The following is a 54370-nucleotide window of genomic DNA, read 5'->3' on the forward strand; positions in this document are numbered from 1 at the left end:
CCACCGATGTCACCGAGTTCAACATCAAGGGCGAGCGAGTGTACTTATCACCGATCTTAGATCTGTATAACCAAGAGATCATCTCCTATGAGCTTGCTGATCGGCCGCAGATCAGCTCTGTAATGCAGATGCTAAAGAGCGCCTTCAAACGACTCAAGAATGAAGGCAGGCCAGTATTGCACTCCGACCAAGGCTGGCAATACCAAATGGGGCTGTATCAACAGGCCCTGCAAGAACAAGGCGTTACTCAAAGCATGTCTAGAAAAGGGAATTGCTTAGATAACGCCGTGATGGAGAACTGGTTTGGGATTATGAAAACTGAGTTCTTCTACCAACAAAAGTTTGACGATGTTCAATCATTTAAAACCCAGCTAAAGGAATATATCCATTACTACAACCATGATCGAATCAAACAAAAACTAAAGGGATTGAGCCCGGTAAATTACCGAACTCAATCCCTCGTGCTAACCTAACTAAACTGTCCAACTACTGGGGGTCAGTTCAATGAGGCGGGATTATTTTTTACTGCTCACTCAGTTCATTCGCCGTCTAGACAATTTTGGTCCAGGCAGCCTTACCTGCATATTTCTTGACCGCTGCTTCATCAAACTCAAAGCCTAAGCCAGGAGTTTGATGCAAAATCAAATCTCCATCTTTAAAGGTGAGTTGCTTATTAATCAATCTACGGAAGTTCAAGACCTGATCATCCAAGAAAAATTCTACAAAGCGGGCATTTGGCGTTGCCGCTACCAAAGGCGCATGCAAATCATGCATCCAATGGGGGCAAACAATCACACCTTTTAAATCTGCGTATGCAGAAATACGGCGCCACTCGGAAATGCCGCCACAGACAGCTGCATCGGATTGCAAAATAGCCGCTCCGCCTGAATCAATGAGCTCTCTAAAACGCCAGCGTCCGGCCTCCATTTCGCCAGTAGCCACATTGATCTTGGTTTGGCGCGCTAAAGCTGCATGCAGATCAATAGCATCTGGAGAAAAAGGCTCCTCAATCCAATATGGGTTGTAAGCCTCAAAACGACGAATATATTCCAACGCTGTTGGAAGATCGCGCCAGGCATTGTTTGCATCCAAAGTTAGCAAAACATCATCACCTACGGCCTTACGAGCGGCCTTAACGCGTGCCTCCTCCTCGCTTGGGGATAGACGCCCTACTTTCATTTTGACAGCCTTAAAGCCCTGTTTAACGTAGGACTCCATCTCCTTGCCCAACTTGGCAGGGGTTTTTCCTTCTAGGTAGTAGCCGCCACTGGCGTAGGCTGGAACGCGGTCATCCACAACTGATCCCAGGTAATGATGAAGGGGTAATTTGGCGGCACGGGCATTTAGGTCCCACAGTGCTGTATCCAGAATCGAGATGCCACGCATAACTGCTCCAGCGCGGCCCTGCAGAATAGATTCGTTATACATCTCCATCCACAAACCTTCACTACGGTGGCTGTTTTGGCCAATCAGCTTAGGAGCTAGCAATTGCTCCACAGCAAGCTTGGCAATATCGCCACCCGCGCTACCAACGTAACAAAAGCCAATCCCCTCATTGCCATCTTTACCGCGGACTTTTACTAAACAATAGTGCCGCTCAGAAACCGTCCGCGTAGAAAAAGAGGTGACCTTATCTAAAGGCACCGCAACCGATGCAACTGACACCGACTCAATAATGGGCATGTGAACTCCTAAATTCAAAAAATTATTGTATCGACAACTTTTGTTACTTTCCTTGACCCACTTCAATAGAAAATTGCTGCACTACAACATAAAGATCCAAAAGTTAGCCAACAATATTGGATAATTAGGCGGTGAAGAAAAATGCAAGCTATATGCCTTACTGGTTCAATAACGCCATCCAGATCATTGGGCTCTCTCTTATCGCTCTAATTTCATTACCAGCGTTTGATGCCGTCTCCAGCGCGCAAGCGCAATCCGCAAGTCAAACCAATAAAGCTAGCAAGACTCCCCAGGTAAAACAAAAGGCTGTTACACAAGGCAGCAAACAATCTGGTATCAAGTTTAAAGATAGCTCGCTCAATCAGTCCTCGAAAAGCATGAGCTTAAATCCTGAGTTATTTAAACGGATCGAGGGCGAACACACTTATGACGGTGGGGCAAACCTAGACTACCGCGTACAAAGGGGTTGCCTGCGTCGCAGCTTTAATGAAGACAATCTGCCCTCCAACATAGGGATTGAAGATCGTAAGCTCAATGATTTTTTCAGAGCACAAACTAAGGGATTTTTTGATCGAATGCGCGGTAATTGCATTCCTTATGCCTTAGCCCTTGGGAGTCGCAATCGCTTTGAATCACTCAGCATCATGAATGGCCCCCTGCAAGATGCCAAGACGGAAATTTGGACCTTTACCCCATCAGCAGCAGGCAGCTTCTTGATTCAGCAAGACTACCTAAAGGATGAATCTAAGCGCTTTACTGAAATTGAATTTCGACTCAGCGATGTGTTGTATGACCCCAAAAAGGTTGGTGATAAATTACCAGTGGAGTTAATTTGGGAATTGAACTCCGTTATTAAACAAATTTATCCCGAAGAAAATAACGCTCTAGAAAGTACGAATAGCCTCGTACGCCTCATTGTCGACTTTGGTGACAAAGAGCACTGGGCGCAAATTTGGGCAGTAGAAATTATTGACCCATCTTCCAAAGAGGTATTTTCAAGTGCATTTTGGGTAGAACGTAGTGACATTCCCGGAGGCTTCTATACCGCTACCGGGGAATCAATCGAACGCACGTTCTGGACCAACCCCTTGAGCTATCGACGTATCTCCCGGGGCGTTGGGAGCGTGCGTACATCAAATAAAAAAGTGGCGTCCGCAAAAAATGGTGCAGTACCAGCGGCAGCCCCCAAGCAGCGCTATCGTGCGCATATGGGTATTGATTACGCAGCCCCCATCGGAACGCCGATCTTTAGCGTAGCCACTGGCAAGGTGGCGCATCTTGGCTACAGCGGTGCCTTTGGAAATCTGATCATCCTAGAGCACCCCGGTAATTACCGCACCTACTACGCCCATTTAAGTAACTACAACGTAGAGCTAGAAGTAGGTAATGAGGTTCGCCGTGGACTGGAGATTGGTTATGTTGGCTCCACTGGTCGCTCTACAGGCCCCCACTTGCATTTTGAGTTGAGAAAAGATGGAGTTTACGTGGACCCATATAGCTTAAAAACGCAATTGGATCTGTGGAATATGCGCGATGGCGACAGTGGATTGCTGACTAGAGAGATTTTATTGCTGGGTACGCCCATCAATAACTAAGGGCTAGTAAATATTTTAATCAAAAATTCAAATGCAGAATAAAAAAGGGGTCCGTTGGACCCCTTCATTTTTTGATGCCCTGAGTATTACCCAAGAACCAATACTGGCAACTTCGAATGCACAATCACCTCGTGTGTTTCGCTACCCAATAAGACACTCTTGAGACCAGTGCGCTTATGTGATGCCATCACAATCACATCTGCCTTGGCCTTCTTGGCGCCATCCAAAATACCTTCGGATAAGTTGCCATTGGCAATATGAAGAGTATTAGCTTTGATGCCCGCACCCAATGCAACGGCAGCTTTTTTAAAGACATCAGCAGCATAGGCCTCGCAGACCTTCTTATGATCTTTTTGAGAGATGCCATAGCCCATAGTGCTATCTGAATAAACCATCGGCGGCATTGGATCGGAAACATAGACTAGTGTCACGGCAGCTTTATCTGCCTTAGCAAGCTCTACTACCTTTTTTAAAGACTTTTTACTCACATCTGAACCATCAACCGGCACTAATAAATGCTTAAACATATTGACTCCTGTTAAATTAATCCCCAACGCCCTTCATTCCATCATAATCGATATTATTCACCTGTAAAAGCATAAAAAGGAAACTTAATTGCTCAAGTACTTGGCGGTGTATTTTTCATTTCTCCTGTCATTAATCGTGATTGATTTAATTTGGCTACTCGGCATTGCTAAAAACCTCTATCGAAACGACATGGGCTCACTCATGGCAAGCGAACCCAAATTACTGGCTGGGCTCGGCTTTTATCTACTCTATGCCCTTGGCACCTCAATATTCGTGATTATTCCAGCGGTCTCCAAACAGTCCTGGATTTATGCAGTGCAATATGGCGCCCTCTTTGGATTCTTTTGTTATATGACTTACGACTTAACTAACTTAGCAGTCATTCGCAACTTTCCAGTACGACTGGCATTGGTTGACATTGCCTGGGGAGCCGCTGTTACCGCCGTCTCCGCCACAATTGCCTACTGGGTTGGAACTCGAGTAGCCTAAACAGCACTCTCCCAATGAAATTTTTTCAACCAAAACTGCTCAACTCATTTAAGGGCTATAACGGCGCCCTGTTTAGTAAAGATGTCATGGCTGGCATTACGGTTGGGGTCGTAGCACTGCCACTGGCAATGGCCTTTGCGATTGCCAGTGGGCTCAAGCCAGAAGCGGGCATCTTCACCGCCATCATTGCTGGGGGGCTCATATCCGTCTTAGGCGGAAGTCGCGTACAAATTGGTGGGCCAGCTGGCGCATTCATTGTCATTGTGTATGGCATTGTTGATCATTACGGTATTGCGAATTTATTACTAGCGACCGCCATGTCTGGGATATTTTTATTCTTGATGGGTCTCTTTCGGCTGGGAACTTTAATTCGATTTATTCCGGTAGCCGTCATTATTGGGTTTACCAACGGTATTGCTGTACTGATAGGCCTCTCCCAAATAAAAGAATTTTTTGGTCTGCAAATTACCAAGATGCCTGCTGAATTTTTTCAAGCAGTCCAAACTTTATATGCCGCTGCCGATTCCGTTAACCCTACTGCTTTGATGCTATCCATTGCGAGCCTAGCCCTCTTAATCACTTGGAGAGTCTTTCAAAAATATCTGGGGTACTTTAGTCACATCCCAGGAACAGTGGTTGCAATGGCTGCGGCCACTGTTCTCACAAGCGTATTCAATCTTCCCGTGGATACGATTGGCAGTCGCTTTGGCGGCATTCCATCGGGCTTACCTAGTTTTGAATGGATTCCGATTAGCTGGAGTACTGCGCAATTTGTAATTGCCCCCGCTATTACTCTGGCCTTACTCGGGGCTATTGAGTCGCTTTTATGTGCTCGTGTTGCCGATGGATTAATCCATGATCGCCATGATTCCAATCAAGAGCTCATGGCCCAGGGTTTTGCCAATCTGGTCACGCCATTCTTTGGCGGCATGCCAGCTACTGGCACAATTGCAAGAACAGTCACCAGCATACAAAGTGGTGCTGGGACACCCATTGCAGGCGTGGTTCACTCCCTAACATTGCTTGTGATTATTTTGTTTGGGGCGCCACTAGCTAAAAATATTCCCTTAGCTAGCCTTGCCGCCATCCTCATGTTTGTTGCTTGGAATATGGGTGAATGGAAAAAGTTTTTAGACCTCAAACAATTCCGCCTGCCTTATCGCATGACTATGTTGAGTGTATTTTTTCTCACGATCATTCTTGATCTAACTGTTGCCATACAGGTAGGCTTGCTTTTGGCATTTATTACTTTCATCTACCGCATCTCGAGCCTGTCGCGCTATGAGCCAGCAAGTACATTTGATTTTCCAGACCTACTGCAGCATCAAGGAAAAATTGCCGCTTTCAGGATGTATGGTGCAATCTTTTTTGGCGCCGTCAAAATGCTGGAGAGCATTGAAAATGAGTTGCCATCCAATGTCTTGTTACTCGATCTGAAGAACGTCATCTATATTGATGTCTCTGGTATGGATGCCATCCTTGAACTTGAGGAGACCTGCAAAGCAAAAGGTGTCAAACTGATCATTTGTGGGCTGGCGCATCAACCATATGAGATGGCGGTACGCGGCGGGCTATTCGAGAGGTCGTCAAATGATTTTATTTACTCAGACCTGCGACATGGCATTGCCGCTGCTATTAGACAAGTTACATTAACTAATACAGAAGCCGCCCTTTAGCAAAGCTTCAGGCAAATACCAAGCACGATAGAGTCCAAATATCCCGGCTGAGAATAAGAGGCCGGCAGCAATATAGCGCACCCATACATATTGCCCAAGCTGAGTCAGGGCTGCTGAAAATTTAGAGATCAATAAGAGGTTGGGTAAAGTACCTAAACCGAACGCCAGCATGAGTGCTGCCCCAGTCCAAACATCCCCTGATAAAAAAGCGAGTGGTAGAACGCTGTACACCAAACCACAGGGAACCAAGCCCCACAACATGCCACTAAACCAGCGAGATGAGTGACCAGCAAAGCGCCCTAAATATTTAGCCCAATAAGTAGCCATGCGTGCGCCAAGCCACTTACCCACCAACAAAGGACTTTTGGAGCCCTGACGTAGTAAACGAAGCCCCATGAGGATCAAAATCAAGGAGGTAAAGGCAAACAATGGGCGCTGAATGGGGATCATGTTCTGCTGCCAAACAACCACCCCAACCCACGCGGCTATCGCACCAAGCAAAACATAAGTCGTTAAACGACCCAAGTGCATGATTAATTGAAGAGAAAACAGCTGGGATTTACTCTGTAATGGAGTGTAGGCTAGCTTATGACTCTCACCCTGCCGCTCAATCGCCGCAGCGATGCCGCCACACATTAAGGCGCAATGCCACCCACTCACCAGAGCACCTAAAAACACGGCCAACAAAAGACTAGTAGTTAACATCTACTACTCCACCATGAGGGAGGAAAATATGAGAATTTGGCATAATCCTAGTAGAATAAACCGGTCTGATAACTAGATCCAATATGAATTACAACAGCTCGGATACCCCAAGTAGTAAATGCTCAGTGTGTGTGCTGGGTCAGTTTTGCTTGCCGGTTGGTATCAGCTCTACCGATATTGCCAAGATCGACACCCTCGTTAAAGAACGCGTCCATTTACAGAAAGGTGAAAGCCTCTACCGCCATGGCGAACCCTTAAGTGCGGTGTACAGCGTCCGCTTTGGAACTCTCAAAACTGAATACTGCCTAGAAGACGGTCGTCAACAAGTCATTGGCTTCCATTTGCCTGGTGAGATTTTAGGGCTTGATGGCATTGGCGATGGCCACTATCAATCTGAAGCGATTGCGCTCGAAGAGAGTGAAGTCTGCATTATTCGTTACGAAGCATTTGAGGATTTGGCACGTCAGATCCCAGTGCTTCAAAAACAATTCCTCCGCATTATGAGCCGCGAACTCACTCAGGACCAACGTCACCTACTCTCCCTTGGAAGTTTGCGCGCAGAAGAGCGTTTAGCGACCTTCTTGCTCAATCTATCTCAACGTCTCGCTGCTCGAGGCTATCTCAATAATGAATTTGACTTACGTATGAGTCGCGTAGAAATTGGTAGCTACTTGGGCATTCAAATTGAGACGGTCAGCCGTATGCTATCCCGTTTTGCAGAATCTGGACTGATTCAAATTAAGCAGCGCCATATTAAGCTGATTGATATGAATGGTCTATATGAATTGGCCGGTACCCCCAATCCAGAGCGCACCACCCAAATCAAACCAAACTGCATCTAAGCAATCAACTGAGGGCTGGCTCTAGATCAGGCCACCGTCAGGACTCTTATCTCCATCAGCTTCAATTCCCGGAAGGATATACGCGGTTAAAGCGCTGGAGAATGAGCAAAAGATCCAAATAACGAAGAATCCAATGGTGTAGATACCTTCATCTGAAATGTTGGGGTGATGCCCAAAAAATAAGAGTTCAGTTGGATGAACGATGCTAAAAAGCAGGCCTTCTGCCAGAATTGAAACCAAAAAAGATGGCCACATTATCCAGATGAATAGGCGGTACTTCATTTGCGATCCTGCTCCACTTTAAGCTGCTCTACTTTTAATCCACGTTTCACCACGCCATCGCGCACGGGTTTATCGGCGTACAGATTGATGGCGAGATAAATCGTGATCATGCAGCCGATTGCAGCAACGGCAGGCCCGCTAATCAGCAGCCATGGCCACATTTGTTTATACCAAGGTTTGTTTGTTTGTAGTTCTGACATATTCATCCTCTTTATCTCTTGCTATATAGCTTAGCGGGGAATAATAAAACTGGATTTTTCTTCGCGAGTTCTGGTGATCATTTTATCTCCAGACATCTCCTGAGCAATCACATCAAAATGAATTGGATAATTACCCGACTCATTTACACCAACTGCGGTACTTACTTTAATGGGGATGAGTAAATTACTTGCTGGGCCAACCTTAATTTCGGTCACCAGTTGACCCTGAGAATTAAGAATTTTTAAATCTGCTAAACCAGTTGCCTTAACCTGCACATTCATATTGTTTTCAGAGGCATTCATGATCTGAATGCGGTAGATATTTTCAATACGCACCCCATCTACCTCGCGAGCCAAAGCACCACGATCTCGCATCACATCTACGCGCAAAGGATTACGCGTTGCTAGGGATATCAAGAATGCAGCGGTCAGAACTGTAATAAAAGCGCTGTATATCAAGACCCGGGGACGCAAGATATGACGTATTGCACTTTGATTAGTCTCTTTATCCTCAATAGCCCGTTCGGTCGTATAACGAATCAATCCTTTTGGATAATCAACCTTCTCCATCACCTGATCGCAAGCATCAATACAAGCACCGCAACCAATACACATATATTGAAGGCCATCGCGAATGTCAATGCCCGTTGGGCAGACCTGAACGCAGATACTGCAATCAACACAATCACCCAAGCCAAGAGTTTCAAGATCGGCTGACTTGCTGCGACTGCCCCTGGGCTCGCCGCGAACTTTGTCATAGGTAACCAAGAAAGTATCTTTATCGACCATCACACTTTGGAAGCGTGCGTACGGACACATGTATTTGCATACCTGTTCACGCATGAATCCCGCGTTACCCCAAGTTGCAAAGCTATAAAAACACAACCAAAAGGTTTGCCACGGGCCTAGTGATAAATGCAAGATGGCAGCGCTGAGAGTTTCAATAGGAGTGAAGTAGCCAATGAAAGTAAAGCCAGTCCAAAATGCAATTAAGAGCCATAAAAAATGCTTAGTGATTTTTAGGCGCCATTTATGGATGCTCCAAGGCCACTCTTCGCCATCTAAGCGAATCCTCGCAAATCGGTCACCCTCAACCTTGCGCTCAATCCACATAAAGATTTCGGTATAGACCGTCTGTGGACAGGCGTAGCCACAAAACAAACGACCGGCAACCGCAGTAAATAGGAAAAGTGCTAACGCAGAAAGAATCAGCAGGAGCGTAAGGTAGATGACATCCTGCGGCCATAACACCAAGCCAAAGATGTAAAACTTACGCTGAATTAAATCAAAGAGAACTGCTTGACGATCATTCCAACTAATCCAAGGGAGGCCGTAAAAAAGCAGCTGTGTGGCGATTACCAGAATGAAACGCCAACGGGCAAAAAGCCCAGTTACAGAACGAGGGTAAATCTTTCGCCGGACCTCATAAAGAGATTCCTCAATGACATCTATAGGGATAGGTTTCCCAACCGGCGAATTATCTGACACTATTTGACGCTATCTACTTAGCTGCAGTTTTATTGTTCGATAAGCCCCACACATAAGCAGTCAAGAGGTGAATCTTCTCAGGACTAAGTACTTTGTCTTGAGCAGGCATCATCGCCATACGACCTTTAGTGATAGTTTCAACAATCACTGCTTCTGAGCTACCGTATAACCAAGTTTTATCAGTCAAATTCGGTGCACCCAAAGCAATATTGCCTTTACCGTCGGCACCGTGACAAGCTACACAATTACCTTTAAATACCTCTGCACCACGCGCTGCCTTCAAGTCATCTGCAGGTAAACCAGAGAGACTACGAACATAATTTGTGACATCAACAATCTGCTTGCTATCTAACTGCGGGAATGGAGGCATTACTCCGTTGCGTCCATTGATTAGCGTTGTCTTGATATTCTCAGGTGAGCCACCATAGAGCCAGTCGCCATCAGTCAAATTCGGGAAGCCTTTAGAGCCGCCAGCATCTGAACCATGGCACTGAGCACAGGAGTTTAAGAACAAGCGTTGACCCATTTCACGCGCCTTTGGATCGGCGGCAACTTGCTGTACATCCATCTTGACGTATTTAGCGTACACAGGCTTCAGCTCGTCATTGGCGTTTGTCATAGAACTCATTAACGCACCATCAGTGCTGTAACCCAAGACGCCTGGGTAAGAGCCCAATCCTGGATAAAGAACTAAATAGACCAAGCTAAAGATGCAAGAGAGTAAGAACATCCACATCCACCAACGTGGCAATGGATTATTCAACTCGCGCAAATCACCATCCCAAACATGACCAGTATCCGTCACTTGACCATCTGGACCAAGAATGACCTTTGTCTTACGAACAGAAGATAAAAGCCAGATGCACCAAAAAATACCGACTAATGAAACGAGTGCGATGTAAATACTCCAACCGCTGCTGAAAAAGTCACTCATGATTTGTCCTTACTAAATTCATCTGGAAGATCAAATGGAAGTTCAGCTGATTCCTGATTAGCCTTCTTCCTGCTAGGAGACCAAGCCCACCATACAATTCCAACAAAAAAGAAAAGTCCAATGACTGTTGAAAATGCAGAGAGGTAAGGTGTAATAAGTTCCATTTGATTTGTATCGTTTTAATTAATTACTTCGCCACAACTTCATCAACGGTGATATACCGACGTGAAATACCTAAGCCCTGGAGATAAGCGACTAATGCATCCATTTCAGTCTTACCTTCCAATTCTTTGGGAGCGTTGGTAATATCCTCATCGGAATAAGGCACGCCCAAACGACGCATAGCAACCATATGGGACTGAATGGAGGATGCATCAGCGGCATTTTTCTGCAACCAAGGGTATCCAGGCATATTGGACTCAGGCACAACATCGCGTGGATTGTTGAGGTGAATCTGGTGCCAAGCATCAGAGTAGCGACCACCTACACGAGCTAAATCTGGACCGGTACGCTTGCTACCCCACAAGAATGGATGGTCATATACAGACTCACCAGCAAGAGAATAGGGACCGTAACGTTCGACTTCTGAACGTAATGTACGGATCTGCTGAGAATGACAACCAACACAGCCTTCACGCTGGTATACATCTCGGCCAGCCAAACGTAACGCCGTGTATGGCACTACTCCAGGACTTGGCTCAGTTGTGGTGTGCTGAAAGAACAGCGGAACAATTTGAACTAATCCAGCAATTGAAACCACTACGATCGTGGCAATAATTAACCAGCCAACGTTCTTCTCAAGTGTTCCATGGGAAAAGAATTTATTTTCATTGGACATTTTCTTCTCCTCTTAGTGATTGTTATTGGCCAATGGAATTGGCGCATTAATAAAGGTTTTGCCTTGCACAGTCTTGAAAACGTTATACGCCATCAAGAACATGCCGCTTAAGTAACAGAGACCACCCAACAAACGAATCACATAGAAGGGATAAGTTGCTTTAACTGACTCAACAAAGCTATAAGTCAATGTACCGTCTGGCTCGAAAGCTCTCCACATCAGACCTTGCATTACCCCAGCAATCCACATTGCAGCGATATAAATCACTACACCAATCGTTGCGATCCAGAAATGCATTTCGATTAAACGGGTGCTATACATATCTTTCTGACCAACCAAACGGGGGATCAGATAGTACAAAGAACCGATCGTGATCATGGCAACCCAACCGAGTGCGCCTGAGTGCACGTGGCCAATAGTCCAGTCTGTGTAATGCGACAAGCTATTTACAGTCTTAATCGACATCATTGAACCTTCAAACGTAGACATACCGTAGAAAGACAATGCAACAACCAAGAATTTCAAGATTGGATCACGACGCAATTTATGCCATGCGCCAGATAAAGTCATGATGCCGTTGATCATGCCACCCCAAGATGGGGCCAATAAAATCAAAGAAAACACCATGCCTAATGATTGAGTCCAATCAGGCAATGAAGTATGTTGCAGATGATGAGGACCTGCCCACATATAAGTAAAGTTCAAAGCCCAAAAGTGAACAATGGACAAGCGATATGAATAAATTGGGCGCTCTGCTTGCTTAGGAATGAAGTAGTACATCATGCCCAAGAAGCTGGTGGTCAAGAAGAAGCCCACCGCATTGTGCCCGTACCACCACTGCACCATCGCATCTTGCACGCCCGAATAAGCAGAATAAGACTTCCACAAGCTTGCTGGCATTTCCAAGTTATTAAAGATATGGAGAATGGCGATAGTGAGAATGTAAGCACCAAAAAACCAATTCGAAACATAAATATGCTTCGTTTTGCGTTTCATGATGGTGCCAAAGAACACCACTGCATATGCAACCCAAACCAAAGTAATCAAGATATCAATTGGCCACTCTAACTCTGCATACTCTTTAGAAGTGCTGATACCTAGTGGTAATGTCACAGCAGCCAAAACGATGACAGCCTGCCAACCCCAGAAAGTGAATGCAGCTAACTTGTCACAAAAGAGTCTTGCCTGACAGGTGCGTTGCACGATGTAGTAAGACGTTGCAAATAACGCCGAACCACCAAAGGCAAAAATCACCGCATTAGTATGCAGTGGACGCAAGCGACCATAACTTAACCAAGGAATGTTGAAAGTAATTTCAGGCCAAATGAGCTGCGCAGCGAGGATAACCCCCACCAACATGCCCACAATTCCCCAAAGCACCGTAACGATGGCAAATTGGCTGACTACCTTGTAATTGAAGGTATCTTGATTGTTCCCCACGGTAAGTCCCATGGTTTCTCCTTTTTGTGTGACCAAACAGCGACATAATCCAAATAGACTGAAGCCATTATCAAAGTAAGGCCTATGTGGTGTTTTGATCTATATCAAAAAGGGTGCGTTCATTTACGCTTTTTATTGACTCTTTTTTTCACAAATGTCTTTATATTTATGAAATATAAGGCTATTTATGAGAGTGTTCACTAACATTTTTAGATTTTGGCGTATCGTCATCCATCAAAATCGCCTCACCTGGCCCCTCCAAATCATCAAACTGACCCGCCTTCACAGACCAGTAGAAAATCCAAGCCAAAAGGCCGATTAGTAGCAGGGAAATTGGGATTAAGAGAAAAAGGCTTTCCATGTCTTTAGTCTAGGCCTTTCTGAGGCGCCAAGCGTTTAATGTGACAGCAAGGGATGACAGGGACATGCCGATACCTGCAACCCAGGGATTGACCCAGCCCATCATGGCAGCCGGAATGGCTAGCAAGTTATAGACCAGTGCCCAAATAAGGTTTTCTTTGATAATCAACTGAGTTTTATCCGCCAACAACAGGGATTTAGCTAGGGGAGCTAATGAGCTTGCAGTCAAAATTGCATCTGCACCAGCCGTTGCGAGAGGAGCCCCTGCTCCCACCGCAATTGAGATATCCGCTCTTGCCAATAAAGGGGCGTCGTTAATGCCGTCACCAATAGCCCAAACAAAATGACCTTCTTTTTGCAGGCGCTCAATATAGTGGTATTTGTCTTCCGGCGAACAAGCGCCTTGAAAACTATGAATACCCACTTCATGCGCCCACCAAGCGACCGTTGCAGGATCGTCGCCGGAAACCAAATGCACCGCGATCTTGCGAGATTTTGCAGCGGCTAGCAATGTCTCCAGCCCTGCCCTAGGCGTATCCAAGAAAATAAAACTCGCAATGAGGCCCTTGTCATCCCCCAAATGTACTTGCCCATATTGACCCTCTTGCTTGATCTGTTGAGCACCTACCCAACCGGCACTTCCCAATCGATAAACCCCAGAGCTAAGACCTCTACCCAATTGATTGGTAATGGGATCCGATAAGGTAGCGAGCGAGAGATTGTCAGCTTCAGCAGCGCGTAATAAAGACAGCGCCAAAGGATGTTTCTGTCCAGCCTCCATTGAAGCGGCAAGACTAAGCGCATCTGCCCGAGAAAATTCTGGGCGGGCAATCACCACTTCTTTTAATTCTGGCTGACCCATCGTGAGAGTACCTGTTTTATCAAGTACTAAGTCGGTTGCCTTGACCAACCCTTCGAGCACATGACCTCGCACAATGAGTAAGCCCAGCTTTGTTACTGCACCTTGAGCCGCCGCCATCGCTGTTGGAACCGCCAGAGACAAAGCGCAGGGGCAACTAGCAACTAGCACTGAAACAAGCACTGTCCACGCTTTACTGGAATCAACATACATCCAAATAGCTGATGACAGAAAAGCACTTAACAATAAAAAACCTACAAAATATCCAGCCCACTTTTCTGCGAGACTGACCATCAGAGGCTTGGCTTGCAACGCTTGATCCAATAAAGAGGCAATACCAGCGATACGCGTAGATTGTCCAACCGCATCGATTCTCATGAGTAATGGATTAAGAATGTTGTGTGTGCCGGCATAAACCCGATCACCAATTTTTTTATCAATGGGCTTTGATTCACCAGTCAATAACGATTCATCGAGAGCGCTCTCATATTCGATCAAGACACCGTCAGCTGGCACTACATCTCCAGGCGATATACGCAGGACCTCGCCTGGATTGCAATTGACTACCGGAACAATTTCCACTTGCTGTGACGATGGATAATTTGGCACGCGCTCGCAGGTTGCAGGTAATTGCTTTGCTAAAGCCTCCGCACCACCCTGAGCATCCTGTCGAGCAAGCAATTCTACATATCGCGCCGCCAAAATAAATGCAACAAACATGGTGATAGAGTCGAAGTAACCTTGCCCTGAACCTGTAGCTAAATTTACCGTACCCGCAAAGAATGCCAGCGCCAGTGCCAAAGCGATTGGCACATCCATTCCCAACATATGCGTCTGACGGAATGAGGCAACACTACGCCATGCCGCCTGAAATATCGGCCCAGCTGAATACACCATCACAGGCACTGTTAAGACCCAACTCGTCCAACCCAAGAGCAAGTCATACTCGGCAGTAATATCGCTATCACCTACATACGATGGCCACGCATACATCATGACTTGCATCATGCCCAGCATAGCAACGCCAAGTCTTGTCAGCAATTGACGTCGTTCTTTTTTTGATTTTTCAATGGACAGAGAAGGCTCGAAAGGCCAGGCCTCGTATCCAATACGCTCCACTTCAAAGAGTAGACGTGCCAGGCTAGTTTGCTCAGGCGAAAAATCTACCTTTACCTTCTGACTCACATAATTAATTTGCACATCTTTAACGCCAGGTATGCGACGTAAGTGCTGTTCACACAACCAGACGCAAGCTGCACAGCGAATCTTCTCAAGTCGTAAAGTGGTTTCTAGATTTCCATCTTCGACGCTGGGACGTGTGTAGCGCCCAAGTAGAGAGGGATCATCATAGGGCGCAAGACTTTCCGGAATTTCATTCGAAGCAAGATAGGAAGCAGGCTTATCACTTGACTGTGCACGACGTGCATAGAACACCTCAAGACCTTCACCATGAATCGTTTGTGCAATTGCCATGCAGCCAGCACAACAAAATTTTCGAGGAATGCCGCCTAACTCAAGCTCATAAGAATCCCCGGGAAGAATAAAACTCCCGCAGTGATAGCAACTATTATTGGGCGAGTTGGAGTTCATCGTTAGTTATTGATTGCGTACTGGAGACTTACTCATCCAACCGCTGCGGCGCTCATAGATTACAAAAAAGACGCCCCAGATAACCACTGCAGCATATGCCCACACCCACGAAATTTGAGAGGCGCGTGAACCCGTGAGATCGAGGACAAAACCAAAAATGGCGGGGCCTAGTAAACCACCTCCAAAGCCCATTAAAGAATGCAGGCCCATTGCTGCGCCTTTAATATTTTCTTGGGCACTCACTACTAAACCAGCAGTCAAGGTAGCTGAATCAGCCATGATAAACATCGTATGCCCTACTGCTAAAGCGATAATGAACCACCAAGATTGCCCTGTCGCCAAAGCCAGCGAAACTCCAAATACTGCGCTCGAGAGCATAACAAAGCAAATCCATCTTTGACGGCCCATCTTTATAGCGATTTCATTTCCGAGAATGGATGAGGGAACGCCAAAGAAATTAATTACACCTGCAAGCGTAGTAGCAGTTAATAAAAATGGCTCGCCTGAAACCAGTGCACAAAAACCAAAAAAAGCGACGATCCAACTACGAGATGCAAACAGTTCAATAGAGTGAGCGGTATAACCAAAAATAAATCCAGATGCAGTTTTATCTTGCAAAACCAAGCGCCATTTATCGACTGGAAAAATATCGCGCAATCGAATCTGAATAGGGCCGTGCCATTTTTCATGAGCGAGTGCAGGAATAAACAGCAGCACAATTAAGAAGGCGGTAAATGGGCCCAAAGCGATGAGTCCAAAAACATATCGCCAGCCTAGCGCATTTAATATCCACCCCGAGCATAAATACGAAAAGCCCGTGCCAATTCCAAAAAACGCAGTATAAAAAGCAATATGCCTTGTAAGCTCACCCGTCTTAATTCGATCGGAAAGAATCTTGAGGCCTGGCATATAGGTGCCCGCCAACCCCGCACCATTAAGCGCCATAAATATCAGGGCAGTCCAGAAGTTATAGGCAAAGAGCCCCATCCCGAGTAAACCGCAAGTAGCTGAGAGTCCACCAACAAGATAGACCTTTTTTGCATCAAGACGATCTGTTAATGCGGTTGCCAAAGGAACCATCAGCATGTAGCCGAAGAAAAATGCGCTGGCGATTAAGCCCGACTGCAAATTACTGAGCTGCCATTCATCTTGTAAGGTGGTTAACACCACGGCATAGCAAGCAAAACCCAGAAGTGCACAGGTTTGCGCCATGAGCATGAAGGGGGTGTAACCAGTAGGTTTAAAACGCATAGAGGTTTACTGCTGACTACGATCTGGCGAATCCTGGAAACCATTCGAACGGAAGGTAAGTACCAAAGTATCTCTATAGCCGTGAGGCCCCAATGGCTGAATGGGGGTGGATTCATGAATCATTTTTTCGTCATTCATGAGCAATAAAGACCATGGCTGAGTCAGTGTAAATCTCAAGCCCGCCGAGCCTCCAGCTTCAAAGATGCGAGTCTCGCCACCCTTAATACCAACCCGATTTAATAAGAATACAGCTACAAAATCAACGCCGTCACGATGTGCTCCCTCTGGCGTTGGTCGCCCAATGCCATCGGTTGTATCAATCCGAAATTGATGCGCCTCAACAAACCATGTAGTTACAGGCTTGACCCCATTGAGCGTACGTGCCAGTCCTAGCAAAATAGACTGCCAGGCAGGCTTACTAGTTAACTGAGCCTGTGAAGGCTCAAACCATCTCTCAATACCGCCATGCAAGGCGTTGTAATCCAACGATTGCCAATGCGCTCTATGAGGAACCATCGTCAATGCACCATTCTTAATCTCGTAGCTCGCATGACGTCGGAAGCGATATCGCCCGCCATCCTTTAAGTAGGGGTCTCTTGGCAAACCTTCCCAGAACTGATTGAGCTCCAATAACTGATCGAGAGGCACTCCAGCAATTTGAGCAACATCTTCCGCCGATACCACGGCAAACCCATTGCCCTGCAGAGTTTTAACTAACTGCTTTACTGGAGTGAGCGTAGGCAAAAGGCTTGAAATAGTCATGGGCTTATTTTAGGGTATTGCTAGAAAATTCATTCATTAAGACATTAAATTTAAACGGGAGCGCACTTCTCCCACATGACCCTTTAAGTCATACAGCTCTTTCGCATCGAGCATGGAGACCTTAATGTTGCCAACCCGTCGCTCAATATCTTCCAGATCTTTGTAATTCTTGTCTCTTAACTCAGGGTTTAGAGCATTTCTTTCAATCACCTTGAGCTCCTCATATACCTGCGATAGCTTGAGCCGCAACAATAAATTCTTGAAAGCTGGGATATAGGTAAACAGTGGGATCAAGATCACTAACAATGGAATAACAATCTTCGCAAAACGCCCAATCCACACTGCCGTCCAGAAAGGCAGGTGGCGATGAAGAAATGATGGGCCATCCTTCAAGTAAATCTCCGCATCAACATGAGCAGGAAAATCTAAGCCAGAACCAGAGGGAAATTCTCCTGGCTTTTGCAAATAAGAATACGACTTGAGCACGTCATAGGTTTCACTAAGCAATAACGTCACTAATGCCGGACTGACATCATCCTTGCCCACTAAGGTAGCGGTAGCTGCCAATACCTGTATCTCTTGCCTAGGAAGATCATAGGCAATACTCACCACGCCTCGAGATACCGTAACTTTAGATAGGAATGGAAAAAGATGCACATATGCATCCGCCTGCTCAAAATTCATTAGGCGCATATCGGCAGTTTCATAGAAACTTTTTATTAATGGTGCCTCAGCAGCGCTCACCAAAAATACGGCATCTAACTCACCTTTTTTGAACTTCTCTAAGGCCTGCAGTGGCTTGAGTTTTTCAGCATAGAAATCCTTTTCCCCCAAGCCACTCGCCTCTAGCAACTGGGAGGCCAAGATTAATGTGCCACTGCCCTCACTACCAATCGAAACGCGCTTCCCTTTTAGTTGACTCAGCAAGCTCAATCGCCCACCCTCGCCTTTAAAAGCAGACTCTCGATACCAGACCCAAACCGGTTCATAAAAAACGCCGGCAATCGATACGAGATTAGGATATTTTGATGTGTCGGCTATCCCACCCTGCACCATCGCAAAATCAACTCCAGAATTAGGGTCATTGATTAAGGCCAAGTTATCCCCCGTACCACCCGTAGTCCTCAACTTGAGGGATACGCCCTCCTGGGCAAGCTCGTTTTGTAGCTTTTCCCCAAACTGCTGATAAAGACCGTTTGGAAAGCCGGTTGCCAACTCAATCGACCTTGGCGGAGGTGGGACTAGCACCCAAAGCGTAGTAAAAAGAATGCTTACCAAGACCAAAAAGGCAAGGCCAAGCGCTAAGGGGTTGTAGATATTTTTGCGGATGAAGTGCATAAAGATTCTTCTCGTTTTTGCCATTATGCCCCGAGCCAAAGAATCAGTAACAGAATGAATTCATTCGAATATTTCGAGATAAGATAGTGGCCTCAGAGAACCATTAGGACACACATGAATTCAAGCCTCACTAAGGTAGCCCTAGTCACAGGAGCGGGAACGGGTATTGGCAAAGCCGCGGCTAAGGCACTATTGGATGGCGGCTTTAACATTGTGCTTACGGGCAGGCATCTGGACAAACTCCATCTCGCTGTCCAGGCCATTGGTGGAAGCGATCAAAACTGTCTTGCAGTTGCTTGTGATGTGGGCAAGCCAGAAGAAGTGAAGCACTTATTTTTACAAATCAAACAACATTTTGGGCGCATTGATGTGCTCTTTAATAATGCCGGCATGGGGGCTCCAGCAATTCCCATGGAAGAATTAAGTTATGAGCAGTGGATGAATGTCGTCAATGCCAACCTCTGCGGAGCTTTTCTGTGTTCGCAAGAAGCTATCCGCATGATGAAAGCGCAGTCCCCTCAAGGTGGACGCATCATCAATAATGGCTCAATCTCTGCGCATGCTCCACGCCCAATGTCTGCTCCCTATACAGCCACGAAACATGCTATTACCGGACTAACCAAATCTATTGCCTTAGATGGCCGCCCATTCAATATCGCCTGCGGTCAAATCGATATTGGTAATGCGGGCACTGAGATGACCATCCCAATGGCCGCTGGTATTTTGCAGCCAGATGGCTCAAAAAAGGTTGAGCCACTAATGGATGTAGCTCATGTTGGGCAAGCCGTGTTGCACATGGCTCAACTACCCTTAGAGAGCAATATTCTCTCTATGACGATCATGGCAACTAACATGCCTTTTGTTGGTCGAGGGTAATTAAGGCCTCACTTGATCGATCATTAAGCGAGCATTTGTCGTGCCCACTTTGATTGTTTGAGGTTTGGATATCAAGTCGCCAGCCTCAGGCATAGCCATTCCTGTTTTAGAGATGCGAACTTCAAGCAAAACTTCCGGTAATTGAGAAATCAATGCATTGGGACTCATCGCCAAGGCATCATTTAAAACAAAACTCATTGGAAATGCAGTTACCGCAGTTTTGAGAACGGCTACTGGCATACGCTCACCTGGCTTGCGAGCAATCACCATCAAGACATCGCCAGACTTAATCTTAGGCTTCAGATCGAGTGCAATATCCACTTGACCACTCACACCCTTATTGCTAATTACTGGTGCGCTAGCTGGAGAAAGCCCTCCCTTGCTGCGCGCTTCCGTAATTGAAGCGGCAATCGCACGAGCCTCATCAGAATCTGAAGGCAATTGCTTGGCCAGCCTTTCCCAAGACTGCACTGCTGCTTTGTAGTTTTGCGCATTAAAAGCTGCAGTGCCAGAAAGCCATAAAGCCAGCAAATTATTTGGGTCCAGTGTCAATGCTTTATTGATGAGTTGGAGTGGCTTACCAGCAAAATTACCATTCGCGTTTGCCGCCAATACATCAGCATAGTCCGCCAACAATTGAGGGTCGGCATCTACAAAAGATCCTGCGCGAGCATAAGCTTTTTCAGCCTCAGCATTGCGACCTAAGATCCGATAGGAGCGCGCCAACATAGCCCAACCCTTGAGATTGTCTGGCTCTTTTTCCATCTTGGCAGCAAACTCAGAAACCATCTTTTCAACGGATTCCTGTGTCATTGGCTTTTCAGCATTTTTCTCGGAAATCCGAGAAGCATCGCCCAAGAAAAAGTAAAAGCCTCCTGAAAGCAGTACTACAAAGATACAAATTCCAATAATGGTTTTCTTGGGAGAGCCCAAGACCGCGAGATCATCTGCCTCGTCCGTATCCTGAGAAAGGCGCTGACGCATTTCTGCATGGGTCTGCTCATAGCTTGCACTATCGACCGCACCTGATAGACGATCTGCCTCGAGCTTATCGAGCTCTTCTCGATATATAGCCGCATTCATTTGACGACGAGAGGTAGCCGACTCTTTTGCAGGAAAAAATAATGGGCGTAGTAGCAGCACTAAGACCAAAATCAATAAGAGGAAAGCGGGTATTAAAAAACTAGTCATGTGCATTTTCAGTCGAGCTGGATTTTGTATCGTTCAGTAAGGCATCAATACGACGATTATCTTCTTCCGATAGCGTAGTACTAGGCGCACTCTGATTTCGGCGACGCAGATAGATCATCAAGCCAATAATGCCTGCGAGCAAAATCACAAAGGGGCCTATCCACAACAACCAAGTGATTGGCTTAACGGGTGGGCGATATAAAACAAAGTCTCCGTAACGCTCAACCATAAAACTTCGAATTTGCTCGTCTGTCTTGCCCTCTTTAATCAAAATGCGGATCTCTCGACGTAAATCGTTTGCCAAATCAGATCGTGATCCAGCAAGGGATTCATTCTGACAAACTAAGCAACGCATTTCCTCTGAAATCACAATCAAGCGCTGCTCAGTAACAGGATCATCAGCTAGCGGCACTGCATCTTTAGCAAAAGCAAGACCAAATAAACCTACAGTCGCAAAAGCAAAGATGAAAGATAAGAAAATTCGCTTAGGCATTATTGAAGCTCACCCAGCAAAGGAATAATCTTCTGGTTTAACAATTCCATTGTGATCGGGCCAATGTGTTTAAAGCGAATCACGCCAGCTTTATCAATCACATAGGTCTCTGGAACGCCATACACACCATAGTCAATACCTACGCGGCCATTAGCATCAAAAGCAGACAGGAGATAAGGATTGCCTTGGCGAGCGAGCATTGCCATAGCATCCTCACGCTTGTCTTTGTAATCCAATCCAATAATCGGCGCCACCTGTAGCTTACCTAGCTCCACAAGAACGGGGTGCTCTTCGCGACAAGCAACGCACCAAGAGGCCCATACATTCAAAATCCAAGGCTTCCCCTTCATGCTCTCAGGGGAAAAAGTTTTCTTGGGATCGGCTAATTGAGGTAATTCAAAGACGGGCGCCTGCTTACCGATTAACGGGGAAGGCACTTCATGTGGATCACGATTTAAGCCCACTGCCAAAAATCCAACCAGAATGACAAACAAGAGGAGGGGAATTAAAAACTTGGCCTTCATGTTGCAACCTTGCGCAACTTCATACGATAGCGCTTATCGGATATGGCCAACACTCCACCCAAGGCCATTAATAAACATCCAAACCAAATCCAATCCACGAAAGGCTTGTAGTAAACCCTCACAGCCCACGCCTTATCTTCCAACTCCTCACCCAAGGAAACATAAATATCTCGAGTCAGGCCCACATCAATCGCCGCTTCAGTCATTGGCATCGTAGAGGAGAAATAGCTGCGCTTCTCTGGGTACATCGTGGCTTCCAATTTTCCATTGCGAGTTAGTAAAAAAGTACCTTGCATCGCCTTGTAGTTTGGGCCAGGAACAGCGCTTACACCTTGTAGCTGAATTTGATATCCACCAACACTCACACTCTCACCAGCGAGCATGCGCACATCTTTTTCCTCTTGATAGGCTCCTACCATCGTGACGCCAATGACGAAGACCGCTATTCCAAGATGCGCTACCTGCATGCCAATAAATGAACGGGTAGGTTTACCTGCTTTTGCTTGGCGAATGATTTGCAGCACTCCTGAAGCAATCACCCAGAATGCCAATAAGAATCCAAGACTACTAAGCCAAGTAAATTCACCCATCGCAAATGGAATCAACGCAGCTGCAATGACTGCTACTAATGCTGCAATCCATAAACGCCGAATCACATCAAATAGGTTGGAATTTTTCCAACTAGTCCAAGGTCCAATTCCCATCAATACCAATAGAGGGATCATGATGGGTACAAAAACGCTATTGAAGTAAGGGGGGCCTACTGAGATCTTTCCCAAATGTAGAGCATCAATCAATAATGGATAGAGTGTGCCTAGAAGTACAGATGCTGCTGACACCACCAAAAATACATTGCCGAGCAGAATAAATGTTTCTCGCGAAGTGAGGCTGAACTTACCACCAAGCGTACTTTTAGGAGCGCGCCAAGCATAGAGCGTTAATGATGAACCCACTACCAGCACCAGGAAAATCAAAATGAATATCCCGCGTTTAGGGTCGGTGGCAAAAGCATGAACCGATGTCAGAACACCAGAGCGCACTAAAAATGTGCCCAAGAGCGAAAGTGAAAAAGCAGTAATCGCTAACAACACTGTCCAGCTCTTAAACCCGCCACGCTTCTCGGTAACTGCTAATGAATGTAGCAAAGCAGTACCAACCAACCAGGGGATGAATGAGGCATTCTCAACAGGGTCCCAAAACCACCAACCACCCCAACCCAATTCGTAATAAGCCCACCAAGATCCTAGAGCAATACCCAGAGTCAAAAATACCCAAGCAGCTGTTGTCCAAGGGCGCGACCAACGCGCCCAAGCTGCGTCTAAGCGACCGGACAACAAGGAGGCAATTGCAAACGCAAACGCCACCGAGAAACCAACGTAACCCATGTATAGCATGGGTGGATGAAACACCAATCCCGGATCCTGCAACAGCGGATTTAAAGATCGACCATCCTGCGCAGCGGGCAAGAGTCTTTCAAAAGGATTCGACGTAGTAAGGACAAATAAGATCAATCCTGTAGTCACCAGGCCCAACACCCCAATCACACGCGCCACCATGAATTCATCAAGCGCCTTAGAGAGCTGTGCAACCAAAAATGTCCAGGTGGATAGCAAGAAGATCCATAGCAATAAGGATCCTTCATGACCACCCCATACAGCACCCAAGCGGTAAATCACCGGCATTTGAGAGTTTGAATGCTCTGCAACGTAGAGAACAGAAAAATCATTGGCATAAAAGCTCCATGCCAAGATAAAGAATGCGATTGCAAGCAGTAGAAAAACAGTTTGGGCTGCTGGTCTAGCCAATAGGATCCACTCGCGACGACCTTGATGCGCACCAAGCAATGGAAGAATGCCTTGAATGATGGCAACGCATAAAGCCAGAATTAATGCGTAATGCCCAAACTCAGGAATCATTATTTACTTCCATTTTTTTGAGCCTGCTCTAAAGCATGCTTAGCCTCTGGGGGCATATAGTTTTCATCATGCTTGGCTAATACTTCACTTGCAATAAATTGCCCGCTTGGATCGAGACGGCCTTGAATCACAGCACCCTTACCCTCTTTAAATAAATCCGGAAGAATGCCAGTGTAGGCAACCGGAATATCTTTTACCAAATCGGTAATCACAAAGTGCACCGTCAAACCATCGCGCTTGATAGACCCATCTTTGACCATGCCCCCAATTCGAAAGACTTGGCCTGCAGGCGACTTACCTGCAGCTACCTCGCTAGGGGTGACATATAGCGCAATGTTGCTGTTCAGTGCATTCAAAATCAATACCGCCGCCAAACCAATGGCAATGAGTGCGCCAACAATAATGGCTGCTCGTTTATGTCTTGGCTTCACTTTCCACCCTTTTGATCAAACTGTTCCGCCATCGCTTCACGTTGGAGTCTGCGGATAATTGCTTTATGACGTGCTCGAACAGCCAAAGGCTCAATCAGAAACACTAAAGCGCATACGCCAAAACTGCACCATACATATAGCGCATAACCGCCCATCGCAAAGAACTCAGCCGGACTATTCCACATTAACACTTAACCTCATTTAATTGCTTAACCCAATCAGTATGTGCTTCGCGCTCCAAGATGATGGCGCGCACACGCATTAACCCTACAGCGATTGAGTACATCCATAAGCATAAAGCCATCAATAGCATTCCCCAGAGCATGGTCTGAGCCATAGCCGGGGCCTTGGTTAAAGAAACGGAAGCTCCTTGATGCAAGGTATTCCACCATTTCACTGAAAAATAAATAATAGGGACATTCACAACGCCAACTAAGGCCAAGATTGCCCCTGCTTTATCGGCCCGACGAGCATTATCGATTGACGCTTGCAGGGCAATGAAGCCCAAATACAAAAAGAGCAAAATTAATTCTGAAGTTAAGCGAGCATCCCAAACCCACCAAGCACCCCACATTGGCTTACCCCAAAAGGCGCCGGTCCAAAGAGATAGAAAAGCCATCCACGCACCGATCGGTGCAAGCGCCTGCGCCATCATTGCTGATAAGCGTGCATTAAATACCAAACCTAAACCTGCCCAAGCGGCCATCACTAAGTAGATGAACATAGACATCCAAGATGCAGGCACATGAATAAAAATAATTCGGTAACCCTGACCTTGCACTGCATCTACTGGGGCCACAAAAAAGCTGATCCATAGGCCGGCCAATCCAAAAAGAATGGAGAGCGCCCAGAACCAAGGAATCATTTTTCCAGCCAAGGGATAAAAAGTACTCGGGCTCGAGAATTTGAACCAGTTCGTCATACGATTAGAAGCTAAGTTATTTACATTACTCATTCAATGGCAATCTTTACAGCAGTAGCACTAACCCAAGGCACAAATGCTAATGCCAAAATGAATAAAGCGCCCAGTAGAGAAAAATGTCCTGTGATATCCAGTCCTACACTGCTGGCATATACAGCACCAGCACCAAAAATTAATACCGGAATATAGAGCGGCAAAATCAAGAGACTCATTAATACACTCCCGCCCCGCACCCCTAAGGTTAAGGCTGCTCCAATCGAGCCTAACAATGATAGAACGGGTGTTCCTAGTAGCAACGCTACCATTAATACCCTGAGTGACTCAGCATCTAAATCAAATTGGATACCAATTACAGGTGCCAATAAGACCAAAGGAAGCCCAGAGACCAGCCAATGGGCAACGATCTTGCCAAACACTAGTGATGTGAAGGAGTTGGGAGATAAAACTAATTGCTCTAGAGTGCCGTCAGCATAATCCGCCGCAAACATCCGCTGCAGACCAAGCAATGTCGATAGCAAGGCTGCCACCCAAATTACGCCGGGAGCAATTTTTCTGAGTAAGGCGGTATCGGCGCCGATTCCCAAGGGAAATAAGCTAGTCACGATCACAAAGAAAAATAATGCTGTCAAGACTTCACTCTTACGACGCATCACGAGCAAGAGATCACGCTGGACAATAGTAATAAAGGCATTCATAAGTCGAACACCCTCAAATTCGAAATCGCTAGCGGCTGATGGCTCGTCAAGACCACCAAACCATTGCCCTCAAGATGCTGACCTATTAAGCTTTGCAGCTCTAGCACTGCTTGAGTATCTAGCGCATTAAAGGGCTCATCTAAGATCCAGACTTGCGCACGTCGCGTCATCATGCGCGCCATCAATACGCGTTTTTTCTGCCCAGCAGATAAACAGTTAACAGGAAGATCTTCGCGCCCCTTTAGGCCGAAGCGCCACAGAGTTGAAAAAGCTTCGACATCAGTAAGATCAATGCCATCGATAGCCGCATACATGCGCAGATTTTCAAGGGCAGTCAAATCCTCTTTGAGAGCATCGCGATGACCTAAAAATAACAGTTTGCTGTGATATTCCGATGACTCTTTTTTAATGGGAACACCATTCCATAGAACTTCACCAGACTCAGGGGGGGCTAGGCCAGTCAAAAGACGTAAAAGGCTTGTTTTTCCAACGCCGTTCTCACCACGAATATGAAGACATTCGCCTGCAGATACCTGTAAATCCAGTCTGGAAAATAATTCTCGGTCACCCCGCACGCAAGTAATTGCACGAGCCTCAAGAATGGGCGCAGTGGAATGAGAGATGGAGGAGTTAATGGCTGTCATCAGAAGAAATGGCTTGAATCAAACCACCCCAGGCATTGTCCAAGAGCCCTAAAGGACTGTCAAACCACCCAAAACAGTATTTAAAGAATAAATTTCTTTTAATTCAATCGCTTAGCTGATTATAAGCCGAGTCAACAGTAAAGGCACTGCACTGCCTAAAGCCTTATTCAGGCTTGATACCCGCACTTTTAATGATCTTGCCCCAGCGAACCGACTCTTTTTTCTGGAAAGCACCAAAAGCCTCAGGCGTCATGGCGTAATACTTAGCACCCTCAGACTCGAGTTTTTTTTGAACCGCAGCTTGCATCATGATTTTATTTACTTCAGCATGCAACTTCTTCACGATAGCTGGAGGTGTCCCAGTGGGCGCAAATAAGCCAATCCAGTTTTTAACATCAAATCCAGGGAGCGTCTCGCTGATGCTGGGTAAATCTGGCATGGATGGGTCTCTTGTTGCACCCGTTACTGCCAGGCCACGCAATTTATCACTCTTCACGTAAGGGAGGATCGTCGGCATGGTGGCAAACATAACCTGCGTTTGCCCGCCAATCAAGTCTGTGATTGCCAAAGCATTTCCTTTGTAAGGGATATGGGTCATGTCTATTTTTGCGGTCAAGTTAAAGAGCTCGCCCGCCAAATTACTAGCCGTACCAATGCCGCCCGACCCATAAGATACCTTTCCTGGATGCGACTTTACATAGGCAATAAGCTCGCTCACACTTTTAACAGGCAGACTAGGATTAACAGCCAGCAAGCCCTCGGCGTCCAGCACGAAAGCTACCGGCACAAAATCCTTGAGAGGGTCGTAAGGCATATTTTTAACAAGGTAAGGGTTTACTGCATGCGTGCCAATACTTCCCATGATTAATGTATATCCGTCCGCCGGTGACTTGGCCACAAAATCTGCACCAATATTGCCTCCCCCACCGGTCTTGTTTTCAACGATGACAGGCTGACTATAGGCCTCACTTAAGCCTTGAGCAATGATCCGTGAAAAACCATCGGCAATCCCACCAGTAGCAAATGGAGAAATGATTTTGATTTGACGGTTGGGGTAACTGTCAGCCTGAGCGAACGCTCCCTGAAAACTCAAAAGGCTTAACCCCAAAATAAAAGCAGATGCGATTTTTTTCATATTCAATTTCTTAAGAATGTGTAAATACTGGTGCAGCGGATAATCCTTCCACCCCATACTTCTGAATTAATGCCGTTACTAAACCCGTACTAATCAATTCTTGAACGCACGCACTCAAAAATTGGATTGATGCCAGATTAGAATTTTTAGTGGCGATAGCTTGTTGAATACCAGTGAACTGACCATCCAGGATTCGTGACCCAGGGATATTCTTAGCGGCAGTCACTAGTCCAGTTTTCAAGCCAGCTAAGGCATCTAATTTTTCTCGAACAAATAACTCATTGCTAGCTAGTATGCTATCAGCATGAACCAAGGCGGCATGTTTGAGGTTGCGCTGTAACCAAAGATCATAGGCGCTCTTGAAAAAAGAAGCGATACGAATTCCTGGTTGATCGACCTGCCCAATACCCAAGATGGATGAGTCTGCCGGAACTAGGTAAGTCGCCTCAAGCTCCACATAGGCGGGCGTAAATGTCACGCGCTGAGCACGAGCGGGATCGGAACCCACTAATGCGATTCCACATTGGCCAGAGGCTGCTGAATCCACAACCTCTTCCTGAGTTTTGTAGCCCTTGAGGTTGAGCCCTACACCTAGACGCTCAGCAATCGCACGACAGATATCGGGAGCTATCCCAGTGGGTTCGCCCGAAGGTGATTGGCCGGTCACTAACAGAAAATTACCCAGATAAACAGAGGCAGATAAAGTCCCATTAGGCGCAAGCTGCGCCCTCACTTCAGGTGAAACATCAATCACAAAAGATTCTCTCTAAGGACTATGAATAATTAAAGCTGAACAGTTTGACCTTCAGTCATCGGAATAATTTTGATTGAACTACCCTTCATAGCCTCCTGAAACTCTGCCAAGGTACCTTTTGTGAGCGGGTTAGAGTTGTAATGCATTGGGATTACCATCTTTGGCTTTACCCATGTACGCAGAGCATAGGCAGCATCGTCAGGAGCCATCGTAAAATTTCCACCAATCGGAATTAATACCAGATCCGGCTTGTAGTGTTCAGCAATAAATTTCATATCACTAAAGAGCCCTGTATCACCCATATGCCAGATTTTGAAACCATTCTCTAGTTCAATGATGTAGCCCATTGGCTCGCCAGCAGGATGAGACTCCATCTTGTCAGTAGCTGGATTTTTCCAAACCAATAAGGAAGAATGCTCTGCCTGTACAGCAGTCACCTTAATACCAAGCAGAGGGGTGACTCGACCCGTCTTATTAAATCGATGACCAAGGTCGGCAGGCAATATTCCTAAAGTCACGAGTGGCGTCACCATATCTGCCGGGCCATACAATTTTGTATTGTTCATTTTGGCAAGCGCTGGGGCATCACCCAGATGATCCACGTGGGCATGCGTTACCAACAATAAATCGATGGGTCCAATAGCAGCCAAATCATTTTTATAAATCGGCGGCGTTTTGGGTCCACCAGTAATCCAAGGATCAATCAGAATCATCTTGCCATTAGGGCTCTTGATCCGAAATCCAGCTTGGCCTAACCATAAGAGTTCGGCACCACCTTGAGCGTTAGCCTTACTGGTCGTTTGAGTTTGCGCAGAAGCCACAGGACTTAGCAGCATTACAGAAATCATCCCAGCCACCAAAGAGCCTGAAAAAATATGAGCACGCATGTTTGTCTCCAAGTTTTTTACTATTAATCTTGTCAAACTATAGCGGAGAAAAGGTAAGCTCGCTTATATGGCGCTGCATCAATTTATAGATATTTCATCATTTAGGAGGATTGCCAATGACGTGCCGGCGCCAATAAAAAACCCCGCCAAAGCGAGGTTCTCATCAAACAGTTTTATTGATTAAGGCGTAATCACAATTGCACCAGAAACTTTTCTTCCCTCTGCCGCTTTATGTGCTTCAGCAGCTTGCTCGAGACTAAATTTAGCACCGATCTGCACTTTAACTCTACCCTGCGCAATAGCATCAAATACTGCACGAGCATTTTCTTGGAGTAGCTCAGGGGTAGCATTATGCGGAAACACTGAAGGTCTAGTTAAGAAGAGGCAGCCCTTCTTATTCAAAATCTCTGGCTGAATTTCTGGGGCGGGTCCTGAGGCTGCACCAAATAATGCAACCGTACCAAATGGAGCGGCACATTCAAGCGATCCTAAGAATGTCGTTTTAGCCACTGAGTCATAAACCACATTTGCCTTACGACCGCCAGTTGCCTTAAGCACTTCCTCAACCCAATTCGGCTTAGAGTAGTCCACTACGGCATCACATCCAGCCTCCTTAGCTACGGCAAACTTGGCTTCAGAGCCAACAGTGCCAACAACAAAGGCGCCCAAAGACTTTGCCCAACCGGCCAAGATTTGGCCAACTCCACCAGCAGCAGCATGAACCAAAACAACATCGCCAGATTTCACTTTATAGGTCTTTTGAACCAAGTATTGGGCTGTCATTGCCTTAAAGAATACTGCGGCAGCGACTTCATCAGAAACGGCATCTGGAACAGCTACCAACTTATCAACAGCAACATTGCGAGCGCTGGCATAAGCCCCAATACCGGCGTTCATATACATCACACGATCGCCCAACTTAAATCGAGTGACGCCTTCGCCTAGAGCCTCAACTACACCAACAGCTTCATGACCAAGGCCTGTAGGCAATTCCAAAGGATAGACACCTGACCTTTGATATACGTCGATGAAGTTAAATCCGATAGCTGTTTGACGAAGTTGTACTTCGCCTTTGGCTGGAGCGGGCAACTCTTTATTAATTAACTTAATCACATCGGCATTGCCGAGCTCTGAAAGACTAACAATTCGCGCAGTTGTCACAAGTCACCTTATTATTTTTATATAAAAAATTATCTTACCGCAAGCGAGGCGGAGGTATTCTCTTCGTCCTCAATTACGGCCCAAGTACTATCTCCTAGCTTTTTTACCGCCATAGAATAGGTCCAGGAGCCAGGGATACCGCAACTCCATTGATCGGGGCCATTCTGTATCAACACATTCGCACCAATGCGGCTATCGAAATACAGATGGTATGTTTTGCCGTGGAGAGGATTAAAACTAAATTTAGCGCTATGCACCATTTCAGTAGCATCCAAACGGGCTTGGAGCGCACGCGCCTGCTTCATTAATACTTCCGCCTGCTCCATGATGCGATCATATTCCAACTTCGCGTTTTGGCGAGCGACATTGACTGCCTTGTCCTTCTCTTCTAAGACCTTGATAGGAGCAAATACGGGGGCTCCTACCTCCATGGGGTACTCAATACCGGCATGCCTTGCTGGATCGGTGTCTTCTATTCTCATTGCGATTTTGAACCTGCTAATTTATCTAGCGAAAGTGTGACACAAATTTACAGAATGCGTCACCAGCACCTCAGAGTGAGGTCAAGCCATTACAGAGAATGCAGATCCCTTAGCAGCCCTTTGGCGTGAACCTGAATAGACTGCTGATCTACCTCGCTAATTCGGGATAAGTTGGCGGTCATCAATCGAGTGCGTGGATTGGATTCAAATTGAGTGCGGTGCTTGATCAAAAAGTTCCAATATAGATTGGTGACGGGGCAAGCACCCTCCCCGAACCGGATATCCGGCTTATATTGGCATGTGTCGCAATAGTTACTCATTCTCTTAATGTAGGCACCACTGGCGATGTAGGGCTTACTAGTAAAACGTCCGCCACTCGCAAATAAGGCCATACCTGCCGTGTTGGGTAGCTCTACCCATTCAATCGCATCGATATAAATAGCTAAGTACCAGTCGCAGACCTCTTTTGGCAAGACCTCAGCTAGTAGAGCAAAGTTGCCCGTCACCATTAAGCGCTGAATATGATGGGCATAGCCATACTGTAGGGTTTGTCCAATCGCCTCCCGCATACAACTCATCTTGGTTTTTCCGGTCCAGTACCAAGCAGGTAATACATTCTGATGGCCGTAAAAATTATCAAGCGCCATTTGTGGCATATCGAGGTAATACATTCCGCGGACAAATTCTCGCCAACCTAAAATTTGACGAATAAATCCCTCTACCGTTGCAAGCTCTAGGTCATATTTTTTCCAAGCAACCAATACAGCATCAATCACCTCTCTTGGATTAAGTAATTTGAGGTTTAGGGAGCTAGAAAGCAAGGAGTGCCATCCGAAAGGAGTATCAGTCCACATCGCATCTTCATGGATGCCAAAAGTTGCTAAGCGGTGCTCAACAAACCCCTCGAGCACTTCAAGTGCCTGAGCGCGAGTGACTGGCCACCGAAAGTGCAATAGCGACCCTGGATGGTCCGAATACCTTTCCTCAACCTCAGCCAATACTGCTTTACTAATCTCATCTGGCTCAAATAATGCTGGAGCCGGAATTAACCCGGGACCTTTCTTCGGAAAAGGCTTGCGATTATCTCGATCGAAATTCCATTGACCACCCTCTGGATTGCCATCTTGATCCACTAAGATGCCATGGGTCTTGCGCATGAGCCTATAAAAGTACTCTAGTCGCAACTCTTTTTTATTGGCAACCCAAGCCTTAAACTTGAGATGTGAGCAGTAGAAATGGGCATCCTCATGCATCACTAAAACAAGATTTAATTCGGAAGCCAGCCCTTCAATTGCCCCTTTGAGTCGCCATTCTCCAGGCTCGATGCAAATAAGATGGGTAAATTTTCCATCAATTATTTTGCTTCTGAGTTCTTCCGTAATCGTTTTAGGTGAATGCTGGACATACACCAGTGGCAGGCCAAGCTGTTTGAGGCCCTCAGCAAAGTGGCGCATTGCCGACAAAAATAAAGCAATCTTGGCTTTATGTGACCAAACATGCTGAGCCTCATTCGCCGACTCAATCATGATTATTTGATCGATCTTCGAGTCGATATTCTTTAGCGCTGGGCTATCAATATCTAGCTGATCACCCAGTATAAGTACGAGCCTTTTCAAGATTTACTTTCTATATACAGACGACATTAGCGCTTGTAAAAACTCAGCGTTACCTCGCCAAGATCAATCCCAAATTTACTCATCTTTGCCTTATTGATCATGACCTTAGGTGTCACTAAGTACATCCAATCGTCAAACTGCACATGGTAAATGGATTGATCCACTGGTAATGCCAGCGTATAAGCCCAATTTAAGGCATTACCAGAAGACGACCCAACTGCCTCTCCAATCACATCATCGGCAGTACCAATGAACTTGCCAGGGGAAACCTCCACCAAAGTCCAAATCCGCTTTTGTTTTGTACCATCGGAGTACTCAAAGCTTTCATCCAGGACGCCGGTTTTCTTACCATCTACTACCGACCACTTAGCGACCATCAGCACAGTAAATCTTTTCTGAACATTGCCACTGCGATCAGTGAAGATGCCATATGCATCAATCGTGCCATTGAAATACTCGCTGAGATCTAAGGCAGGCTTTTCTTGTGCATATTGCGTCACTGTTGGCGAGGAGCAAGCAAGCAGACTCAAGACCAGAAAAACACCAGCTAGATACTTGGATGCAAAGATGATCATACGCATTTAACAGACTCCAGAAATGAGGGGTGGTGGGCAGCCGTTACCAAGTAACTCCGCTCTTAGCTTGGGTACGCTGGTTTTAGGATCGAGCCAAATTCCAAAAAATGCTTTTGAAAAATCAGCCCCTGAAATTTGGGCAATTTTTTTTCCCTCATAAAATAAGGTAGTGCCAGCTTTAGGAGAGTAGACACCTGTAAGAGTTTGCCCCGACTCAATATTGGGTAAAACTGATGCCAATTCTTTTCCCCAGATGGCTGCCTGCGTCTCTGATACACCAATCTTCTTCATCTCATCCGCTGTTCTGTTAGCAATTGCGCTTCCAGAAAAGGATCTTTGGTATTGAATATCCAAAGCAAACTCTGGTGAACTCGAATTACCAGCACGATATAGCGTTGCATCGTAAACATGAAAGCCCCAAAAATTGAGCCTGCCAGCCCCTTGCAGCTGGGATGGATTAACAGCAAACTCGATATGAGAGATATCCCTAGCGCTACATAAGCCACTGACAAGCGAGAGTGTGACAAACAGAGTAGCGCTACTTTTGAATACGTTTTTCCTCATCATTTACCCCTTCTGCTTAGATGCCGCTTTTACTAAGCGCAATGCCGTAGGACCTAATACGCCCGAAATAGTGTGGCGGTTCTTGGCAAAAAATCGATACCCCCATGTCAGCATAGGACGTAAGCTTGGTCGAGAAAAAAACCAAGCTAACTTGGGCAGGTCCGCCCTTTCATATGCTGCAGAGAAAACCTCTACACCGCTAATAAGCTTGCCATCATCGTATTGAGCATACATAGAATCCAACGCTTGCTGACAAGACACGCCTACTGTAGCTGCAGAATATTGCAACGAATTAACATCTATAAATCTTAATAAACCAGCCTGATTGCGCCCCGACAAAAATAAGATTTCAGCCTGGCATAAAGGGCACAGACCGTCGTAGTACATAGTCAGCTTTTTCATCGTCATGACTTATGTTTATATTGCGTAGTGCAATAGGCACGGGTTACCAGCTTACTTCTAAGTGCTACATGTTTTGTCGATCTCCCGGTGACTCTTTTGCGCCATAAGTTGAAGGAAGAGCGCTTGAGTTCCGAACGCATAACGGCAATCACTTGCGGCTCAGATAGACCAAAGTTTTGCTCAATAGCATCAAATGGAGTGCGGTCCTCCCAAGCCATTTCAATGAGCCTGGATAGATCAGCCTCGGATAGGGATTTAGAAGTCTGAATCGTCATCAAGCAAGTTTAAGACTTATTCAATAAACTAGCTGAGCCCGCTTTAAAAAAGCCCTCACGATTACTCCCACCATGCCTTTAGTTCCGCAACCCTTTCGCGCGCTAGTCATTGGATCCTCTGGAACCATTGGATCAGCGTTTATGGAACTACTGAAGGGCAACCCCTCTTGTAGTGCTGTATACGGCATCCATCGAAACTCACACTCTCCGATTAACTACCAGGACCTCAGCACGATTGAAGCTGCTGCTATTGCCTTAGCCAATACAGGCCCTTTTCAACTCATCATCAACACGATTGGGATACTGCACTCCGAGCATTGGATGCCTGAGAAAAAGTTAGATGACCTCAATGCCGAGCAACTGCAGATGCTGATGCAAGTCAATGCGATCGGTCCCGGCCTTACTATCAAATACTTTTCTAAATTACTAGACCCAGCAGGTGCCGTCATGGCAACCCTATCTGCCAAGGTAGGCAGCATCGAAGACAATCGATTAGGTGGCTGGTATAGCTACCGCGCCTCTAAAGCAGCCTTAAATATGCTAATCAAGACTGCCGCAATTGAATTTGGCAGAACTAGGCCCAATAACGCTTTAGTGGCCCTGCATCCTGGAACAGTCAATTCCAGGCTATCGAAGCCATTTAAGGGAGAGCAAATCGGTAGACCTCCTGCAGATGCCGTAAGCGATATGCTCAAAGTCTTACTTTCATTAAATAAAGAAGATTCAGGAACTTTTATCAGCTACTCAGGAGAGCGCTTACCTTGGTAGGCGACACATCTTTATGAAATTCCGCTTACCCTTTTTTCTCATCATATTCACTCTACTTTGTGCTCAAGCTAAGTTGGTCATAGCGCAAAGTGAATTCGCTAGCAAGCTACAAGATGGGCAGCATATTCTTTTGATGAGGCATGCTGATGCTCCTGGATATGGAGATCCTCAGAACTATCAAATGAACCAATGCTCCACTCAAAGAAACCTTGGAGACTTTGGACGAAAGCAAGCCAAGAGCACTGGTGACTGGCTATCTAAGCAAGGAATTGATCAGGCAAAAATTTACAGTAGCGCTTGGTGTCGGTGCATCGATACAGCCACCCTACTAAACAAGGGAGCAGTAAAAAAGGAGGCGTCATTAGGTTCATTCTTTGACGATATGAGCCAGGCAAAAAGACAAACCGATGAATTAATAAAACTCATCGCAGCTGAGCGCAAGCAACATCCGAATATGCCAATCATTATGGTGACTCACCACGTCAATATTCAATCTTATGTTGGCATGGTTGTTAACTCCGGTGACATGGTTTTGGTCAAAGTAGACTCTGCTGGAAAGCCCCTTTCCTTCAAGCTCTATCCAAGCCCATAAAGCTCTTCAATTTTTCTTTTATACATCCCCCATTAATATAAAGAGTACTTATGCAAGCAGAATCTTCCTTTAATGTTTTAGGTCAGCCATTGGTTCCCTGCTCCTTTGATCCTTTAACGGGGTTCTTTAGAGATGGTTGCTGCAAGACGAATGAGGAGGATGCGGGAAGCCATCTCGTCTGCGCCGTGCTCACCAATGATTTTTTGCAATTTAGCTTGAGGCGCGGAAATGACCTCATTACCCCAAGAGCAGAGTATCAATTTCCGGGCTTGGTTGCGGGAGATCAATGGTGCCTATGCCTGAATCGCTGGATAGAGGCCCTAGAAGCAAACTGTGCGCCAATGATTAAGCTCGAGAGCACCAATGCAAAAGCTTTGGAAAAAATCTCCCTAGAAACACTGCTACAGTACGCCGCCATAGCAGAAATTTAAGCTATCCATTGTGCTCAAGCCACAAGCGACGATAAATTGCTTGGGGGTCATGATCTTGGGCCTGCTTGATCACATTAAATGGTCTTCCGCCTCTGGGATCCGTTCCTCGACCCGCTATATAAAGCCAATTACCTTGATTACTATAAACGTCGTAGTCGATAAGCTGCGCCTCAAACCAAGCTGCACCAGCACGCCAATCTCCCTGCAGATCATAAATCCAGTAGCTTGCTACGATCTGGCGCATGCGATTTGATAAATAGCCACTCGCCCTTAACTCACGCATACCCGCATCAATCAATGACTCGCCCGTATCTCCAGAGCACCATTGTTCAAACTTCACTGTATCGAACGGAGTTACATTTTCAGCTAGCTTGCTAAGCCCACGTGCCTGGTATAGGCGCTTTCCAAACTTAAAGTGAAGGAACCGAAAGTAATCACGCCATAACAACTCAAACCAGAGCCAGTAAGTCCCATCATTGGCACCGTAGCGATTTTCATATGCAGCTATCTCTCCAGCAAGGACTCTTGCAGAAATACAACCTAAGGCGAGCCATGGGGAAAACTTACTAGAATAATCTTGACCGATCAGTTGATTTCGCGTTTTCTTATAGCTATCTGGCAGACGACGCTCAAGATATTGTTTTAGGTGAGCCTGGGCATGACTCTCTCCACCCAAATAGTCGACTTGAATCTGCTCATGATCAAGCACTGCTTCAGCCACCAGCTCACCAAGGTCATCCATCGGTGGCAATGAAGGAAAGATTTCAGGAGTGTTTACAGGGTTTGTAAACTTGAGTCCCGCAGCCTCTACTGCCCGACGAAATTCTGTAAAGATGTCAGGCATTTCCTGAACCTCAAAAGGAAAATATTGAGGGTCTAACATGCTCGATTGCCAGAACGTCTGCACATCAAGGCCCATCTTTCGTAGCAAGGCGACCTGCTTCAATTCCTCCGGTGCCTCGATTTGCTCGCAATAGATCGCTTTAGCACCTAAGGACTTTGCTAATCTCGGAAGCACTTCATTGGGGTGGCCAGTGAATTCAAATAAGCTTGAACCTAATTCTTGCAATTGACCCTTGAGATCCGCTAATGAATCCCTCAGAAATTGTTTTCGATGCCCACCCGCCCTCTCAACACCATAGGCATTTAATTGGCCATCTGATTGATGGAGATAAACAGGTAATAGCTGGTCTGCATTCAAACAGGCCTGCACTAAAGCCGGATTATCTCTAAGGCGTAAATCATTTCGAAACCAGTAGATCAAAACGCTCACTTACAGAACCCCGGCCTGATGGGATGATGGCTTCTTGAGGCGGCAAGCATCCGAGCAATACTTAATGGATTCCCAATTCTTTTCCCAAGATTTCCGCCAAGTCATTTCCCTGCCGCAAGCAACACATAGCTTGCTGGGCAAAAACGATTTATTGCCTTTAAATCCAGACTTTTCAGATCGCGCCATACCTACCAATTAAAAAACGAATAGACTCATCACCATACAAAACCTTCGAGATACACTTTGAAAGCTTTTTACACTGACCACTATGTTTTACCACTTCCTGCCGGACACCGCTTCCCGATGGAGAAGTATGGAAAATTGAGAGACTTAGTTTCTCAATTAGCAGGCGTTTATCTAAAAGACGCGCCTGCTGTTACTGATACTCAAATACTCTATGCACATGATGCGAGCTATCTCATCCAAGTTTTGCAAGGGAGTCTAAGTCCTCAAGAGCAACAAGAGATTGGCTTTCCCTGGAGCACACAAATGGTTGAGCGCTCTCGCAGGTCAGCAGGCGCAACACTAGCGGCCGCTAAGATCGCCCTTCAAGAAGGGGTGGCCGTAAATTTAGCTGGAGGCACCCACCATGCCTATCGCAATAAAGGAAGTGGATTCTGCGTGTTTAATGATTCAGCAATCGCGGCACGCGCACTTCAGAAAGAAATACACCCAAAGCTGAAAGTTGCTATCGTTGATCTTGATGTGCATCAGGGTAATGGCACGGCATCCATCCTAAAAAATGATCCTTCTATTTTTACCTTATCAATTCATGGGGAAAATAATTTCCCTTTTACAAAAGAAGTTAGCGATCTTGATATTGGCTTGCCAGATGGTACTGGCGATGAATCTTATTTAGAGGCACTCCACCAAGGCTTAGAAAAATTGGGGGAACGGTTCAAGCCTGACTTCATTATTTACTTAGCTGGCGCCGATCCTCACGAAGGAGATCGCCTGGGAAAATTGAGTATCACTAAAGATGGTATGCGCCAGCGGGACGTATGCGTGTTCCAATTTGGCTTAGATCATCAGATTCCCATAGCATTTAGCATGGCGGGCGGATATGGCAAAGAAATTCAGTCGACAGTGGACATTCATTTCCAAACTATTCAAACTGCGCTGCAATACCAGAAAAGGTATGCATGAATTACTTTTTTTGCCAGACAATCTGCATAAGGTTTTTTGCGTCATTCAACTGTTAATTCTCTAATTACAGCATTCCACCGTAGTTTGACTGCAAGTCATGGCCCAAGAAATCATCTGCATTGGTCATATACTCACCATTAGATAAAATATGAGCCTTATGTGTCGCTTTCGGCTTGCCCCTCTCTTCTTTGCCTTATTCATACCATTAATGGCGTGGGCAATTGATTTGCAGCCAAACGATATCGTTGCGCCGCCACCAGATAAGAATCTCATCACGATTAGCTATTTCAATACAGAGAACTCGACTCTGTATAAGAATGGCTCCGTTGGCACCGTCCCTCCAGCTCGACTTTATACAAACCCTGTCATTGATACTCAAAGCGCAATTCTGCGCGGTGCCAGAACTTACACGCTAGGAGAGCTGCCGGCCGTCTCCTATATTCAACTACCCTATGGAACAGTAAGGCCAGCAGGGTCTCTTGGAGGCTTATCAAGCGATACTGGAATCGGTGACCTCACTATTGCAACGGCGATATGGCCCTATGCCGATAAAGTCAACAGAACTTACGTTGGTATCGCAGGTTATTTGATTAGCCCCACCGGCAGTTATTCCAGCCAGAGAGCATTCAATCTTAGTGAGAATCGCTTTAGAACAGATTTGCAGATTGGGTTTCAGACGTCTATTGCTAATAGCATTGATGGCATGGTCGCAGTAGATACCATGTGGTTTGGCGGCAATAGTCAGTGTGCGGCTGCATGTGGTACCGCTACTAATGCGTCACTACTGCAAAAACCTCTGACTACCACCCAGCTTGGGCCTATTTGGCGAATCAACCAAACCTTTACCGTAGGTGCGTCCTATTTTTATGTGGCTGGCGGCGCAACAACCATCAACAGTAGGTATCTAAATAACGTAGTTAATACCCAGAGATTTTTATTGAGCAGCCAAGCACATACGCCGATTGGCAGAATTTCATTGCAGTATGGCCGGGATATGGAAATTAAGAACGGATTCATACAAACCCGCGTATTAGCGCTACGACTGATGAAAGACTTTTAAGCGGCTAGTTTACTTATTTATACTGCTGAGTCTGAGTAGTCTTATACACGGTCCAGTATTTCTGCATCTCAATGAACAGAAATGAAGCTGACCAAGTAATCAGAATAAAACCAGTGAGCGCCTCTACTCCAGTCAGATATCTCAAATAACCTTGAGCAACAATTTCACCGTAACCCAGCGTTGTAAAGGTTACGAATGATAGATACGCACAGTCCAGCAGGGTTCCGTGGCCCGAAAGATTGCCTACAAGACCCCCCATCACGGGAAACTGCATGGTGAAGAAGTAGCCCAAAGCAAAAAGCCAAATCTCGAGTACGTGGGCAATAAAAATGGCGCCAACACCTATCAGAACCCTAAATCGAGGTGGAATATGTGCCACCCTGGGCAAATTTTTATCCAACTGAAAAAGGGCCTTGTAATGCAACAAGATCGCTATAAGCGCTAATGATCCATTAATGATGAAGGCGGTAATAAGTAGCATGGAAAATTATCCCCCATTTTCAGGGGGATAAATAATTAACCAGTAATTACGGTATCGCCTTTTAAGGCATCAGCCTTGGCAAAATATTTTTTTGCGTAAGCCAATAACTGCCCATCAGTAGGATGGTCCACAGTCTCAATACCCACCACCTTTTCAGCAGTCAAATGATCATGCTTTGTAGCATGCTTCATCAACTCTAATTTTGCAGAGCCCGGCCCAACAATTAAAATCTCTTTAGATTCTTTAACAGCCTGAATGACTTCATGCAAATAATGTTGATCAGGAGCAGCTTGTGCGCCACTCACAGAGCCACTTTTATGATGAATGTTTTTGTGAGTAGATCTTGTCTTAATGACTTCACTCTCACTCGCGGTGGGATTGAAATAAATGACATGCGCTTCTTGATGATCAATCCAAATAACTGAGTGATTAAATGACATATTTTCTTTCTAATTAAACAATGGGATAGTAAAAACAATAAAACGATTAATCTAAGACTAGGTCATGGCTGAATAAGTGAATGGCACCCTCTATGGCGTGGCCATTCAAAATCTTTTGTTCAGCTATCGAGAGCAATTTTAATTGATGATTTTTAAACAATTGCAGCGCATTTGTCTCAACACCATCAACATCTAAATCCTGCAAGGCTTCATAACTAAAAGTGCACTTTAGAGGTTTACCATCAAGCATAGCTGGATAGGAGACATCGCCATTCTCCAAAATAGACGCGGGACCAATAAATTCAAGCTTCATAAGGGAACTCTCTCTTTTAAGAATAATCAAACAGCTTTGATATTTTGACTCTTATTGGACAGCAGCGCTTGATGCATGTCAAACTCTTTGCCCATGTTTGCTATTGAGCGTCTGTTTTTCGCTGCATCAAAAAGTTTTGAGCAGTTCTAGCCAGATGAATATCGTGAACTTGTCCTAGGGATGAGGCGCATCTCAAGAGGTCTTCTGCAGGTGAACTGAGAGCTGCGCCCTGGCTCACAAACAAAATTTGATTCATTCGGTCATCTTCCATTACCAATACAGAGGGATACTCAAAGATGCGATCGACTCTTTCTTGGTAGACTTGATTTAGCCCTGCCGCCCCAGAAAAATTAATCACCAATACTCCATTGGGATTCAAGCAGGCCAAACAGCTGGCATAAAAATCCTCGCTACATAGTTGAGCTGCCTGCCCCAACTTGGTATATCCATCGATTAGCAATATGTCATATTTCTCTTCAGTATTTCTGAAATACTCAGCCCCATCCGCCTCTAGAACCTGAAAGCGCGAATCATTCTCTGGAACATGGAACTTATCCTTCAATGCAATCACCCGAGCACTATTTTCCAGAACCACAATAGAAGACTGAGGCAGATAGTGGTGGCAGTACTTAGCTAGTGATCCACCGCCTAGGCCAATCATGGCAATTTTTTTTGGGTTGGGATGAAAGAGGAGGAAGCCCATCATCGTCTCGGTGTAACTCACCACTAGGCGAATGGGGGCCTGCATATCCATCAAGCTCTGAGTGGATTCACTATCAAAATAGAGTGCCTTGAACTTATTGCTTTCCACGATATAGGGCTCGCCCTGCGTACCGTCAAATCTCTCTTTTAACTTAAATAGGCCGTCTTTAATAAGCTGCATACCGGATGGGTTGAATGCTGATTTAGTCTGGGCCATATCCACAGAATTGTAAGGCCTGCATGGCTACCCGCCTTATTCAGCATTCTCAATCCCTATCCCTTGGCTAAGCGATCCACCGTCTTACGTGCAACATCCTTCATCCAAGGCTGCTCATCCCAATGTTGTTGAGCAAAAGCATCGATTTGAGGTTTCAAAGTTAAAGTTAGTCCAATCACATCCAACCCCTCCAAAAACATTCGATGATGTCTTGCTGATAGCGAGAATGTAAATTCATATTTAGGAGTACGTACGATGCAACGCTCAATATCAATCTCCATCGCAACTGGCCCACCAAGATCATCCGCCTCCTGCATGAGAGCTTGAACTTGATCTTCTGGTAGCGTTACTAATAACAAGCCATTGCCCATCGCATTGGAATAGAAAATCTCTGCAAAGCTTGAGGCAATCACTGCTTTAAAGCCATACTGCTGCATACCCCAGACCGCATGTTCGCGACTCGATCCGCAACCATAGTTTGAGCCGGCAATCAAAATATTGGTTAATGTATAAGCTGCTTGGTTAAGGAAAAACTCTGGCTTCGGGTTTCCGGCCTCATCGAAACGTAAGTCGTAAAACAAGCCATCCTTCAGCCCTGATTTATCAATGCCTCGCAAAAATTGCTTTGGCATGACTTGATCAGTATCGAAGTTAGCAATCCGCAGGGCGGCCCCATACCCGTGAATATGTGATTGCTTAGGCATGGTTTGCTCCTTGTAATTTCCGAGCATCAGTAATCATGCCTGTCACAGCTGCTGCTGCCGCCATTGCAGGGCTCATTAAGTGGGTAATCGCCCCTCTACCCTGACGACCTTCAAAATTACGATTCGTTGTGGAGGCACAGCGGGTGCCTGAAGTGAGAACATCGTCATTCATAGCAAGACACATGGAGCATCCTGGCTTACGCCATTCGAAGCCAGCGGCAATCAATTTATCGGCGATGCCCTCTGCCTCTGCCTGCGCCTTCACTGCACCGGATCCAGGAACTACCATCGCTCGAACTCCAGAGGCAACTCGTCTATCACCAATAGTGGCAACAACTTCACGCAGATCCTCAATCCGTCCATTAGTGCAAGAACCAATAAATACATGCTGAATCGGCGTACCCTCCAAGGCTTGACCATCAGTGAGCTTGGTATATTTCAAGGCCTGCTCCAGACTTAAACGATCTGCTGGGTTTTTAAAAGACTCTTTAGTGGGTAGATGTGAGTTAATCGCAATCGCTTGATCTGGGCTTGTTCCCCAGGTCACAAAAGGGGCCATGTCATTAGCATTAAACACATACTCTTGATCAAACAGAACCCCTGAATCAGAGTGCAAGGTAGCCCAATACTTCAGGGCGGAGTCTCTGATATTGCCAGTAATATCCGGAGCTCTCGCCAAAATATAGTCGACGGCAGTGCTATCAGGGGCAATCAAAGCACCGCGTGCGCCTGCCTCCACTGCCATATTGCAGATCGTGAAACGAGCTTCGGTGCTAAGGGCATCTACTGCGGATCCACAAAACTCCACAACATAACCAATCGCACCTTTAGCGCCAATTTGGCTAATGATATTCAGAATCATATCTTTGGATGTCGTGCCCTTCGGCAATAATCCTTTGATTGTGATGCGCATATTTTTTGCCATGCGGTAAACCAAGGTCTGAGTCGCCAAAACATGCTCAACTTCCGAAGTGCCAATCCCAAAACCTAAAACACCTAAGGCACCATAGGTGGTGGTGTGGCTATCGCCGCAAATCACCACCATTCCCGGACGAATCATTCCATGCTCTGGCGATACCACATGCTCAATTCCTTGAAGGACATCATTGGTATCAAATAAGGGAATGTTATGTTTAGTGCAATTCTTTTTGAGGTTCCTTGCCTGCAATAGAGAGGCGGGATCTGCAATTCTTCTGGGCGTTTCATTGTGAGTGGGGATGATGTGGCTCACTACAGAAACGTTCTGACCAGGAACTGGCACTCCACGGCTCTTTCCATCTAAACCAGAGAAGGCTTGCGGACTGGTGTATTCATTCATCAAATGCAGGTCGCAGAACAGCAGCACATTTTCCTCATCTAATACGGCTACCGTATGCGCATCCACCAATTTTTGATACAAGGTTTTGTTGCTCATTACTTACCCTGACTCAGAAATGGAATCACTTTTTTTAGAAGTACTTCTGGAGCCTCTTCGGAAATATAGTGGCCGCAAGGAACCGGCTCGCCAACCACATCCTTGCAAATCGCTTGCCACTCTTGAAGCGGTTTGAAGCATTGTTGGATAACACCCTCTTCGCCCCAAAGTACCATGGTAGGCATTTCTAATTTCTTACCGGCGGCAATATCTTCACGATCATGAATCAAATCAATTCCTGCTGCCGCTCGGTAGTCCTCGCACATGGCATGAGCCGCTCCAGGCAACGCAATGCAGCGCATATATTCACCTAAAGCCAATGGATCAAATGGCGTTAGTCCTGCACTGCGTCTGCCCATCAAATCTCGGATATAAGCCGCAGGATCTGCCTCTATTAGTCTCTCAGGCATAGGTGATGGCTGAATTAAAAAGAACCAGTGCCAGTAAGCCCTTGCAAAAGCATTGTTAGCCTTCTCATACATCGCCAATGTTGGCGCAATATCGAGCATGATGAGTCGCTTGACGGAGTTCGTATGATCCATAGCCAAACGATGAGCTACTCGCGCGCCACGGTCATGCGCCAAGACATCAAAGCGATCAAATCCGAGTTGTTTCATTACCTCCACTTGATCTTGCGCCATCGCCCGCTTGGAATAATTGCTATGGTCAGGAGTGCCTTGAGGTTTAGAGGAATCACCATAACCTCGCAAATCCGTCATCACTAAAGTGTGGCGCTTCATCAACTCAGGCGCGACCTTATGCCAAATAGCATGAGTTTGAGGATGGCCATGCAAAAGCAATAATGGAGAGCCAGAACCTCCAACATGTCCAGCAATTTGCACTCCATTAACCTCAAATAAGCGAGGCTCAAAATCAGGGAATAATGTATTTATTGACATGAGTGATATTCCTTCAAATATTGTTCTACTGATTTAATCGGCGCTAATGCCACGTTCTTTCATGAGCTTGGCCCACACTGGAATTTCTTTTTCCAGGCGTTGGCGTGCTACTGCAGGTGAAGAAGGGATAGGATCAAAACCTTCCTTAACCATCCGCGCTTTTAAACTAGGATTTGCCAAGGTGGCATTAAGCGTAGAATTTAATTTATCAATCACGACTGTTGGAGTTCCAGCAGGTGCAAACACAATGAACCAAGTCTCAAAACTATAAGCAGGCAAACCTGCCTCAGCCAGAGTCGGAACATTTGGCATCAATGGCGAGCGCTTGCTACCCGTCACACCAATCCCCCTCAGCATGCCACTTTGAACAAACTGCGCAGCCGCTGATGCCACTGGAAAACTCATATCGACCTGACCACCGGCCGTATCGCTCAAAGCCGGACCGCCACCGCGATATGGAATATGTGTAATAAATGTACTAGATGTCGCTTTAAATAATTCAGGGGCAATATGCATCGTGCTGCCATTGCCTGCGGAGCCATAAGTCAACTTACCTGGATTTTTTTTCAGAAGTGCAATGAGCTCTTTCAAATTTTGAGCCGGTACCTTTGGATTAACCACCAATACATGCTGAGAACTTGCTACCATTCCAATCGGCGCTAAATCTTTGAGGGTATCAAAAGGCATCTTTGGGTATAGCGCTGGATTGACTGCCAGAGACAGTGTGTGCAAACCAATGGTGTAACCATCGGGTCTTGACTTAGCTACCGAATCAACCCCAGCATTTCCCCCTGCGCCGGCTTTATTCTCAATAATCATGGCTTGACCTAGCGCCTTACCCCAATCCTCAGAAATCATGCGGGCAGTAATATCGGCGCTTCCCCCTGGTGCATAAGGGACCACCAGCTTAACTGGGCGATCAGGGAATGTTTGTGCCAACGCAGTAGCGCTGAAACATAGACTACTCACTACTACTGCAAAAACGAATTTCAACTTCATGGATGTCTCCTCCAATTTATAAGTATCACCATGCTGCTGGTAATTTGATTGACTAACTTTGTTTTTTTCTGCTAGCTAGATATTGAACACCCTTATACCAGCTCGCTAATTTCGATCAGATTCTGATCTGGGTCTCGTACATATACCGAGTTTATTTTTGAGGTGGCGCCAGTCCGAATGACTGGACCCTCAACAATCGGCCAACCTGCCTCACTTAACCTAGTAATCACTTCCTCTAAAGGTCTATCAGCAATAAAACAAAGATCGAGTGATCCCGGCGTAGGAATATTGGCCTTAGGCTCAAATTCCCCCCCTTTAATGTGTAGGTTGATTTTCTGATTACCAAACTTAAATGCCTTACGCTCGACTGCTGGAGTGCCACCAATAAAGCTTTCGAGCGTCATGCCCAACACGCGAGTATAAAAATCAATACAGGCATTCTCATTGGCCGTAGTTAATACCAGATGGTCTAAATGATCAATCATGCAATATCAATCTGCCTCAATCTTGGCAGTCTTAACTACCGCAGTCCAACGAGTATTCTCACCTTTAATAAATTCACCTAACTGCTTAGGATTCATGTAAGTTGCCTCGGCACCCATTTCAATCGCCCTGTCTTTAAAGGCTGGTGCGGCCATGACTTTAGCAATCTCAGTCGTCAGTTGATTGATGATCGGCGCTGGCGTATTGATTGGCGCAAATACCGCAAACCATGAAGTGGCATCTAGCTTAGGTAAGCCCGCCTCTGTTGCAGTAGGAACATCAGGCAAGCTCGGGATACGTTTTTTGCCTGTGGTTGCCAATGCACGTAATTTACCTGTTTGAATGTGTGGGATAAATGGTGGAGGTGTACCAAAGGTTAGATCCACTTGACCACCTAATAAATCCGCTAATGCAGGTCCAGTTCCTTTATAGGGAACGTGAGTCATTTTGATACCAGCTTGTTGCTCCAGCATAGCTCCAGTCACATGCTGTAATGACCCATTACCAGAAGAGGCGTAATTTAATTTACCAGGATTCGCTTTTGCATAGGCAACGAGCTCAGACATTGTCTTAAATGGCAAGTCCGCCCGAATGACTACAATTTGCGGCGCTGAAATCACATTGGCTACTGGCTGAAAATCTTTTAACTCCCAAGGTAATGGGTTCTTACTAACCAAGGGTGTAATGACGTGATAGCCAGAGTATTGAACTAACAAGGTATATCCATCGGGCTCTGCTTTTTTAACAGCGGCGGCTGCAATAGCACCAGAGGCTCCAGCCTTATTCTCAACAACAATAGTCTGTCCTAATGCTAGGCCTAGAGGCTGAGCCAATACCCTTGCCGTGAAATCGGTTGTTCCACCAGGAGCAGATGAGGCGATAAAGGTAATGGGTTTGCTTGGATATTTGCCAGCATCTTGAGCATACCCAGTAATCGCTACCTGACCGAACAGAAATAAAAGTAATACGTTTAGCTTTGTAAAATATTGGCGCATGAGACTAACCCTCAAATGAAATAAAAGTTGATTAACGTAATTCAGCTACATAGGCTGGGGCTGGATGCAATTGGGATGTACTGCCAGCCTTTGCAACTTGACCTGGTACAGGATGTCCAACGATCAAAGGTAGTTCCCGTGCCAATTCTATTAATTTGGGAATATTCATCCCCGTGTCATACCCCATCGCATCCAGCATATGAATCGTATCCTCGCTTGAAATATTGCCACTAGCTCCTGGTGCATAAGGACAACCACCTAAACCACCAAGCGAGCCATCAAAGCGGATGATGCCGGATTGAACTGCTGCTAGAACGTTAGCAAGCCCCATGCCCCGGGTGTTATGAAAATGGAAAGTGAGTTGTAGTTCTGAAAACTGCTTTTGCAGATCATTAGCCATGCTTGCAACTTGTGCAGGATGGGCCATGCCGGTGGTATCGCAAATTGTTACTCCACGTACACCCAAAGCAGTAAAGCGCCTTATAAAATCCTCAACTACCGATTGAGGTACATCACCCTCCATAGGGCAACCAAAGGCAGTTGATAAAGACACGTTAATAGGCGTTCTACCGTCTACATAGCGAATGACTTCTGCTAAACCAGCAAAACTTTTCTCACGAGTCATGCGTAAATTAGCAAGGTTGTGGGTTTCGGAAGTAGACATCACCAAATTGAATTCATCGGCACGGGATTCAAATGCGCGCTCCGCGCCACGCAAATTAGGCACCAATACGGTGTATTCAACGCCAGGCATGCGTTGAATTCTGCCCATCACCTCTTCAGCATCACGCAACATCGGAATCGCCTTAGGCGATGTAAAAGAAGTGACTTCAATTTTGGCAAATCCACATTGACTTAACTCATCAACCAGCTTGACCTTGTCATCTGTCGGAATAAAGTTTGGCTCAATCTGAAAGCCATCCCTGGTAACAACATCGTTGAAATAGATTCGAGTCATATTATTCAGTCGCTTGATTCATTGAATTCATTATTGAGTAAAAGCAATGCCACGTGCTTTTAAGGATGCCACCTGATCATCCGTTAAGCCAATGCCACGCAGAATGGCATCGGTGTTCTCGCCAATATTAGGCGCTAAGGTCTTGATTGACCCTGGCGTCCGTGAAAGTTTCGGAATCACTCCGGGAACATCTAATGTTGCGCCATCTTGCATCTGAACCGTTTCAATATTGCCGCGGGCTTTGTAATGCGGGTCATTGGCAATGTCGGCAACGGTATAAATCTTTCCAGCAGGTACCGCTACAGAATCCAGTAACTCTAAAGCCTGGTCGGTAGTCATTGTTTTAGCCCACTCACCAATGGCCTGATCTAATTCCGCAACGCGAGCTACCCTGCCATCATTGCTCTCTAGCGCCGGATCACTCGCCAAATCGTTACGTCCAATCATATCCATGAGTCGCTTGAAGATGCTATCGCCATTACCAGCAACCAACACATAACCGCCATCTGCACACAGGTAGGCGTTACTTGGGGCGATGCCTGGTAAGGCGCTCCCGCCAGCTTGCCTAACTTCTCCAAATGCGCTGTACTCGGGGAGCAAGCTCTCCATGCAATTAAATACTGCCTCGTACAAGGCGATATCAATCACTTGGCCTTTGCCACTTTGGTGACGCTCTTGTAGCGCCAACAAAATTCCGATGACGCCATGCAAGGAGGCCAGGGTATCGCCGATGCTCACACCTACTCGAACTGGCACTCTACCCGGCTCTGCGGTTAAGTGCCGCAGACCACCCATGGCTTCTGCCACCACCCCAAAACCCGGCTTATCTCGGTAAGGGCCAGTTTGCCCGTAACCACTAATTCTTAAAATAATCAGTTTGGGATTCAACTCAAGTAAACGCTCTGGATCTAGTCCCCAGCCCTCTAAAGTCCCTGGGCGAAAATTTTCAATCAAAATATCCGCTTCAGAAATTAAGGTTCTAACAATATCTTGAGCTTCAGCTTGTTTAAGGTCCAAAGAAAGTGATCGCTTATTGCGTGACTGCACTTGCCACCAAACTGAAGTGCCATCTTTTAATAGACGCCACTTACGTAAGGCATCACCCACCTTAGGAGGCTCAATCTTGATCACATCAGCACCAAAATCAGCCAAAGTCTTTGCGGCAAATGGCCCGGCGATTAACTGCCCCATTTCAATCACTTTTAGCTTGGCTAAAGGCTCCATAACCTTCCTTAGAATATGAATTTCATTCAAGTTACGCCCTTTTTGCCTGCTTGAGAATTGCTATGAGTCGATCAAGCCTTCTCATTTTGCGAAGGCTTAGCTAGAATACGCTTATGAATCCCCAAATTAACCCTGCCAGAGTCGACTTTGTAACCCTCAAGCTCTTTTGTGCCGTTGCTCAAACTGGAAGCATTACCAAAGGCGCAAGTGAATGTAGCCTCGCCCTTTCGGCCGCCAGCCGAAGGATTTCTGAACTGGAGGAAACCGTTGGCCTCACCCTCTTAGATCGGTCCGCTAGGGGGGTCACCCTGACACATGCAGGACATGTTGTGATGCAGCATGCCCTGCGACTATTTCAAGGATTTGAACAGTTTAGCAATGAGCTCGGGGGCTACTCCAAAGGCATTAAAGGCCACGTGCGCTTGTGGGCAAACATGTCCGCCCTAACAGAATTTTTACCGCCAGCACTAGCGAAATTCTTAAAGGCGCATCCCGAGATTGAAGTCGATGTAGAAGAACAAATCAGCGGGGATATTGTTAGAGCTCTGCTAGATGGGATCGCGGATATCGGCGTATTTGCAGAAGGACCACCAACAACCGGATTAGATACCAAAATTATTGGCAACGATCAACTCGTGATTGCTTGCAGCAAATCACACCCACTGAGCAAAAAGAAAAAGGTTTCATTTGAAGAGTGCCTAAACTATGACTTTGTAGGACTCAATCGTGGCAGCGCATTGCTTGAGCTCACCTCCAGAAAAGCCGAAAAACTTGGTAAGCAAATGAAATTGCGTATTCAGGTACGTAGTTACGATGCGATGTGCAAAATGGTTTCTGTCAATCTGGGTATTGGCGTACTTCCACTCCAGGCCTGCTTAGCGCAAATCAAAGCCATGAACTTGGAAGCCGTACCGCTAAAAGATGATTGGGCAGATCGCAATCTACTCTTAGCAATTAAGGATGGCGCAAACCTATCTCCTTCAGCCGTATTACTGAGCGAGCACTTACTCAAACAATGCGTGTAATTAATCTAGGAGTTAAAAACCACCCGAAGGTGGCTATAACTCTTGCTACTAGGTGAAAATGATTTTTAGTTTTTCTTAAATACTTGCCGACCATTTATCCAAGTTTCATTCACTTCAATATCTCGAATTTTGTAGGCGTCCGTTTTCATAGGATTTTTGTCAACGATGGCAAAGTCAGCATACTTACCCTTCTCAATCGATCCAACCTTATCATCCATCTTCAGTTGATAGGCTGCGTCAATAGTAACTGCCTTTAAAGCATTATTAATTGACACCTTCTGATTTGCATTCAATACCTTTTGAGGTGAAACTTGCCAAAGTCGTGCAGCCCCCTCGGAAGCGTACTTCAATGGATGAATAGGGGAAACGGGAGAGTCGCTATGGTACGCAAAATGCATACCTTTTTTAATTAAGCTTGCACTAGGATCAATCCTGTTGGCCCTTTCGGCGCCCAAAAGATGATCATGAAACGCCTCGCCCCAATAGTCTGTATGTCCAATCGTAAAACCAGGAACAACACCTAATTTTGCTGCCCTAATGATTTGCGCTTCAGTGGGAACCGTAAAGTGCTCAATTCTTAATCGAGTTTTGACATCACTAGGTTTTATCACTAACCTCTCAAAAACATTCAGAGTCTGCTCAATAGATTTATCGCCGTTGGAATGCACCGAGATCTGCCAGCCCTCGTCAAATCTTGGCTTAGCTAAATCATAGAGCTCTTGTTCAGTAAAGTTGAGAGTGCCCGTATTTTTCGTGCCAGCTGGAAAATCATACGGCTTAGTCATCGCACCAGTTAAACCTTGATTCGAGCCATCCGCCACAATTTTGACGCCAATTAATTTAAAGCTGTCATCACCTTGTCCCGGCTTATAGCTATTGTTAGTGCTTGGGTATGCGCTCGAATACATATAACCCCTCACCCTCACTGGAAGCTTGCCATTACGGGTCATCGCATTGAATAAGGCATATTCCTTATCAACACCAAGGTATCCACCCACGGTAATTTCTGCTGAGGTGGTAACGCCTTTACTTACTAGTCTCTGACCAACCTTAACAATCGCTTGCTCAATCACCTCTTGAGTAGGCAAAGGCATCTTATTGAGGAATAGATAAAAAGCGGGTGCCTCATAAACTACGCCAGTTAAATGTCCCTTGCTATCTTTTAGGAACTTACCACCCTTGGGGTCCGGACTGGAATCAGTCAATCCCGCAACTTCTAAAGCCTTGTGATTCACATAAGCAATATGCATGCTTTGATTCAAGATGAATATTGGTTTGGTGGTGGATACCTTATCCAATATGTCTGCCGTTAATTCAGACATAAAGGGCTCTGTTCTAGATGGGTCAACACCAAAGGCATTAATCCAATCGCCATCTTTAATGTTTTTACTGTACGCAGTAAGTTTTGCCACTAAGCTATCTAAAGTGTCATGCGGCATCGTGAAATTAGAGAGATTAAGGAAGATCTCCTCTGAAAATGCTGTCCCCATAATATGCACGTGGGGCTCAACCATGCCGGGCATTAAAGTTTGACCATTTAAGTTAATTAACTTAGTGCCCTCTCCCTGCAATTTTTTGAGGTTCGTAAAAGAGCCAACCCCTATGATTTTTCCATCTTGAATCGCCACAGCTTCTGCCTTTGGCTGCGCCTGATTCATCGTGACAATATCGCCACCATAGAAAATAGTATCGGCATTACCTTTGGCAAAAGCCAGCGCGCATTGGGAAAGCAATAAAACGGAAAGTAATTTTTGAGTGAGTTTCATGGATGATCTTTAGCGTTGGTCTTTATTAAAATTTAAAAGTCACGGCAACTTGTGGACCCTGCATCGTTGTCTTTTGTAAGACACCGCCATCCTTCATGTCGTAATAGAGGGCGCGATAGGTCAGGGATGCATCAATGAGGTTGCTGAAAGTTTTTCCAACTCCAAGCATGGCCTGCCATGTCAGGTTGGTGGTACCCCCGCCACTACCAATATCGCCATAGAAGGGAACATACCATGTGGAGTCTGCAATACGGTAGCGTCCTTTCATGCCAACAACAGGGTCGACGGTCGAGGTTGTTTTCGCGGCAGTTCCTACCCCAGTCACATTTAATGTAGCTGTAGCGTAAATAGCGCGAGCACCAAGTAGGCCGTCCATATAGGCATCTTTAGTATTGGCGATAGTGTAGGTGACGGCGCCAGTTAAAACCGTCTGCTGCAGAGTGATCTTATCTCCTAGAGTAGCAGTGCCGCCCTGCACTGGAATTGCACCAGAATTTTGCAATGTGGCAGAAACTACATCGCCCATCATGCCCCATTGGCCTTTATGTGCTTCGGCAGAAATCATGCCGCCCGACTTGAGATTATCCAATACATTGCTGGATGAGTAGTCCGCGGATTTAGCAAGGCCGTTGCCAAGATTCAAGGTAGCTTTAATGCCGGGAGCCCAAAGATACGGCGTGACTTCAAAACGCCATTCACTTGAAGCCTTCGGGATGGGGGTTAACTCTTCCGCAGCAATAGAAATGCTGGAAGAAAGTAATGTGCAAACTCCAAATAAGGGTAATAGAAGTGTTTTTTTCATATTAAGTTATAGCTGGCGGTTTGTTGATAAATAATATATGTAGATTTTATAGGCCTTTCGAGACGCCACACAATAACCCTCTTTCTACTACACTTATCCATGATTTACATTCATATCAACCCTAGGAAGACAGATGACCCTCATAGATAAACTGCAATGGCGATATGCCACTAAAAAGATGGATTCCACCAAGGCGGTCTCCCAGGAAAAAGTAGACCAAATTCTTGAGGCGGTGAGATTGACCGCGAGCTCTAGCGGACTGCAGCCCTATAAAGTGCTTGTTATTACTAATAAAGATATCCGCCAGCAAATCAAGGCAGTCGCCAATGATCAGTCCCAGGTTACCGATTGCTCCCATTTACTCGTTTTTGCTGCTTGGGATAATTACACTGCCGAGCGCATCAACACGGCTTTCGATATGACAGAGACAATCCGTAACTTTAAGAGCGAGTCAGGGACTGCCTACCGCCAAATGCTCTTAAATACTTATCCCGCTAGAGATGCCGAAGTGAATTTCAATCATGCTGCTAAACAAGCTTACATTGGCTTAGGCACAGCTTTGATTGCAGCTGCCTATGAAGAAGTGGACTGCACTCCGATGGAAGGCTTTAATCCAGCAGCAGTAGATGAAATTCTCAATCTACAAACTAAAGGCTTGCGTAGCGTTGTCATGCTTCCTTTGGGATATAGAAAGGCAGATGAAGATTGGTTACTCAATTTGAAGAAGGTTAGAAGATCCAAAGAGCAATTTATTTCTTGGATTAAATAAATATCCATCAGCACTACAAAAAAATACCAACCACTCTGAACTGACCCCCAAAAGTTGGACGCCAAGTCCAACCAAGGGGGTTTTGTTTTATGAGCAAGTACAGCAAGCAGTTCAAGCTAAAGGTAGTTAAAGAGTTTTTAAAGTCAGGTGGTCAAAGGCGGGTTGCTCACCTATTTGCGGTTAATCACTCGCAGGTCCGAGACTGGTTTTTGGCCTATCAAGCGCATGGCCCTGGTGGCCTTACTCCAGACCACCAACGTCACCCTCCCCAGTTCAAGCTTGAAGTGCTGCAGTACATGACCAAACACCAAGTATCGGCCAGACCAGCTGCGGCCCACTTTGGCATCCGCAGCATGAGCACTGTATTGCGATGGCAAAAACTCTACAATGAGGGCGGTATTACAGCCCTTGCCAATCGACAGAGAGGACAACAGCCTATGTCCCAATTTAATATCAAAGCATTACTCAAAAAGCCTGTCTCGGAACTCACACCTGCAGAGTTGCGA

64 protein-coding genes are annotated in these 54370 nt (G+C 45.9%); 14 read left to right on the forward strand and 50 right to left on the reverse strand.

All coding sequences use genetic code 11. The features are described from left to right. The coding region (locus CBI30_RS09705) for an IS3 family transposase (protein WP_143744329.1) at nucleotides 1–473 on the forward strand (473 nt) is incomplete at its 5' end. A gap of 76 nt (nucleotides 474–549) precedes the next feature. Here CBI30_RS09705 and CBI30_RS09710 read toward each other — a convergent pair. Further along, nucleotides 550–1683 carry a mandelate racemase/muconate lactonizing enzyme family protein gene (locus CBI30_RS09710; RefSeq protein WP_088528102.1) on the reverse strand — a complete coding sequence of 378 codons (1134 nt, stop codon included), beginning with the start codon at nucleotides 1681–1683 and terminating at the stop codon, nucleotides 550–552. 131 nt (nucleotides 1684–1814) lie between these two features. On the opposite strand from CBI30_RS09710, the gene CBI30_RS09715 reads away from it, so the two are divergent. Next, nucleotides 1815–3278: a M23 family metallopeptidase gene (locus CBI30_RS09715; protein ID WP_240553565.1), complete on the forward strand. Its 1464-nt coding sequence runs from the start codon at nucleotides 1815–1817 to the stop codon at nucleotides 3276–3278. Nucleotides 3279–3364: 86 nt separating this feature from the next. Here the strand turns inward: CBI30_RS09715 and CBI30_RS09720 are convergent, their stop codons facing one another. Next, nucleotides 3365–3805, reverse strand: coding sequence for a universal stress protein (locus tag CBI30_RS09720; RefSeq protein WP_088528104.1), 441 nt, complete (start codon nucleotides 3803–3805; stop codon nucleotides 3365–3367). 88 nt (nucleotides 3806–3893) lie between these two features. On the opposite strand from CBI30_RS09720, the gene CBI30_RS09725 reads away from it, so the two are divergent. Together CBI30_RS09725 and CBI30_RS09730 are read left to right on the forward strand one after the other, a co-directional pair. After that, nucleotides 3894–4295 (forward strand): DUF2177 family protein, encoded by a 402-nt coding sequence (locus tag CBI30_RS09725; RefSeq protein WP_088528105.1) that lies wholly within the window; start codon nucleotides 3894–3896, stop codon nucleotides 4293–4295. A 14-nt stretch (nucleotides 4296–4309) separates the two neighbouring features. Then, on the forward strand, nucleotides 4310–5971 hold the full coding sequence (locus CBI30_RS09730; protein ID WP_088528106.1) for a SulP family inorganic anion transporter: 1662 nt from the start codon (nucleotides 4310–4312) through the stop codon (nucleotides 5969–5971). On the opposite strand, the gene CBI30_RS09735 is transcribed toward CBI30_RS09730, so the two are convergent. Next, entirely contained in the window at nucleotides 5945–6676 is a 732-nt protein-coding gene (locus CBI30_RS09735; protein ID WP_088528107.1) for a sulfite exporter TauE/SafE family protein, read from the reverse strand. The two genes, CBI30_RS09730 and CBI30_RS09735, sit on opposite strands and share 27 nt — an antisense overlap. A gap of 83 nt (nucleotides 6677–6759) precedes the next feature. Here CBI30_RS09735 and fnr point away from each other — a divergent pair, with 83 nt between their 5' ends. Further along, nucleotides 6760–7518 (forward strand): fumarate/nitrate reduction transcriptional regulator Fnr, encoded by a 759-nt coding sequence (gene fnr, locus CBI30_RS09740; protein WP_088528108.1) that lies wholly within the window; start codon nucleotides 6760–6762, stop codon nucleotides 7516–7518. Nucleotides 7519–7539: 21 nt separating this feature from the next. Here the strand turns inward: fnr and CBI30_RS09745 are convergent, their stop codons facing one another. The 12 genes from CBI30_RS09745 to CBI30_RS09800 form a co-directional block, all read right to left on the reverse strand. Next, entirely contained in the window at nucleotides 7540–7800 is a 261-nt protein-coding gene (locus CBI30_RS09745) for a hypothetical protein (RefSeq protein ID WP_088528109.1), read from the reverse strand. After that, complete coding sequence (locus CBI30_RS09750) at nucleotides 7797–8000, reverse strand: FixH family protein (RefSeq protein WP_169711272.1); 204 nt, start codon at nucleotides 7998–8000, stop codon at nucleotides 7797–7799. Before CBI30_RS09750 ends, CBI30_RS09745 begins: the two co-directional genes overlap by 4 nt. Before the next feature lie 30 nt (nucleotides 8001–8030). Beyond that, on the reverse strand, nucleotides 8031–9488 hold the full coding sequence (gene ccoG / locus CBI30_RS09755; RefSeq protein ID WP_088528111.1) for a cytochrome c oxidase accessory protein CcoG: 1458 nt from the start codon (nucleotides 9486–9488) through the stop codon (nucleotides 8031–8033). A gap of 13 nt (nucleotides 9489–9501) precedes the next feature. Beyond that, complete coding sequence (gene ccoP, locus CBI30_RS09760; RefSeq protein WP_088528112.1) at nucleotides 9502–10422, reverse strand: cytochrome-c oxidase, cbb3-type subunit III; 921 nt, start codon at nucleotides 10420–10422, stop codon at nucleotides 9502–9504. After that, nucleotides 10419–10586, reverse strand: coding sequence for a cbb3-type cytochrome oxidase subunit 3 (locus CBI30_RS09765; RefSeq protein ID WP_088528113.1), 168 nt, complete (start codon nucleotides 10584–10586; stop codon nucleotides 10419–10421). Before CBI30_RS09765 ends, ccoP begins: the two co-directional genes overlap by 4 nt. 23 nt (nucleotides 10587–10609) lie before the next feature. Continuing rightward, nucleotides 10610–11260 carry a cytochrome-c oxidase, cbb3-type subunit II gene (gene ccoO / locus CBI30_RS09770; protein WP_088528114.1) on the reverse strand — a complete coding sequence of 217 codons (651 nt, stop codon included), beginning with the start codon at nucleotides 11258–11260 and terminating at the stop codon, nucleotides 10610–10612. 12 nt (nucleotides 11261–11272) lie between these two features. Further along, nucleotides 11273–12712 (reverse strand): cytochrome-c oxidase, cbb3-type subunit I, encoded by a 1440-nt coding sequence (gene ccoN / locus CBI30_RS09775; RefSeq protein ID WP_088528115.1) that lies wholly within the window; start codon nucleotides 12710–12712, stop codon nucleotides 11273–11275. Between the two features lie 169 nt (nucleotides 12713–12881). Beyond that, a complete protein-coding gene (gene ccoS, locus CBI30_RS09780; RefSeq protein WP_088528116.1) occupies nucleotides 12882–13061 on the reverse strand; it encodes a cbb3-type cytochrome oxidase assembly protein CcoS in 180 nt (59 codons plus the stop codon). 9 nt (nucleotides 13062–13070) lie between these two features. Further along, on the reverse strand, nucleotides 13071–15509 hold the full coding sequence (locus CBI30_RS09785) for a heavy metal translocating P-type ATPase (RefSeq protein ID WP_088528117.1): 2439 nt from the start codon (nucleotides 15507–15509) through the stop codon (nucleotides 13071–13073). A gap of 6 nt (nucleotides 15510–15515) precedes the next feature. After that, nucleotides 15516–16760: an MFS transporter gene (locus CBI30_RS09790; protein ID WP_088528118.1), complete on the reverse strand. Its 1245-nt coding sequence runs from the start codon at nucleotides 16758–16760 to the stop codon at nucleotides 15516–15518. A 6-nt stretch (nucleotides 16761–16766) separates the two neighbouring features. Beyond that, on the reverse strand, nucleotides 16767–17522 hold the full coding sequence (locus CBI30_RS09795) for a 2OG-Fe dioxygenase family protein (protein ID WP_088528119.1): 756 nt from the start codon (nucleotides 17520–17522) through the stop codon (nucleotides 16767–16769). Nucleotides 17523–17558: 36 nt separating this feature from the next. Next, complete coding sequence (locus CBI30_RS09800; protein WP_088528120.1) at nucleotides 17559–18860, reverse strand: TAXI family TRAP transporter solute-binding subunit; 1302 nt, start codon at nucleotides 18858–18860, stop codon at nucleotides 17559–17561. Between the two features lie 114 nt (nucleotides 18861–18974). Here CBI30_RS09800 and CBI30_RS09805 point away from each other — a divergent pair, with 114 nt between their 5' ends. Beyond that, nucleotides 18975–19736 (forward strand): SDR family oxidoreductase, encoded by a 762-nt coding sequence (locus CBI30_RS09805; protein WP_088528121.1) that lies wholly within the window; start codon nucleotides 18975–18977, stop codon nucleotides 19734–19736. On the opposite strand, the gene ccmI is transcribed toward CBI30_RS09805, so the two are convergent. The 19 genes from ccmI to CBI30_RS09900 form a co-directional block, all read right to left on the reverse strand. After that, nucleotides 19737–20927, reverse strand: a complete 1191-nt coding sequence (ccmI, locus tag CBI30_RS09810; RefSeq protein WP_088528122.1) for a c-type cytochrome biogenesis protein CcmI — start codon at nucleotides 20925–20927, stop codon at nucleotides 19737–19739. Next, nucleotides 20920–21420, reverse strand: coding sequence for a cytochrome c-type biogenesis protein (locus CBI30_RS09815; RefSeq protein ID WP_206075627.1), 501 nt, complete (start codon nucleotides 21418–21420; stop codon nucleotides 20920–20922). The genes ccmI and CBI30_RS09815 overlap by 8 nt, the downstream gene beginning before the upstream one ends. Further along, complete coding sequence (locus tag CBI30_RS09820; protein WP_088528123.1) at nucleotides 21420–21944, reverse strand: DsbE family thiol:disulfide interchange protein; 525 nt, start codon at nucleotides 21942–21944, stop codon at nucleotides 21420–21422. Before CBI30_RS09820 ends, CBI30_RS09815 begins: the two co-directional genes overlap by 1 nt. After that, the gene (locus tag CBI30_RS09825) at nucleotides 21941–23860 is read right to left on the reverse strand and encodes a heme lyase CcmF/NrfE family subunit (RefSeq protein WP_088528124.1); all 1920 of its coding nucleotides are present in this window, start codon (nucleotides 23858–23860) and stop codon (nucleotides 21941–21943) included. Before CBI30_RS09825 ends, CBI30_RS09820 begins: the two co-directional genes overlap by 4 nt. Further along, a complete protein-coding gene (ccmE, locus tag CBI30_RS09830) occupies nucleotides 23860–24291 on the reverse strand; it encodes a cytochrome c maturation protein CcmE (RefSeq protein WP_088528125.1) in 432 nt (143 codons plus the stop codon). Before ccmE ends, CBI30_RS09825 begins: the two co-directional genes overlap by 1 nt. Next, a complete protein-coding gene (gene ccmD / locus CBI30_RS09835; protein WP_088528126.1) occupies nucleotides 24288–24476 on the reverse strand; it encodes a heme exporter protein CcmD in 189 nt (62 codons plus the stop codon). The genes ccmE and ccmD overlap by 4 nt, the downstream gene beginning before the upstream one ends. Further along, a complete protein-coding gene (ccmC, locus tag CBI30_RS09840; protein WP_240553566.1) occupies nucleotides 24476–25246 on the reverse strand; it encodes a heme ABC transporter permease CcmC in 771 nt (256 codons plus the stop codon). Before ccmC ends, ccmD begins: the two co-directional genes overlap by 1 nt. Further along, a complete protein-coding gene (gene ccmB / locus CBI30_RS09845; protein ID WP_088528127.1) occupies nucleotides 25243–25908 on the reverse strand; it encodes a heme exporter protein CcmB in 666 nt (221 codons plus the stop codon). Before ccmB ends, ccmC begins: the two co-directional genes overlap by 4 nt. After that, nucleotides 25905–26552 carry a cytochrome c biogenesis heme-transporting ATPase CcmA gene (gene ccmA, locus CBI30_RS09850; RefSeq protein WP_206075628.1) on the reverse strand — a complete coding sequence of 216 codons (648 nt, stop codon included), beginning with the start codon at nucleotides 26550–26552 and terminating at the stop codon, nucleotides 25905–25907. Before ccmA ends, ccmB begins: the two co-directional genes overlap by 4 nt. 163 nt (nucleotides 26553–26715) lie before the next feature. Beyond that, nucleotides 26716–27687 carry a Bug family tripartite tricarboxylate transporter substrate binding protein gene (locus tag CBI30_RS09855; RefSeq protein WP_161492290.1) on the reverse strand — a complete coding sequence of 324 codons (972 nt, stop codon included), beginning with the start codon at nucleotides 27685–27687 and terminating at the stop codon, nucleotides 26716–26718. A 10-nt stretch (nucleotides 27688–27697) separates the two neighbouring features. Beyond that, nucleotides 27698–28441: a transporter substrate-binding domain-containing protein gene (locus CBI30_RS09860; protein WP_088528129.1), complete on the reverse strand. Its 744-nt coding sequence runs from the start codon at nucleotides 28439–28441 to the stop codon at nucleotides 27698–27700. 29 nt (nucleotides 28442–28470) lie between these two features. Further along, complete coding sequence (locus tag CBI30_RS09865; RefSeq protein WP_420812049.1) at nucleotides 28471–29277, reverse strand: metal-dependent hydrolase; 807 nt, start codon at nucleotides 29275–29277, stop codon at nucleotides 28471–28473. A 231-nt stretch (nucleotides 29278–29508) separates the two neighbouring features. After that, complete coding sequence (locus CBI30_RS09870) at nucleotides 29509–30489, reverse strand: quinone oxidoreductase family protein (RefSeq protein WP_088528130.1); 981 nt, start codon at nucleotides 30487–30489, stop codon at nucleotides 29509–29511. A 29-nt stretch (nucleotides 30490–30518) separates the two neighbouring features. Next, nucleotides 30519–30971: a DUF2452 domain-containing protein gene (locus CBI30_RS09875; protein ID WP_088528131.1), complete on the reverse strand. Its 453-nt coding sequence runs from the start codon at nucleotides 30969–30971 to the stop codon at nucleotides 30519–30521. 89 nt (nucleotides 30972–31060) lie between these two features. Further along, nucleotides 31061–32587, reverse strand: a complete 1527-nt coding sequence (locus tag CBI30_RS09880; RefSeq protein WP_088528132.1) for a cryptochrome/photolyase family protein — start codon at nucleotides 32585–32587, stop codon at nucleotides 31061–31063. A gap of 26 nt (nucleotides 32588–32613) precedes the next feature. Then, nucleotides 32614–33162, reverse strand: a complete 549-nt coding sequence (locus tag CBI30_RS09885; protein ID WP_420812050.1) for a DUF3833 domain-containing protein — start codon at nucleotides 33160–33162, stop codon at nucleotides 32614–32616. Nucleotides 33163–33168: 6 nt separating this feature from the next. Beyond that, complete coding sequence (locus tag CBI30_RS09890; protein ID WP_240553568.1) at nucleotides 33169–33729, reverse strand: chalcone isomerase family protein; 561 nt, start codon at nucleotides 33727–33729, stop codon at nucleotides 33169–33171. Beyond that, entirely contained in the window at nucleotides 33730–34128 is a 399-nt protein-coding gene (locus CBI30_RS09895) for a thiol-disulfide oxidoreductase DCC family protein (protein ID WP_240553569.1), read from the reverse strand. A gap of 2 nt (nucleotides 34129–34130) precedes the next feature. Further along, complete coding sequence (locus CBI30_RS09900; protein ID WP_088528134.1) at nucleotides 34131–34403, reverse strand: TIGR03643 family protein; 273 nt, start codon at nucleotides 34401–34403, stop codon at nucleotides 34131–34133. Nucleotides 34404–34475: 72 nt separating this feature from the next. Between CBI30_RS09900 and CBI30_RS09905 the strand changes: the two genes are divergently transcribed. Genes CBI30_RS09905 through CBI30_RS09915 form a run of 3 tightly spaced genes read left to right on the forward strand, consistent with a single transcriptional unit; the run spans nucleotide 34476 to nucleotide 36194 of the window. Then, nucleotides 34476–35171 carry an SDR family oxidoreductase gene (locus CBI30_RS09905; protein WP_088528135.1) on the forward strand — a complete coding sequence of 232 codons (696 nt, stop codon included), beginning with the start codon at nucleotides 34476–34478 and terminating at the stop codon, nucleotides 35169–35171. Between the two features lie 13 nt (nucleotides 35172–35184). After that, the gene (locus tag CBI30_RS09910) at nucleotides 35185–35763 is read left to right on the forward strand and encodes a histidine phosphatase family protein (protein ID WP_088528136.1); all 579 of its coding nucleotides are present in this window, start codon (nucleotides 35185–35187) and stop codon (nucleotides 35761–35763) included. A gap of 50 nt (nucleotides 35764–35813) precedes the next feature. Further along, nucleotides 35814–36194 carry a DUF2237 family protein gene (locus tag CBI30_RS09915; protein WP_088528137.1) on the forward strand — a complete coding sequence of 127 codons (381 nt, stop codon included), beginning with the start codon at nucleotides 35814–35816 and terminating at the stop codon, nucleotides 36192–36194. A 1-nt stretch (nucleotide 36195) separates the two neighbouring features. On the opposite strand, the gene CBI30_RS09920 is transcribed toward CBI30_RS09915, so the two are convergent. After that, the gene (locus CBI30_RS09920) at nucleotides 36196–37467 is read right to left on the reverse strand and encodes a DASH family cryptochrome (RefSeq protein WP_088528138.1); all 1272 of its coding nucleotides are present in this window, start codon (nucleotides 37465–37467) and stop codon (nucleotides 36196–36198) included. After that, nucleotides 37468–37653, reverse strand: a complete 186-nt coding sequence (locus CBI30_RS09925; RefSeq protein WP_088528139.1) for a DUF2256 domain-containing protein — start codon at nucleotides 37651–37653, stop codon at nucleotides 37468–37470. A gap of 57 nt (nucleotides 37654–37710) precedes the next feature. Between CBI30_RS09925 and CBI30_RS09930 the strand changes: the two genes are divergently transcribed. Both CBI30_RS09930 and CBI30_RS09935 read left to right on the forward strand, forming a co-directional pair. Then, nucleotides 37711–38613 (forward strand): histone deacetylase family protein, encoded by a 903-nt coding sequence (locus CBI30_RS09930; protein WP_240553570.1) that lies wholly within the window; start codon nucleotides 37711–37713, stop codon nucleotides 38611–38613. Nucleotides 38614–38821: 208 nt separating this feature from the next. Further along, the gene (locus tag CBI30_RS09935) at nucleotides 38822–39673 is read left to right on the forward strand and encodes a transporter (RefSeq protein WP_161492291.1); all 852 of its coding nucleotides are present in this window, start codon (nucleotides 38822–38824) and stop codon (nucleotides 39671–39673) included. 13 nt (nucleotides 39674–39686) lie between these two features. On the opposite strand, the gene CBI30_RS09940 is transcribed toward CBI30_RS09935, so the two are convergent. From CBI30_RS09940 to CBI30_RS09995, 12 genes are all read right to left on the reverse strand, one after another. Beyond that, nucleotides 39687–40154 (reverse strand): potassium channel family protein, encoded by a 468-nt coding sequence (locus CBI30_RS09940; protein WP_088528142.1) that lies wholly within the window; start codon nucleotides 40152–40154, stop codon nucleotides 39687–39689. 35 nt (nucleotides 40155–40189) lie between these two features. Continuing rightward, a complete protein-coding gene (locus CBI30_RS09945) occupies nucleotides 40190–40594 on the reverse strand; it encodes a translational machinery protein (RefSeq protein ID WP_088528143.1) in 405 nt (134 codons plus the stop codon). Nucleotides 40595–40640: 46 nt separating this feature from the next. Next, on the reverse strand, nucleotides 40641–40907 hold the full coding sequence (locus tag CBI30_RS09950; protein WP_088528144.1) for a DUF1488 family protein: 267 nt from the start codon (nucleotides 40905–40907) through the stop codon (nucleotides 40641–40643). A gap of 100 nt (nucleotides 40908–41007) precedes the next feature. After that, on the reverse strand, nucleotides 41008–41826 hold the full coding sequence (locus CBI30_RS09955) for a spermine/spermidine synthase domain-containing protein (RefSeq protein ID WP_088528145.1): 819 nt from the start codon (nucleotides 41824–41826) through the stop codon (nucleotides 41008–41010). Nucleotides 41827–41882: 56 nt separating this feature from the next. Beyond that, the gene (leuD, locus tag CBI30_RS09960; RefSeq protein WP_088528146.1) at nucleotides 41883–42530 is read right to left on the reverse strand and encodes a 3-isopropylmalate dehydratase small subunit; all 648 of its coding nucleotides are present in this window, start codon (nucleotides 42528–42530) and stop codon (nucleotides 41883–41885) included. Then, nucleotides 42523–43944, reverse strand: coding sequence for a 3-isopropylmalate dehydratase large subunit (leuC, locus tag CBI30_RS09965; RefSeq protein ID WP_088528147.1), 1422 nt, complete (start codon nucleotides 43942–43944; stop codon nucleotides 42523–42525). Before leuC ends, leuD begins: the two co-directional genes overlap by 8 nt. Continuing rightward, complete coding sequence (locus tag CBI30_RS09970) at nucleotides 43944–44843, reverse strand: alpha/beta fold hydrolase (protein ID WP_088528148.1); 900 nt, start codon at nucleotides 44841–44843, stop codon at nucleotides 43944–43946. The genes leuC and CBI30_RS09970 overlap by 1 nt, the downstream gene beginning before the upstream one ends. Nucleotides 44844–44876: 33 nt before the next feature. Beyond that, the gene (locus CBI30_RS09975; protein WP_088528149.1) at nucleotides 44877–45842 is read right to left on the reverse strand and encodes a tripartite tricarboxylate transporter substrate binding protein; all 966 of its coding nucleotides are present in this window, start codon (nucleotides 45840–45842) and stop codon (nucleotides 44877–44879) included. A gap of 92 nt (nucleotides 45843–45934) precedes the next feature. Then, on the reverse strand, nucleotides 45935–46327 hold the full coding sequence (locus CBI30_RS09980) for a VOC family protein (protein ID WP_088528150.1): 393 nt from the start codon (nucleotides 46325–46327) through the stop codon (nucleotides 45935–45937). A 6-nt stretch (nucleotides 46328–46333) separates the two neighbouring features. Beyond that, a complete protein-coding gene (locus CBI30_RS09985) occupies nucleotides 46334–47320 on the reverse strand; it encodes a Bug family tripartite tricarboxylate transporter substrate binding protein (RefSeq protein WP_088528151.1) in 987 nt (328 codons plus the stop codon). Nucleotides 47321–47351: 31 nt separating this feature from the next. After that, complete coding sequence (locus tag CBI30_RS09990; RefSeq protein WP_088528152.1) at nucleotides 47352–48278, reverse strand: hydroxymethylglutaryl-CoA lyase; 927 nt, start codon at nucleotides 48276–48278, stop codon at nucleotides 47352–47354. A gap of 30 nt (nucleotides 48279–48308) precedes the next feature. Then, nucleotides 48309–49502 (reverse strand): CaiB/BaiF CoA transferase family protein, encoded by a 1194-nt coding sequence (locus CBI30_RS09995; RefSeq protein ID WP_088528153.1) that lies wholly within the window; start codon nucleotides 49500–49502, stop codon nucleotides 48309–48311. Nucleotides 49503–49615: 113 nt separating this feature from the next. On the opposite strand from CBI30_RS09995, the gene CBI30_RS10000 reads away from it, so the two are divergent. After that, a complete protein-coding gene (locus CBI30_RS10000) occupies nucleotides 49616–50527 on the forward strand; it encodes a LysR family transcriptional regulator (protein WP_088528154.1) in 912 nt (303 codons plus the stop codon). 65 nt (nucleotides 50528–50592) lie between these two features. On the opposite strand, the gene CBI30_RS10005 is transcribed toward CBI30_RS10000, so the two are convergent. Together CBI30_RS10005 and CBI30_RS10010 are read right to left on the reverse strand one after the other, a co-directional pair. Further along, entirely contained in the window at nucleotides 50593–52293 is a 1701-nt protein-coding gene (locus CBI30_RS10005) for an amidohydrolase (RefSeq protein ID WP_088528155.1), read from the reverse strand. A gap of 25 nt (nucleotides 52294–52318) precedes the next feature. Beyond that, nucleotides 52319–53095 carry a hypothetical protein gene (locus tag CBI30_RS10010; protein WP_088528156.1) on the reverse strand — a complete coding sequence of 259 codons (777 nt, stop codon included), beginning with the start codon at nucleotides 53093–53095 and terminating at the stop codon, nucleotides 52319–52321. A 133-nt stretch (nucleotides 53096–53228) separates the two neighbouring features. On the opposite strand from CBI30_RS10010, the gene CBI30_RS10015 reads away from it, so the two are divergent. Both CBI30_RS10015 and CBI30_RS10020 read left to right on the forward strand, forming a co-directional pair. Beyond that, nucleotides 53229–53864: an NAD(P)H-dependent oxidoreductase gene (locus CBI30_RS10015; protein WP_088528157.1), complete on the forward strand. Its 636-nt coding sequence runs from the start codon at nucleotides 53229–53231 to the stop codon at nucleotides 53862–53864. 89 nt (nucleotides 53865–53953) lie between these two features. Further along, nucleotides 53954–54370, forward strand: a 417-nt coding sequence (locus CBI30_RS10020; RefSeq protein WP_143744386.1) for a helix-turn-helix domain-containing protein, incomplete at its 3' end; no start/stop codon positions are given.

Origin of the sequence: Polynucleobacter aenigmaticus (assembly GCF_002206635.1) — a bacterium.
GTDB lineage: Bacteria > Pseudomonadota > Gammaproteobacteria > Burkholderiales > Burkholderiaceae > Polynucleobacter > Polynucleobacter aenigmaticus.

Excerpts from the sequence above, each read along its gene's own strand:
- ccoP (WP_088528112.1), bottom strand. The coding sequence starts at position 10,422 with ATGAGTGACTTTTTCAGCAGCGGTTGGAGTATTTACATCGCACTCGTT.
- CBI30_RS09855 (WP_161492290.1), bottom strand. The coding sequence starts at position 27,687 with ATGAAAAAAATCGCATCTGCTTTTATTTTGGGGTTAAGCCTTTTGAGT.
- CBI30_RS09990 (WP_088528152.1), bottom strand. The coding sequence starts at position 48,278 with ATGACTCGAATCTATTTCAACGATGTTGTTACCAGGGATGGCTTTCAG.
- ccmI (WP_088528122.1), bottom strand. The coding sequence starts at position 20,927 with ATGACTAGTTTTTTAATACCCGCTTTCCTCTTATTGATTTTGGTCTTA.
- CBI30_RS09910 (WP_088528136.1), top strand. The coding sequence starts at position 35,185 with ATGAAATTCCGCTTACCCTTTTTTCTCATCATATTCACTCTACTTTGT.
- CBI30_RS09745 (WP_088528109.1), bottom strand. The coding sequence starts at position 7,800 with ATGAAGTACCGCCTATTCATCTGGATAATGTGGCCATCTTTTTTGGTT.
- CBI30_RS09985 (WP_088528151.1), bottom strand. The coding sequence starts at position 47,320 with ATGCGCCAATATTTTACAAAGCTAAACGTATTACTTTTATTTCTGTTC.
- fnr (WP_088528108.1), top strand. The coding sequence starts at position 6,760 with ATGAATTACAACAGCTCGGATACCCCAAGTAGTAAATGCTCAGTGTGT.
- CBI30_RS09750 (WP_169711272.1), bottom strand. The coding sequence starts at position 8,000 with ATGTCAGAACTACAAACAAACAAACCTTGGTATAAACAAATGTGGCCA.
- CBI30_RS09885 (WP_420812050.1), bottom strand. The coding sequence starts at position 33,162 with ATGATCATCTTTGCATCCAAGTATCTAGCTGGTGTTTTTCTGGTCTTG.
- CBI30_RS09890 (WP_240553568.1), bottom strand. The coding sequence starts at position 33,729 with ATGATGAGGAAAAACGTATTCAAAAGTAGCGCTACTCTGTTTGTCACA.
- CBI30_RS09795 (WP_088528119.1), bottom strand. The coding sequence starts at position 17,522 with ATGACTATTTCAAGCCTTTTGCCTACGCTCACTCCAGTAAAGCAGTTA.
- CBI30_RS09955 (WP_088528145.1), bottom strand. The coding sequence starts at position 41,826 with ATGGCCCAGACTAAATCAGCATTCAACCCATCCGGTATGCAGCTTATT.
- leuD (WP_088528146.1), bottom strand. The coding sequence starts at position 42,530 with ATGCCTAAGCAATCACATATTCACGGGTATGGGGCCGCCCTGCGGATT.
- CBI30_RS09765 (WP_088528113.1), bottom strand. The coding sequence starts at position 10,586 with ATGGAACTTATTACACCTTACCTCTCTGCATTTTCAACAGTCATTGGA.
- CBI30_RS09865 (WP_420812049.1), bottom strand. The coding sequence starts at position 29,277 with ATGCTGCTAAGTCCTGTGGCTTCTGCGCAAACTCAAACGACCAGTAAG.
- ccmC (WP_240553566.1), bottom strand. The coding sequence starts at position 25,246 with ATGAGTAATGTAAATAACTTAGCTTCTAATCGTATGACGAACTGGTTC.
- CBI30_RS09935 (WP_161492291.1), top strand. The coding sequence starts at position 38,822 with ATGGCGTGGGCAATTGATTTGCAGCCAAACGATATCGTTGCGCCGCCA.
- CBI30_RS09805 (WP_088528121.1), top strand. The coding sequence starts at position 18,975 with ATGAATTCAAGCCTCACTAAGGTAGCCCTAGTCACAGGAGCGGGAACG.
- CBI30_RS09925 (WP_088528139.1), bottom strand. The coding sequence starts at position 37,653 with ATGGCGCGATCTGAAAAGTCTGGATTTAAAGGCAATAAATCGTTTTTG.
- CBI30_RS09875 (WP_088528131.1), bottom strand. The coding sequence starts at position 30,971 with ATGAGAATAGAAGACACCGATCCAGCAAGGCATGCCGGTATTGAGTAC.
- ccmD (WP_088528126.1), bottom strand. The coding sequence starts at position 24,476 with ATGTGGAATAGTCCGGCTGAGTTCTTTGCGATGGGCGGTTATGCGCTA.
- CBI30_RS09825 (WP_088528124.1), bottom strand. The coding sequence starts at position 23,860 with ATGATTCCTGAGTTTGGGCATTACGCATTAATTCTGGCTTTATGCGTT.
- CBI30_RS09950 (WP_088528144.1), bottom strand. The coding sequence starts at position 40,907 with ATGAAGCTTGAATTTATTGGTCCCGCGTCTATTTTGGAGAATGGCGAT.
- leuC (WP_088528147.1), bottom strand. The coding sequence starts at position 43,944 with ATGAGCAACAAAACCTTGTATCAAAAATTGGTGGATGCGCATACGGTA.
- CBI30_RS09895 (WP_240553569.1), bottom strand. The coding sequence starts at position 34,128 with ATGAAAAAGCTGACTATGTACTACGACGGTCTGTGCCCTTTATGCCAG.
- CBI30_RS09710 (WP_088528102.1), bottom strand. The coding sequence starts at position 1,683 with ATGCCCATTATTGAGTCGGTGTCAGTTGCATCGGTTGCGGTGCCTTTA.
- ccmA (WP_206075628.1), bottom strand. The coding sequence starts at position 26,552 with ATGACAGCCATTAACTCCTCCATCTCTCATTCCACTGCGCCCATTCTT.
- ccmB (WP_088528127.1), bottom strand. The coding sequence starts at position 25,908 with ATGAATGCCTTTATTACTATTGTCCAGCGTGATCTCTTGCTCGTGATG.
- CBI30_RS09975 (WP_088528149.1), bottom strand. The coding sequence starts at position 45,842 with ATGAAGTTGAAATTCGTTTTTGCAGTAGTAGTGAGTAGTCTATGTTTC.
- CBI30_RS09900 (WP_088528134.1), bottom strand. The coding sequence starts at position 34,403 with ATGACGATTCAGACTTCTAAATCCCTATCCGAGGCTGATCTATCCAGG.
- CBI30_RS09815 (WP_206075627.1), bottom strand. The coding sequence starts at position 21,420 with ATGCCTAAGCGAATTTTCTTATCTTTCATCTTTGCTTTTGCGACTGTA.
- CBI30_RS09785 (WP_088528117.1), bottom strand. The coding sequence starts at position 15,509 with ATGAACTCCAACTCGCCCAATAATAGTTGCTATCACTGCGGGAGTTTT.
- CBI30_RS10005 (WP_088528155.1), bottom strand. The coding sequence starts at position 52,293 with ATGAAACTCACTCAAAAATTACTTTCCGTTTTATTGCTTTCCCAATGC.
- CBI30_RS09945 (WP_088528143.1), bottom strand. The coding sequence starts at position 40,594 with ATGTCATTTAATCACTCAGTTATTTGGATTGATCATCAAGAAGCGCAT.
- CBI30_RS09735 (WP_088528107.1), bottom strand. The coding sequence starts at position 6,676 with ATGTTAACTACTAGTCTTTTGTTGGCCGTGTTTTTAGGTGCTCTGGTG.
- ccoN (WP_088528115.1), bottom strand. The coding sequence starts at position 12,712 with ATGGGACTTACCGTGGGGAACAATCAAGATACCTTCAATTACAAGGTA.
- CBI30_RS09980 (WP_088528150.1), bottom strand. The coding sequence starts at position 46,327 with ATGATTGATCATTTAGACCATCTGGTATTAACTACGGCCAATGAGAAT.
- CBI30_RS09915 (WP_088528137.1), top strand. The coding sequence starts at position 35,814 with ATGCAAGCAGAATCTTCCTTTAATGTTTTAGGTCAGCCATTGGTTCCC.
- CBI30_RS10015 (WP_088528157.1), top strand. The coding sequence starts at position 53,229 with ATGACCCTCATAGATAAACTGCAATGGCGATATGCCACTAAAAAGATG.
- CBI30_RS09995 (WP_088528153.1), bottom strand. The coding sequence starts at position 49,502 with ATGGAGCCTTTAGCCAAGCTAAAAGTGATTGAAATGGGGCAGTTAATC.
- ccoO (WP_088528114.1), bottom strand. The coding sequence starts at position 11,260 with ATGTCCAATGAAAATAAATTCTTTTCCCATGGAACACTTGAGAAGAAC.
- CBI30_RS09820 (WP_088528123.1), bottom strand. The coding sequence starts at position 21,944 with ATGAAGGCCAAGTTTTTAATTCCCCTCCTCTTGTTTGTCATTCTGGTT.
- CBI30_RS09720 (WP_088528104.1), bottom strand. The coding sequence starts at position 3,805 with ATGTTTAAGCATTTATTAGTGCCGGTTGATGGTTCAGATGTGAGTAAA.
- CBI30_RS09970 (WP_088528148.1), bottom strand. The coding sequence starts at position 44,843 with ATGTCAATAAATACATTATTCCCTGATTTTGAGCCTCGCTTATTTGAG.
- CBI30_RS09800 (WP_088528120.1), bottom strand. The coding sequence starts at position 18,860 with ATGCACTTCATCCGCAAAAATATCTACAACCCCTTAGCGCTTGGCCTT.
- CBI30_RS09730 (WP_088528106.1), top strand. The coding sequence starts at position 4,310 with ATGAAATTTTTTCAACCAAAACTGCTCAACTCATTTAAGGGCTATAAC.
- CBI30_RS09905 (WP_088528135.1), top strand. The coding sequence starts at position 34,476 with ATGCCTTTAGTTCCGCAACCCTTTCGCGCGCTAGTCATTGGATCCTCT.
- CBI30_RS09940 (WP_088528142.1), bottom strand. The coding sequence starts at position 40,154 with ATGCTACTTATTACCGCCTTCATCATTAATGGATCATTAGCGCTTATA.
- CBI30_RS09790 (WP_088528118.1), bottom strand. The coding sequence starts at position 16,760 with ATGCGTTTTAAACCTACTGGTTACACCCCCTTCATGCTCATGGCGCAA.
- ccoS (WP_088528116.1), bottom strand. The coding sequence starts at position 13,061 with ATGGAAAGCCTTTTTCTCTTAATCCCAATTTCCCTGCTACTAATCGGC.
- CBI30_RS10010 (WP_088528156.1), bottom strand. The coding sequence starts at position 53,095 with ATGAAAAAAACACTTCTATTACCCTTATTTGGAGTTTGCACATTACTT.
- CBI30_RS10000 (WP_088528154.1), top strand. The coding sequence starts at position 49,616 with ATGAATCCCCAAATTAACCCTGCCAGAGTCGACTTTGTAACCCTCAAG.